Raw genomic sequence first — 57,671 nt, 5'->3', positions numbered from 1 at the left:
GCTTCTGCACAGCACCGGCGGCAGAGTCGGTCACGCTCGACACAGCATTGCTGGCCTCGGCCATGCTGCCCGTAACCTCGGAAATGTCGCGAACCACGGCTTCGACCTCTACGAGATTGGAGGTAAGGGCATCGACCGCGGTCTTGCTCGACTTAAGCAGCGGCTCCATCAGGGCAAGCGCCGGCGTAAGCTCATCGACAGCGCCATCGAGCTTTGCCACCACAGGCTGAGCCTCGGCGATGGTGTTGTTGAGGTCGTTCACGGTCTTATCGAGCGAGTCGACAACATTGCGGGTCTTGCGCAGGGTAAGCGCGAGCTCAGCGATGGCCCACACGCCGGCAACGGCGAGCAACAGCAGGGCGATTTGAATGGGACTCATACAAGCCTCCCGGAAGAATCGAAATACAGACGCTTTTCATGGTACCCCAAAGGGGACCGAACATGCCAAGAGCAGCAACGTGGGACAAAATTATCAGCAGCTACTTCGGTGCATTCCCGCTGCGGTCGCGTTCGCTTTGCTCCACGCGCCACTCTTCCCAGCCGCGCCCGGCAGGCTGCCAGAACGCACCGCGCTCCAGCCCCTCGGGCAAATAGCGCTGATCGACCCAGCCTTCGGGATAATCGTGCGGGTATTTATACACACCGTAGTCGTCGCTGCCTGGGCGATGGCGATCGCGCAGATAACTCGGCACCTCACGAAGGCCACTAGAATGGATATCGGCCAGTGCCGCATCAATGGACGCCTCACAGGCATTGGACTTAGGCGCCAAACAAACATAGAGCGCAGCCTGCGCGAGGTTAATACGGCACTCGGGATAGCCAATGACCTCGGCAGACTTAAACGCGGCATGTGCCACCAAAAGCGCCTGCGGATCGGCGTTGCCGACGTCCTCAGAAGCATGAATCATAATGCGACGGGCGATAAACTTAGGATCCTCCCCCGCATCGATCATTCGGGCAAGCCAATAGACGGTGGCATCTGGATCGCTGCCACGCATGGACTTGATAAACGCACTGATAACGTCGTAGTGCATGTCGCCGTTTTTGTCATACGTAAAGCCGCGACGCGGGTTGGCGATCTTCACGTCATCCACGGTGATGGGATAGCGCTCCCCCGCCGCCGGCGCTGGCGTTCCCTCGGTATCGGGACGCGTGACGGCAATCTCGCTCGCAAGCTCGAGCGTCGTGAGCGCCGAGCGAGCGTCACCCGCTGCCAGCGTGCAGATGGTCTTGACCGCATCCTCATCGGCCGAGAACTTACCGTTCAAGCCCTGCGGTGCCTCAAGTGCACGTTCAATAAGCGTGGCGATATCCTCATCCTTCAGATGCTCAAGCTCCACGACGCGCCCGCGCGACAACAGTGCCGAGTTGACCTCAAAGTACGGGTTCTCTGTCGTAGCGCCAATCATAATGACGGTACGGTTCTCAACTGCATGCAGCAGGGCATCCTGCTGCGACTTAGAGAAGCGGTGAATCTCATCGATGAATAGAATGGTGCGGCGGTCGTACGTATTCAGGCGCGTCTTGGCCTCATCAATCACACGACGCAGGTCCTTCACGGTACCCGTGACGGCGCTGACCTCAACAAACTCGCTCTTGGTATGGTTGGCGATAATGTGGGCCAGCGTCGTCTTGCCCGTACCGGCAGGCCCGTACAGAATCACGCTCGAAAGCACGTCGTGCTCGATCGCGGCACGCAGCCATGAACCCTTACCGACGGCCTTTTGCTGGCCCACGTACTCGTCGAGCGAATTGGGGCGCATGCGCACCGCAAGCGGCGCATTCTGAAAGGAACGCTCGCGCGTCGAAGCAGAAAAAAGGTCGTCCATAGCCATCCCGTGTATCAATCAAAAACGTTTTCCACTAACAGTATACCGAATTAATACGAACTACCGTTCGTTAATATAGGTACGGTGCGGAAACTCCAGACCAGGGGACAGCTTGCTCGTCAGCTCGCAGAAATAACCGTCCGTCATGCTCGCGATATAATCCACCACGGCTTGATCCTTGTCGTCCTGCCAGGCATAGGTGCGATCATAGTAGGAAAGCTGCTGCTCAATGCGCGAAATATGGTGCTTAAAGATGTAAGAGGACTCGTCGCCACTGTTAAGATCCCGCAGGCAACGGTCGTAGAGCTTTACGAACGCCTCGCGCAGCTCCGCCTCGGAATCGCCTTCGATACCGCCCTTGCTATAGATCTTCTCGTAGTTCTCGCGCTTGGCTCGGCGAATTTCCTCAAACAGGTCCTCGCTCATCTCGATGCGCGGCTTACCATAGCTGTGCTCAACGATATCGATGGAGGCATGCGTGAGGATCCAACTGTTGTAGGCACCGCCCCGGCCATCATCAAAAGCGTCGGGCGAAAGCAGGCCCGCCGCGATCGCATCCTGACGGTCACGACCGACGTAGGCAAGAATATCCGAGATGCGAACGACGCAGCCCTCGAGCGTCATGGGGCGCAGATGCTCAATTGCGCTATAGCCCGTGGCAATGCAATCCTCAACCGTCTGGTCAAACTGGTCAAAGGAGCCCATGTCCGAGAGCTCAAACACACGCTGCTCGTACTCGCCGTTATGGCATAGCACGCCGTCGAGCGTCTGGAGCGACACGTTGCGGCCATACAACGCGTCGAGCACGCGAACCGACTGCACGTTATGGAAAAAATAACGCCCCGTACGCTCATGATAGATATCGTTGAGGAAGCGCTCGCCGGCATGGCCGAAAGGCGTGTGTCCCAAGTCGTGACCCAGGCCAATCGCCTCGATCAGATCGCAATTGAGCCCCAGGGCGCGACCGATATCGCGCGCAATGCGGGAGACGAGCTGCACGTGCAAACCGCGGCGTGACAGATCGTCATTGCTACGGAAGCTAAAAACCTGCGTTTTGCCTGCATAACGGGTGTACGCCGGAAGATGAAGTATCTTTTCGGTATCGCGCATAAACGCCGGACGCATAAGCGTGCCTTTGTCGGCGGCGCGATCAATACGACGAATGACCTGATCATCGTTGCAACGATACGGGTTGACATAGCCCGAAGCACGATCGGCGGCAATGCGCTCGACAAGCTCGGGCGACAACGCCGAGGGAATACGGTCCATGCGCGCCTTAATGACGGCCGTTTCTTGATTAGATTCCATGGCATGCTCCTTAAAAAGGATGCGCAATCGGTTACAAAGTGCAGCCCACGACCTCGATTATGGCAAAAATCGGCACTAAAAACGGGAGCAATGGCAGGGAGCGCGATTTTGCGATGAGGCAAGCGACGGCAAGGGTCAGGAGCGCAACCGCAAACGCGACAACGCCGCCCAGGGGATCGAAGGTACAAAGGGCAAAGAGTGCCTTGACGTCCCCCATGCCAATGCCAGGAGCGTGGCGAACTCTACGCCAGAGCGACTCGGTAAGCACAAGGCCAAGGTAGACGATGACCGCAAGACCGGCATGATCAAGTGCAGTGTTAACGCCCCTGTCGAGCCAAACGCCTGCTAACGCCGCCACGGCACATGCGCCGGCAAGCTCATTGGGAAACCGCCGCTCACGGGCATCAATCCACGCGCCGGCAAAGATGCAAATCCAAAACGGGATATAGATCATCGAAAACCTCCTTGAGCAGCTGCTCAAAAGCAAAAACCACCACAAAGGTGCCTGTCCCCTTTGCGGTGGTTTTGGTGGTGGTTATTTGGCGCCTTGCATGACCTCGTCAAGGGTAACGCTGACGGCGTGCTGCGTCGGGACCCAGTCGACCTTCAGGAACAGCGCGGCCACCGTGATGGGGATATAGCTGAACATAAAGATCGGGAAGGTAAACAGGTTAGTCACCAGACGCCACTTTTGCGCGCAGTGAATGTGCTTGTACTCAAAGATAGTCGTGAGCAGCGCCAGGATAAAGAAAGTCAGATACATCATGGCGAAGGTCATAATGAGCGAAGCGGCACAGGCCTGCATCTCGACTTCGGTAGCCAAAAAGCCGTGCGAGAGTCCACCCACGATCAGGAACGTCGCATTGGCGAGCATCGAGATGAGCGACAGCAGCATACCCGGGGCGATCGTCATGAACATGTCGTAGGCGGCAAAGCGATGGTAGCGGAAGATCGACTTGACCAGGTGCTTACCGTAAGTAAAGAACACCTGGTAGAAGCCCTTGGTCCAACGCATGCGCTGTTTCCAGGACGCCTTAAACGTCACGGGTTGTTCGTCAAAGAACTCCGCCGGCGCATAGCCAATGCGAATGCCGTGAATGGCGCAGAACGTGGTGAACTGAATGTCCTCGGTCAGCGTGTGGAACTGCCAACCGTGCATGCCCTCGATAACGCTGGCGGAGATGAGGTAGCCCGAACCCGAAACAGCGCAGCACGTCTTGCAGATATTACGCGCGTTGTTGAGGAAGCGCGCCTCGCGTAGATACCACGTGGCATTAGCAGCCGAGATCCACGAGCTGCCGAAGTTCTTGGAATTGCGATAGCTCGTGACCACATGGAAGCCCTGGTCAAAGGCATCATTCATCTTGGAAACGTAATCGCGGGAGATAACGTTATCGGCATCGAAGATAAAGTAGCCCTCAAACGTGTCGGGATACTCGTTGAGAATGCGGTCGAAGCCAAAGTCCATGACCCAGCTCTTGCCCTTGCGGGCCAGGTCATTGCGCTCGTAAACAATGGCACCGGCCTCGCGCGCGAGCTGCGCCGTGTTGTCGGTGCAGGCATCGGCGACCACGAAAACCTCGATGAGCTCGGACGGATAATCCTGGTCCTTGATGGAGCGAACGAGGTTGGCGATCACGGCCTCCTCATTATGCGCCGCGATAAAAAAGGCATAGCGATGGAGTTTTTTGGCCTTGGGAGGCGCGACCTCGCCACGAAGAGCGCCAATGACAAAGAAGACCACCTGGTACAGAAAGCAGACCGTGAGCAGCGTAACCACAATCTGGTTAAAGATCACGATGGGCGTGTTATTTTGTAAAAAGGCGAGCATGCAGGCTCCCGAGAACGCGTTACGTAAACAACCGTATATCATACCGCAGGCTTACCGAGTTCAAGAAACCACCTAATACCGGCTAGGCTTCGAGAAGGCCAAGCTGCGGGACGATGTCGTCGCCGGCGGCGGTGCGGCCAAGCGAGCGCGGAGCCAGATCGTCGAGAACCGCAGCGAGATCCCACGGCAACTCGTCGCGGCACTCAATGCGCTCCCCCGTCACGGGATGGTCGAACGCCACGCGCCAGGAATGAAGGAACTGCCTAGTCAGGCCCTGGTCGGCGCGCGCATCGCACTTGCCGTAGAGTGGATCGCCCACGCAGGCGTGGTTGATATGACGCATATGCACGCGAATCTGGTGCGTGCGACCGGTAAACAGATGGCACTCAACGAGCGTATAACCATCGTCAAAGCGCGTGGAATCAAAGCGCTCGAGGACTTTAAAGGTCGTAATGGCCTGACGGGCAAAGGGGTCGTCCGAAACCGCCATCTTGACGCGGTCGCGCGTAGAACGGGCGATACCGGTATTGATGGTGCCCTCGTCCATGGCGATGTGCCCGTGGACAAGCGTGATATAGCGGCGGTCGAGCGTACGCGTGCGAATGAGATTTTGAAGCGCGCGCTGGGTGTCGTCGTCTTTTGCCGCGAGCATAAGGCCCGAGGTATCGCGATCCAGGCGATGCACGATGCCGGGGCGGTCCTCACCCTGCACGGTACCAAGATGATCGATACCGCAGTGGTAGACCAAGGCGTTCGCAAGCGTGCCGCTCTCGTGGCCGCGGGCGGGATGGCACACCAGGCCACGCTGCTTGGAGAGCACGATAAGGTAGTCGTCCTCGTAGCGGATATCGAGGGGAATGGCCTCGGGAATCACGTCGGTCGGGTCGTGCGGCTCGGGCAAGTCGACCGAGATGCGATCGCCGGCGCGTACGGCGCACTTTTTAGAGAGACAAGTCTCACCGTTGACGGCAACGGCGCCTCCCTCGATCAGATGCGCGCAGGCAGAGCGCGTGGGACAGCCATCGTTGGCGCCCAAATAGGCGTCAAGACGCTGACCAGCGGAATCGTCGGCAACAAGAATATGGATGTCGGCCATTAACGCTCATTCCTTTCGCGAATCTTGCGGGCACGCTCCCCACGCTGCTTGGCCTTGCGCTTAGCGCGGGCCTCATCACGGGCATTGAGCTCGGCAGTCGCATCAACCTCGCGGGCCGCGGGGCTCAAGAACATGTATCCGAAGAGGGCGAGCACGACGCCCAAGGTAATGCCGATATCGGCCACATTGAAGACGGGGAAGTCGATGAAGGTGGTGGCAATAAAATCGGTCACGAAGCCAAAGGCCAAACGATCGATAGCGTTGCCGATAGCACCGCCCGCAACCATCGCCATGCCCACAACCTCAAGATGGGCGAGCTGGGGTGCACGAATGAGGTACACGGCAATAGCGACAATGACCGCCAGCGCCAGCACGGCAAACGCGATGCCATGCCCCTCGCCCATGCTAAAGGCAGCGCCGATATTGCGGACAAACAGGAAGTCGATCACGCCGGGGATGACGGTCACATGCAGTGCATCGCCCACGGCACGAACCGCAAGCTTGGTCAACTGGTCAACAAGCAGCACAACGAGCGCCACCCCACCAGCAACACCCAACCGCCAACGCAAAGACGGCGTCATATCCCCAGTACGACCCAAAGAAATCCCCTACCCTCAAGAACATCGAATTCCGTTTAACGCAGAAGATAATCATACATTGACGCAAGCAAGAAGCGACAAATCTCCCAAGAACGGAAACACCGTAGGTAGAGCATAAATGAGTGAGCGGGTCGCATTTGAGACAAGGTGACGTGAAATGAAAGGGCGCTGACCTTTCGGTCGCGCCCTTGAAATTGAACGTCAGATTGTCCAAATGCGGCCCGCGCAGCGTCGGCAGGTCCGACGTTCGCCAGAACGGCGGAACCCCCAATTGCCGCTCTGGCGGGTTTGCAGCGTCAACCGCTTACGCGATTTGGTAAAACCGCGTAACTACAAAGCGTCAGCGCAGCGCTTGCAGATATGAGCGTGGCCGTTGTACTCGCCAACGGTGGTGCGGTAGTTCCAGCAACGGTCGCAGCACTCGCCCTCGGCAGCTTCAATGGCAACGGAGAGTTCCTCGCCCTGGGTCAGCTCAACATCGGAGACGATGTAGAACTCGGCCAGGTCGACGGCATTATCACCGGTCAGCAACGCGTACATCTCGGCGGGAACGACCGCCTTGACGCGGACCTGCTGGCTCTTGGTGAAGGTGCCGGCAGAGCGGGCATCCTCAAGGGCCTTGGTCACGGCGCTACGGAGCTCGAGTGAAGCCTCGAGCACGCCCTCAAACTCGTTGGCCTCGTCGACCGTGATGGGCGACTTGTACCAATCGAGCAGCGCGGCGTACTTCTGGTGGTCGACGCAGCCGGCGGGCGCATAGGCCATGGCCTCGTCGACCGTGTAGGACAGGATCGGCTGCAGGTCACGCATGAGCATCGAGAAGAGCTCGGCAAGCACGGTCTGGGCGCTGCGGCGCTCGAGCGAGCCGGGCTTGTCACAGTACAGACGATCCTTCAGGGCGTCGAGGTACACGTTGGAGAGCTCGGTAACCACGAAGTCGTAGAGCGCACGGTAGGCGCGCGGGAACTCGTAGCTGGCGTAGGCGTCGTCGACCTCGGCCTGGACCTGGGTCAGGCGGGCAACCATGAGCTTGTCGAGCGGCAGCAGGTCGGCAAAGGCGACGCCGTCGGTCTCGGGCTCAAACTGACCCTCGAGCTCGGACAGCAGGAAGCGCAGCGTGTTGCGGAAACGACGGTAGGCATCGGACGTACGGGCAAGGATCTCGTGGTCGATAGACACGTCGGAGCTGGTATCGACGGATGCAACCCACAGACGGATGATGTCGGCGCCCATCTCGTCGCAGACCTTGTTGGGGTCGATGACGTTGCCGAGCGACTTGGACATCTTGCGACCCTGGCCGTCGAGCGTGAAGCCCTGCGAGACGACCGCCTTGTACGGAGCGTGGCCGTTGGCGCCCACCGAAGTGAGCAGCGAGCTCTGGAACCAACCGCGGTGCTGGTCGGAGCCCTCGAGGTACACGTCCGCCGGGTACTCAAGCTCGGGGCGATACTCGCAGACGGCCTTCCAGGAAACGCCGGAGTCCCACCACACGTCGAGGATGTCCTTATCGGCCTTGAGGTGATGGCCGCCGCACTTGGGGCAGACGCAGGCCTCGCCCAGGTAGCTCTCGGGAGCGTCGGTGAACCAGGCGTCGGAGCCCTTCTCGTGGAAGAGCTTGATGACGGCGTCGAGCGTGGCGTCGTTCATAACCTTCTCGCCGCAGTCGGCGCAGGTGTAGCTGGGGATAGGCACGCCCCAGTTGCGCTGACGGCTGATGCACCAGTCGGGACGCTGCTCGACCATGGCGCCAATGCGGTTGGCGGCATGGGCCGGATACCACTTGACGTTCTCGCGGACCTCCTTGCCAGCCTGCTCGCGCAAACCGGTCTTGTCCATCGAGACGAACCACTGGTCGGTAGCACGGAAGAGCACCGGGTGCTTGCAGCGCCAGCAGTGCGGATAGCTGTGCGTGATCTTCTTCTCGAGGACCAGGGTGCCGCGCTCGCGCAGGAACTCGATGATGTGCGGGTTGGCCTCGTCGGTGTCCATACCGCTGAAGGGGCCACCGGTGCCAAACTCCTCGCCGGTGTAGAACTTGCCGTCGTCATCGACCGGCATGCAGATGTCGGTGATGCCCTCCTTGAGGCAGGCAAAGTAGTCGTCGACGCCGTGGCCGGGCGAGTTGTGGACGATACCGGTACCGTCATCGACACCGACGTAATCGGCCAGCAGCGCCACGCCCTCAACACCGTCAAAGATTGGCTGCTTGTAGTGGATGTGGTGGAAGGTCTCGGCGGGAACCACATAGGGCTTGCCGTCGACCATAACCGGGGTGTACTCCCAGCCAAACTCCTCACAGCACTTGGGAGCCAGGTCCTCAAGCATGACCTCGGCACGACCATCGTGCTCAACGGCAACGTAGGCGGCGCCGGGCTTGAGGGAAACGGCCTGGTCGGAGGGGATGGTCCACGGCGTGGTCGTCCAGATGATAAAGTCAACCGGGCCGTCGAAGTTCTCGAGGCCGACGGGCTTGGAAGTCATCTCGAAGCGCACGAAAATGGACGGGCTCGTCTCGTCGGAGTACTCGATCTCGGCCTCGGCCAGCGCGGTGTGGCAGTGCTTGCACCAGTGAACCGGCTTGTGACCGCGATAGATCATGCCCTTATCGAACATGGCCTTGAAGACCTCGATGTCGGCGGCGTCGTGCTGGTGATAGAGCGTCAGATACGGGTTGTCCCAGTCGCCAAGCACGCCCAAGCGACGGAAGCCGGCCTTCTGGAGCTCGATGTTCTCGACAGCGAACTCGTTGCAAAGCTCGCGGATCTTGGCCGTGGAGGTCTGGTTGAACTTCTCGGTGCCGAGCTTTTCCTCGACCTTGTGCTCGATCGGCTGACCGTGGCAGTCCCAACCGGGGACATAGGGAACCTCATAGCCCTGCATCATCCAGTAACGGTTGATCATGTCCTTGGAGATCTTGTTCATGGCATGGCCGATGTGGATCGGACCGTTGGCGTACGGAGGACCGTCGTGCAGCACGAACTTCTTGTGACCCTCGTTCTTCTTCAGAACCTGCTCGTAGACCTTGTTGTCCTGCCAGTCCTTGAGTCGCTTGGGCTCGGACTTGGAAAGACCGGCACGCATGGGAAAACCGGTCTTGGGCAGATTCATCGTCTGCTTGTACTCGTTTGCCACGGTACCCCTTTCATGTCGTGGGCGCGCACGCCCGATGGGCACCAAAAAAAGCGCCCGTCCCTGCAAGCTGGGACGAAGCGCCACAAAACGGGCTGCACGCCCGCAAAAGCTCTTCGCTTAACCACCCAGCTTAGATGCCCTCGCCCGCGTATTCGCGCGCTCGCATCCGTTACTCGGCTGGCCTGTATCGACGACCATCTCGGCGATGTCTACTAAGACGAACCTGCGCGGCACGTCCGTTGGGACCGCAGCTCCGGGGTGATTTTCATCGGTCGCATGCACGGGTTCTCAGCGCTCCCCGCTCTCTGTAACATGCGGACGGCCGACTACTCGTCCCCATCAACGCTTATGCGGAGTATGCTAGCACGTTCCGCGCCGGCGAAAAACCCTCAACACTGGTTTTATACGTTCGAAATTTCTCGCGGCTGTGTACCTTCTCTAGGAGCAAAATACCTGAAAGCACTTTATCGAAAGAAAGAAGGTTGCCATGCGCACGATTGGAATGAGTGATTATACCGTTGGCGAGGATTGCTTTGACGAGCTGCCCGGCGCGCTGGCCGAATACGAAGCGACCAAGGTCGCCATCATCGGTGGCAAGCGGGCACTGGCCGCAGCACTTCCCGGCATCGAAGCTGCACTGGCAGGTACCGACGTCGAGATTCTGGAGACGCGCGTCTACGGTACCAACAGCACGCGTGCCAATATCGCCAAGGTCGTGAACTCCCCTGCCTGCCAGGAAGCCGACGTGCTCATCGCATGCGGCGGCGGCAAGGCGCTCGACACCGTGAAGACCGCAGCCATCGAGCTCAAGAAGATCGTCTTCACCGTCCCGACGATCTGTTCTAACTGCTCCGCCGCGACCGCCATTGCCGTCGTGTACAACGACGACGGCTCGCTCGAGGGCTATTCGTACCCCAACCGACCGGCGCACATCTTCATCAACCCCAAGATCATCGCCGAAGCTCCGGCGGAGTACTTCTGGGCCGGCATGGGCGATGCCCTGTCTAAGCAGCCTGAGGTCGAATACGCCACGAGCGCCGGTAATTTGGAGCACACCGCCGGTCTTGGCCTGGCACTCGCCCACACCTGCTCCGAGCCGCTGTTTACCTATGGCGTCCAGGGGCTTGAGGACGTGCGCCAGGACCTGTCGAGCGAAGCCGTCAAGCAGATCGCGCTCGACATCGTGGTCAACACGGGCTATGTCTCGAACCTGACCAACCAAAACGATTACTACTACAACTCGAGCGTGGCACACGCGTTCTACAATGCGACGTGCAGCATTCCGCGCGAGGGAACCTATCTGCACGGCGAGGTCGTAAGCCTGGGCGTGCTCGTGCTGTTTGCCTATACGGGCGATACCGAGAACCTTGAGCGCTACGCCGCCTTTAACAAGCAGATGGGCCTACCCGTAACGCTTGAGCAGGTCGGGCTTTCCGAGGCAAACATCCCTGCCCTGTGCGAGTATGCCCACGCCACCAACGAGTGGAAGCAGGGTAACCCGGAGCCCTTCACCGACGAGAAGTTCGCCGCCGCCATAAAGGCCGCCAACGCCTACGGCCACACGCTCTAGGCCTAGCCCAAAACCACCACAAGGGAGCAGCACCTTTGTGGTGGTTTTTTATTACTCCAGCATGCTGGGGTCGAACTCGCTTGCCGGGATCACACGGTAGCCGTGGCGCAGGAGCAGGTCGACGAAAACACCGTTGCCCACGGTGAGCGTACCGCTGAACGTTCCGTCGTAGATGCGACCTACGCCACACGAGGGGCTGCGGTCCTGCAGGATGCACGCGGCGATCTCTTCCGGACCGCCCGCTTGCTCGCACATATCGAGCGCACGTTGAGCGCCTAGGCGAAACTCGCGATCGACCGAGATGCCCTCGCAGGTACGGACCTCGCCGTCCACGATCTCGGACGGCTTGCGCGGTGTGGGCAGGCCGCCAAAGACCTCAGGGCACACCAAGAGGACCTCGGTCCCCGTACGTTCGCAGGCCTCGACCAACGCGCGGTGGTAGTTGTCGAGCCCGTTATACTTGCAGCTCTCGCCCATCAAGCAGGCACTTACCACGATCTTCATATACAACTCTCCCCACGCAAAACGCCCCATTTGAGATAAACACTCAAATGGGGCGATTGACACTGCGCAACCAGTATTACTGCTGCTTTGGCATCAGCGGATTCTCACGCATGAGGAGATTCATGAACTCCTCACCCGTGATCGTCTCCTTCTTGTACAGATAACGAGCCAGCTCGTGGAGCTTGAACTTGTTCTCCTTCAGGATCTGCAGGGCGCGGTCGTGCGCATCCTCGATCAGCTTGGCGACAATCGCGTCCACGCGCTCGGCCGTACCGGGGGCGCAGGTGAGCGACGTGTCCTGGTTAAGGTACGCATTCTGAACGGTACCGAGTGCCATCATGCCAAACTCATCGGACATACCAAAGCGCGTCACCATGTTACGGGCGAGCTTGGTGGCCTGCTCGATATCGTTGGCGGCGCCGGTCGTCATCTCACCAAAGATGAGCTCCTCGGCTGCACGGCCACCGCAATAGACGGCGAGCTTGTCCAGGACCTCCTGGCGCGTGGTCAGGAAGCGCTCATCCTCCTCGACCTGCATGGTGTAGCCCAGAGCACCGCTCGTGCGCGGCACGATGGTGATCTTCGTGACCGGTGCAGAGCCCTTCTGGCGGGCGGCAACGATGGCATGGCCGATCTCGTGGTAAGAAACAACCTGCTTCTCGTGGTCGGACAGCACCGTGGACTTACGCTGCTGGCCGGCGATGACGACCTCCACCGACTCCTCAAAATCGTCCTGCGTAGCGCGCTTGCGGCCCTCACGGACGGCACGCAGGGCGCCCTCGTTGATGATATTGGCCAGGTCAGCGCCCGAGGCACCGGGCGTGGCGCGGGCAATCGCGGTCAGGTCGATCGGCGGCTGCGTCTTCACGCTCTTGGCATGCAGCTCGAGGATGTTCTTGCGGCCGGTCAGATCGGGCAGCTCAACGGGGATGCGGCGGTCAAAACGACCGGGGCGCAGCAGGGCCGGATCGAGGCTGTCGGGACGGTTGGTGGCGGCGAGGACAACGATACCCTTGTGGTTATCGAAGCCATCCATCTCGGTCAGCAACTGATTGAGCGTCTGCTCGCGCTCGTCGTTGCCGCTAAAGCCGCCGCCGTCACGCTTTTTGCCGATGGTATCGATCTCGTCGATAAACACAATGCACGGGGCCTTTTCCTTGGCCTGCTTAAACAGGTCGCGCACCTTGGCGGCGCCACGGCCGACGAACATCTCGACGAACTCAGAACCCGAAATGCTAAAAAACGGAACACCAGCCTCGCCGGCAACAGCCTTGGCTAGCAGGGTCTTACCGGTACCCGGAGGGCCAACAAGGAGAGCACCGCGCGGCAGCTTGGCGCCAATCTCCTCGTAGCGCTGGGGCTTCTCCAGAAAGTCGACGACCTCCTTGAGGGACTCCTTGGCCTCTTCCTGGCCGGCGACATCCTTAAAGGTCACGCCCACGTCCTTGGAGGCGATCACGCGCGCGCCGGACTTGCCCAGTCCACCGCCGCCAAAGCCACCGCCGCCAAAGTTCATCGAAGGACCGTCATCACCCATGGCCTTCTTCATGCGGCGGTTGAGCCACCAGCCGATCAGGAAGAAAATCGCCATGGGAAGGATGAGCGTAAGCAGGTAGTAGGTCATCAAACCCGAGTTTTTATCGGGAACGACCGACTCCAGCGAAGCGCCAGACTCAAGCACGCGATCGGTAAAGCCCGCATCATTCGGCACACCGGTCGTCTTATAGGCGATGTTCTCGTCCTCGCCCTTCTTGGTGTAATAAATCGTATAGTCGTCGGTGTTGTACTCGACCTTTTCGACGCTCTTCTTGTCGAGCGCTTTCACAAACGTCGAGTAATCGGTCTCCGTAATCTGCTGCGTGTGACCGATGTTGGGGAACAGAACGGTCGAGAGCACGAGGTAGACGACGAAGGCGATGAGCACGTAGAGGATCATATTCCGTCTACGCTTGTTGTCATCCATCTCCATCTGCTTGAACTCCATCTACTGGGGTTGATAATGCTTTCTAGAATACCCAACCCGGACGGCGATAAACCGACGCCGGGCACGAAAGGACAGAGATGGCATCACTGTAAGTCGGCAAGGTTCAAATCTATACAGGCGACGGCAAGGGCAAGACGACGGCTGCGCTGGGGCTCGCCTTGCGCGCGACGGGCTACGGACTCGACGTGCTTATGCTGCAGTTTGCCAAGAAACTGCACTGCGCCGAGCATGGTGCGGCGCCCCGTTTGGGTCTGCGCATCGTACAGGCCGACCGCGACACGCCCGAGGCCTGCGCGGCACAGATTCTGGAGCTCGCACACGAGCAGATATCACAGGTCGATGTTCTGATTTTGGACGAACTCGGCGAGGCCATGCGCCGAGGTTTCGTAACGCGCAAGGATGTGGAGGGGCTGATCGCACTGAAGCCTACCACCACAGAGCTCATGCTCACCGGCCGCGGGCTGCTGCCGTTGGCCGACCTCGCGGACTTAGTCACCGAAATGCGCCCCGTCAAACACTACTTCGACGAAGGCCTCTTAGCCCGCCAAGGCATCGAATACTAATTGATCCGAAGGGGACGGAGGAAAACGGATCATCGACATCGCGACGGAGAGCAATGATCCATTTTCCTCCGCCCCAAGGGATCATTAGGCGGTGGCGCGGCCGAGCCAGTTGCCGCTGTGGTGGTAGATGGTGAACATCGTGGCCGTGATGAGCCAGGTTACGGGGTAAACCAGCAGCAGGTGCTCAAGCGACGGATCGAACGGCATAATCGCAAACACCCAAATCACCCTGAGCACGACGGTGCCAAAAATCGTGAGCATCATGGGCTGCAAGCTCACGCCGGCACCACGAATGGAGCCCGACGCATTCTCGATAATCGAGAAAATCGCGTAGAACGGTGCGATAAAGTGAAGAATCGTCGTGGTGTACGCCGAAATCGAAGCATCATCGACAAACAGACGCGACAACGGACCCGAAAACACCAGCAGCACGGCAGACAGGCCACCAATGAGCATAAACGACAGCACGAGCGACGTATGGTAGCCCTTGCGCATGCGCTCGTAGTTGCGCGCGCCAAAGTTCTGTGCCGAGAACGTGGTGATCGACACGCCAAGCGCCTCGGTAACCATCCAGACAATGCCATCCAGGCGGCCCGAAAGACCCCAAGCCGTGGTGACATCGGCACCAAACGAGTTGACCGACACCTGAATCAAAACGTTGGAAATCGAATACGCAGCAGACTGAAAGCCAAGCGGCAGACCACACGAGATCATGCTCTTACAAATGCCAGGATCAATGCCGAGTTTGGACAGTGAAAGCCGCCACGCACCCGGTGCGCGCATCATACGAATCACGATCATCGTGGCATTGGAGCAAATGGTCAGCGCCACCGCGATGCCGCAGCCCAGAGCCTCCATATGAAGCACGGCAACGAAGATGACATCCAGCACCGCATTAACAAGGCAGCCGGAAGCGATGATCACAGCGGGCCCGCGCGTGTCGCCCACGGCGCGCAGCAATGCCGTTCCCATATTGAGCAGCAGCGCTGCAACCATGGCGGCAAAATAGCAACGGGCATAGGCCACGCCCTCGGCCAATAGTTCATGCGGCGTGTTCATAAGCACCAGCATGGGCTCAACGAACACTATGCCAAGAATCGAGAAAACGATACCGCCCACCAGCGCGAGCGTCATGGCCGTATGGACCGATCGGCTCAGGCGCTCGTCATCGTGCTGGCCAAAAAACTGGCCCGTAATGACCGCGCAGCCGGCACCGACGCCGACACAAAAGCCAATGCAGAGCTCCGTAAGCACCATCGTGGCCTGAATGCCACCCAGCGCGAGCTTGCCGCCAAACTGACCGACGATATAGGTACCGATAAGCGTGTATGCCTGCTGAAAAAACGAACTAAAGAAGATGGGAACGCACAGCGACAGCAGCTGCTGCCAAATGACACCCTGCGTTACATCGATAGCCGTAGATTTCTTAGCCACACGCCCTCCCCGCTAGCGTACGCCAAACAACACATCAATAGTACGGCAAAGCCGCAATCAGCTTAACACCGACCGAAGGCAGTCGAAACACCTCTGGCGGCAAAGTTCGAGAGCACCCCGCTAGTGATACAGCCCCGGCTGGTAGTGGTACTCGTTGCTCACATGCGGGCACAGCTGCCAAAAGGCGACAGCACTTGCCGCGGCCACGTTAAGCGAATCGACCCCGTGCGCCATCGGAATGCGCACGGCTCGGTCGCAGCCAGCAATGGTCTTGGCGCCTAAGCCAGCACCCTCGGTGCCCATAAAGATTGCCAGGCGGTCAATCTCCTGCAGCGCGGGATCGTCCAACGACACCGAATCATCCGTCAACGCCATCGCGGCACACGAAAAGCCGGCATCGTGCAGCGCCGCCAGCCCATCATGCGGCCATACGCGCGCCTCGCTGCCAATGCGTGTCCAGGGCACCTGGAACACCGTGCCCATGCTCACGCGGGCCGAGCGACGGTACAGCGGATCGCAGCACGTAGGGCTCACCAAAATGCCATCGACGTTCAGCGCAGCCGCCGAGCGGAAGATCGCGCCGACGTTGGTGTGGTCGACAATACCCTCGAGCACGCACACGCGCACCGGGCGCTCTCCCGCCGCCTCGACGACGCCGCCCAAGAACTCATCAACCGGAATCTGACGCGGGCGACGGAACGCCGCGAGCGCACCGCGCGTCACGTTAAAGCCCGTTAGCCGCTCCATAAGCTCCATCGAGGCCACGAACACGGGAACCGGGCCCGCACCTTCGCGTACCGCCAGGCGCTCAAACAGCGGCATCATCTGGTCGAGCCAGCGTTCGCCCAAAAGAAAGCTCACCGGCTCGTATCCGGCGCGCACCGCGCGCTCGATAACCTTGGCACTCTCGGCGATAAAGATGCCCTTTTGCGGCTCCAGCACGCAGCGCAGCTCGCGCTCGGTCAGTCGCACGTAGGCATCGAGCCGCTCGTCCTCGAGCGAATCGATTCGCAGCACCTCAACGGCATCAGTCATAGCAGCCAGCCCGCACCTTTCTTTACAGCACATCTATACCAAACGAGGCGACGCTAAGCGCCGCCCCATGCAATCAAATAACCCGATGATACCGTTCACGCCAGACGATTTACGCCTCAACGCGACGATACGTCACGAACTCATAATCGAGACCTTCGTCACCCTCGCCCGCGGCAATCGTGGCAACACCGCAACGCCGCGCAATCTCCCACGCGGGATCGGCATCCAAATCGGGAAAGTACGTATCCACGTCATGGATGCAATGGTTGTGCGTGACCTCGGCCTCGGTGCAATACGGCAAAAATTGCCGATACACCTCGCCGCCGCCAATCACCCACGCAACGGGCTCATCGGCCACGGCGGCCAAGGCCTCGTCAACGCTATACACCACGTCGACGCCCTCGGCAGCAAAGCTCTCGTCGCGGGTTAGTACGATATTGCGACGGTTCTTAAGCGGACGCCCACCGGGAAAACTCAGCAGCGTCTTGCGTCCCATAATGACCGGACAGCCTTTGGTGCACGCCACAAAATGGCGCATGTCGGCACGGTTGGACACGACCATGTCACCCTTGCACCCAATACCCCAGTCATCGCACACGGCGACAATGGCAGAAAGCTTACACGTCATGAGCGTCACCTACACCGCAATGGGGATGTTCTTGACCTGCGGGCCGTGCTCGTAGCCCTCGACGATGAGGTCATCGGTCGTAAACGCATAGAAATCGTGCACGTCGGGGTTAAGCGTTACCTTGGGCGCCGCAAACTGCGGACGCTCGATAAGTTCACGGACAATATCGACATGACGGTCGTAAATGTGGGCATCGGCAATCACATGCAGCAGCTCACCGGGAATCATATCGACCGACTGCGCGACCATCATCAGCAAAATGGCGTACTGGCACACATTCCAGTTGTTCGCGGCCAAAATGTCCTGGCTGCGCTGGTTGAGAATCATGTTGAGTGTGGGTTTATCGTCCTGCGGGCGCTGCGTGACGTTATAGGTCACGCTGTAGGCGCATGGATACAGGTGCATCTCGGACAGGTCGCTAAACACGTACGTGTTGGTCATGATGCGGCGACTGTACGGTGTGTGCTTAAGATCGTACAGCACACGGTCCATCTGGTCGAAATCGCCTTCGGCATAATGGCTCTTCTGGCCAATCTGATACCCGTAGGCCTTGCCGATGGAACCGGTCTCGTCGGCCCACTCATCCCAGATATGGCTGTTGAGGTCATGGACGTTATTTGACTTCTTTTGATAGATCCACAGGATCTCGTCCATCGCAGACTTAAGCGCCGTGCGACGCAGGGTGAGCGCGGGGAACTCCTCGCGTAGGTCGTAACGCGCCGTAACGCCAAAATTTTTAATGGTATAGGCAGGGGTGCCATCCTCCCACACCGGTCGGACCTTTTGACCCTCGGTGGTGGTGCCATGGTCCAGAATATCGCGGCACATGGATACAAACTGTTGATCAGCCTTACTCATTGACCCTCCTGTCGGTAGCCTATAGGCTATTTTTAATTCTATCCCAGGTGCGCGAGTGTCGGATTGGACACTTAGTTCGGCACATGCAATGCACGGCAGCGCGGCTCCGCAATCGCACACACAACTCCTCTGCATTTTCTGACATATGTCAATAATGCCTTGCGCTGCTCCACACATGCGTTATCCTATTGTTGACATATGTCAGATAAGGAGCGTGTATGGCGGGAAGACGCGAAAAACTGCGCCGCGTCGGGATCATCCCCGAATATCGCGGCTTTACCCCCGATGGCCTTGCCAGCGGAGACGCTATCGATATGACGGTCGATGAGCTCGAAGTACTGCGCCTGTGCGATCTGGAGGGCCTCAATCAGGAGGCCGTCGCCCTGCACATGGGCATCGCCCGCGCCACGGTGGCTGCAATCAGCAGTCGCGCGCATCGCAAGGTGGCAAACGCGCTGGTCAATGGACGGGCGATCGTCATCGAAGGCGGCAACATCGCGTACTCCCCCATCACCACGACGACGGCCGCATGGCCAGCAAAGGAGGTCGGCACCATGAGGGTGGCAACAACGTACGACAACGGCAACATCTTTATGCACTTTGGCCGCAGCGAGCAGTTCAAGATCTACGACATCCAGGATGGCAAGGTGCTCAACGAGCAGGTCGTAGGCACCGGTGGCACCGGCCACGGCGCCTTGGCGGGCCTGCTTGCCAACGGTGGCGTTGACACGCTCATTTGCGGCGGTATCGGCGGCGGCGCTATCAACGCGCTTGCCCAAGCCGGCATCACGGTCTATGCGGGCGCCCAGGGCAGCTGCGATGCCTGCGTCGAGGCCCTCATTGCCGGCACGCTCGCACAGAACGGCGAGGCCACCTGCGACTGTCATGGTCATGACCACGAGCACACCCATGAGCATGGCGAGTCCTGCGGCTGCCATGGCCATCACGAGCACGTGGGCCACGAGGGCTGCGGCTGCCACTAGCGGCAAGCACCTCGTCGAGAACACGCTTCCACGCGTGCGACACCAGCGAACAAACGGCGAAGGCCGCCTGGAATACCATCCAGGCGGCCTTCGCCATACACGACTCAACTAGTCGTTACTTCTTGTTGCGCATCTGCGCTTCCATCTGGCGCAGCAGGTCCATATCGGACTTGGGGCCGCCCGTTCCCAGGCCGCCCATGCCGCCCAGCCCCATAGCATCCAGACCGGGAATATTGGGCATGCGCATCTTTTTGCCCTTCTTACCCTTCTTGCCCTTCTTGCCGCCGGCCTGCGCCTGATTGGCCATCGTGCGCATGCGGCCCATCATCTTGTTCATCTCGCCCCACTGCTTCATAAGGCTATTGACCTCGGTGGGAGTCACACCGGCGCCCTTGGCAATGCGGGCACGGCGCTGACCGTTGATGATGGAGGGACGCAGGCGCTCCTCCTTGGTCATCGACATGATGATGGCCTCGTTCTTGTCGAAGATGCCCTCGTCCAGGTTACCGCCCATCTGATTGAGCGCACGCTGGCCGCCGGGGAGCATGCCCAGGATGCCCTTCATGCCGCCCATCTTCTTGACGGCCTTCATCTGGTCGAGCATGTCGTTCATGGTGAAGCCCTCGCGCAGCATACGCTCGGCAGCCTCGAGCTGCTCGGCGTCGGCCGCCTCCTGGGCCTTCTCAATAATGCCGACAACGTCGCCCATACCCAGAATGCGCTTGGCCATACGATCGGGATAGAACGGCTCCAGCGAATCGGGCTTCTCGCCCATGCTCACGAACTTGATGGGCTTACCGGTCACCTGGCGCACGGAAAGCGCGCCGCCGCCACGGGCATCGCCGTCGAGCTTGGAGATGATCACTCCGTCAAAGTCGGTGCGCTCGGCAAAGGTCGAGACGACGTTGACGATATCCTGGCCGGTCATGGCATCGACGACCATCAGCACCTGATCGGGCTTAACGGCCTTCTTGATGTCCACGGCCTCCTGCATCATCTGCTCATCGATCTGAAGACGTCCGGCGGTATCGACGATGACCACGTCGCGCAGGTGGTCGACGGCCTCCTGGATGGCGCCCTTGGCGATATCGACCGGGTGCGCACCGTCGCCGCGGAAGACCGGTACGCCGATCTCGCCACCGAGCGTGGCCAGCTGGTCGGCAGCAGCGGGACGGTAGACGTCGCACGCGGCGAGCAACGGCGAGCGACCCTGCTTCTTGAGCAGGTAGGCCAGCTTTACGGCAGCCGTGGTCTTACCGGAGCCCTGCAGGCCCACGAGCATGATGACATTGGGAATACGGTTGCTAAAGACGAGCATGCTCTCGGTGGAGCCGAGCATCTCGGTAAGCTCGTCGAGCACGATCTTGACGACGTTTTGCGCCGGAGAGAGCGACTCCATGACCTCTGCGGTCATGCAGCGCTCCTTAGTCTTGGCGACGAACTCCTTGACAACCTTAAAGTTAACGTCGGCCTCGAGCAGCGCCATGCGAATATCGCGCATGGCCGAAGTAATATCAGCCTCGGTCAGCTTGCCCTTGCCGCGCAGGCGGTCAAATGTGTCGTTGAGGCGATCGCTCAGGGAATCAAACACTAGTCACTCCTTAATTGGACTCGCCCACCAGGGCGCGGCAGAAATCTTTGGCATTGAACTCCTGCAGGTCATCGACCTGCTCGCCCACGCCGATGCGCAGGATCGGGAGCTTGAGCTTCTCGGCCACGGCCATGGCGATACCGCCCTTAGCCGTGCCGTCGAGCTTAGTCATGATAATACCGTCCAGGCCCAGCGCCTCGTTAAACTCGAGCGCCTGGTTCAGACCGTTTTGGCCCGTCGCGGCGTCGATCACAAGCACGACCGAAACCGGCATGGGACCGGCGGCCATATTGGCGGCGCGCTTACGGGTCACATTGACCACCTTGGCAAGCTCGCGCATGAGCTCAGGGCTCGTGTGTAGACGGCCGGCGGTATCGATAAGCACCAGGTCGCTGCCGCGCTTGTCGGCCTCGTCGAGCACGTCGTAGCAAACACTTGCCGGGTCGGAGCCGCGGTCGCGCTTGATGACGGGGACGCCAGCGCGCTGGCCCCACACATCAAGCTGCTCGATGGCGGCGGCGCGGAAGGTGTCGGCCGAACCGATCACCACGTTCTTGCCGCGGGCAGCCATGGCGCTCGCGATCTTACCGACCGTCGTGGTCTTGCCGGCACCGTTAATGCCCACAAACAGCACGCAGCTCGGCGTATCGGAGAACGGATCTCGCTCGATGGGCACAAAGTGCTGCTCAAGCTGCTCGGCCAGGGCGCGGCGAAGCTGCGGAGCGGTCTTGAGGTTCTTCTTGGCCGCGGCATCGCGCAGGTCATCGGAGACCTTGATAGCGACCTCGGCGCCCATGTCACCCATTACGAGGGTGTCCTCCAGGTCCTCCCAAAAATCCTCGTCGACCTCACCGCCAAAGTAGAAGACCTCGTTGAGGGCCTCGCGGCTGCGCTCAAGTCCGCGCGAGAGAGCATCGAAGAATCCCATTATGCATTCACGACCTTTCCGGTTTCGCGATCGAGTTTTTGCGAGACGACGCGACTGACGCCGTCGGCTTGCATCGAGACGCCATAGAGGACGTCAGCGTCCTCCATAGTACGGCGCTGATGCGAGATAACCAAGAGCTGCGTATCGGAACGCAGCACATCGAGCGCGCCGATGAGCTTGGACAGGTTAGCGTCATCAAGCGCCGCCTCGACCTCGTCCAGCACATAGAACGGAACCGTACGTGTGCGGTACACGGCAAAAAGCAGGGCGAGCGCCGTCAGACTCTTCTCGCCGCCCGACATGAGCATCATCTTGGTGATGCGCTTGCCGCGCGGCTGCGCCACGACCTCGATACCCGTCTCGGCAGGATGCTCGGGATCGGTCATCTCCAGATGAGCCTGGCCGCCCGGGAAGAGCATAGCGAAGATCTCGCGGAAGTTCGCGTCGACCTTCTCAAACGTCACCAGGAAGGCCTTCCGCATCTTGCGATCAATGGCCACCGTGATCTTGGTGAGCGCCTTGCGCGCGCTCTCCAGATCGGCCAGCTGCTCCTCGATGTAGTCGGCGCGGCGCTTGAGCTGCTCGTACTCCTCCATGGCAACTTGGTTAACGGGACCAAGGTTGTTGATCTGGCGCACAAGCTGGTTGAGTTCGCGCTCGGCGGCATCGCGGTCCGTGGGCACCGGAAGCATGAGCGCTTCCTCGAGCACCGTCGTGCCATCGGCGGTAATGGCCTTGATGGCAGCCTCGACCTGCACCTCGAGCTTGCCACGCGCGACCTTGAACTCGTTTTGCGCGGCGGAGGCGGTATCGACTCGCTCCTTAGCGCGGGCAACCTCTGCCTTGGCATCCTCGATGGTCTTCTTGAGCGAAGCGGAGTCCGCCTCCTCCAGAGAGGCCTGGTCACGCAGGCGCGCTGCCCAATCCGACGCGCGTTCCAACAGGGCAGAATAGCGTTCGTGCATGGGGTCGACGCGCAGGCGCAGCAGCTCGAGCGAGCGCGAAGCCTGGCGTGTTCCGCGGATACGACGGTCGATGCCCTCAAGACGATGCTCAAGGTCGGGCACGCGGCCCTTCAGCGAACGCAGGCGCTCGCTCGTCTGGGCCAGGCGCACCTTGGCATCGGCGAGCTTACCGGCGGCCTCGGAATCGTCACGGCGAACGCGATCGAGCTCATCGTTGGCCTCGGCAATCTGGAGACCCAGGTCGCTTGCCTGTGCACGCGCCTCGTCACGCGAACGGGTGAGCTCGTCAACGCGCGGGCGCGCGGCACGAACGGCCTCGGCAGCCTGCTCGCGGCGCTTGGAGATGCGCACGCGCTCGACCTCGGCATTGTGGGCGCTTTGCTCCAAGCGGCCGATCTCGGAGAGCAGCGAGCGGCGCTCGCCCTCAAGACGGGCGATCTCACCGGCGGCATCGCCCTCGGCGGCACGGGCCTCCTCGACGGCAACGTTGGCCTCGACGACTTGGTCCGAAGCATGCTCAAAGATGGCAGCCAGATCGGGTTCCAGGCCCTCGAGCTCACGGATGCGGCGCTTGCGCTCCAAGGCACCCAAAGCCTCGCCGGCATCAAGCCCCACGCGCACCAGGCCGCCGCAGGCGACGCGGGCGCCATCGGGGGTCACGTAAGTCACGCCTTCAACGACCGGCGCCGACAGCGCGGCAGCAAGATCGTCAACGACGTAATAGCCGCCGAGCAGCGCCTCGACGACGGGACCGTAGCCTGCGCGCACGGACAGACGATCAACCAGACGGGTACCGGAGGCGCCCTCAGCGGCGGTAGAGCCGCTCACGCCGCGCGCCACCAGCAGTGCCTCGCCCGAGGCCTTCTTTTGGTCCAGAGCCGCACGACCGGCACGCTCAAGCGTGGCGGCGTCATCAAACAGCAGCGCATCGATATCGCCGGCGAGCAATTGCTCAACCAGGCCCTCAAGCTCGCGCGGGGCCTCCAGCACGTCGCCCAGACGACCCAAGACATCGTCGCCCAGCGCACCCACCAGACGGCTCACGAGCGGCGAGCTGTCGGCCATGCGGGCATCGAGTTTCTTTTGGCTGGCAAGCTCCGAGCGCACCTCGGATAACTTGTTGCGTGCCTCGCTCTCACGGGCACGCAGGTCCTTCAGGGCCGCGCGTGCCGTCTCGGTGGCCTCACGCGCATCGACCTGAGCCTGGCGCGCTTCCTCAAGAGCGCCCTCAAGCTCCTCGGCGCGGTCGCGACGGCTCTCGAGCGAAGCCATGACCTCCTCGAGCTGCTCGTCGATCTGCTCCAGGCGCGAGGCATACATGTTGTCCTCGACCTCGGCATTGCTCAGCGAGTCCTTCACCTTGGCGAGCTCGAGCGCGGCGTTGTCGGCCACGCGCTGCACATCGCGTTGCTCACGCGTAAGCTGCGAAATCTGATTGTCGAGCGCCACGCGCCGCTCGTGGAGCTCTGCGGCGGCAGGACCAGCGGCGTCAACGTCCTCCTGGGCCTGCATGTGCGCGCCGGTCACTTCCTCAAGCTGCGCACGCGCGTCCTCGAGCTCCTCGACCACGCGACGACGCTGATGCTCGGAGCTCGAAATCTGCCCGCGCATGTCAGACAGGCGCGACACCATGTTGTGACCCTTTTCCTCGAGCAGGCGCATGTCGGAGTTAATACGGCCGACCACATCTTGCATATGGCGGCGCTGCTCGCCCAAGTCGCCCACAAACAGGCCCTTTTCCTCAAGCATAACCTGGAGCTTCTCGAGCTCGCGCTCCTTTTCGCTCATGCGGTACTGCGCAAGCTCCAGCTCGGCAGCACCTTCCTTGGAGCGGCTCTCCAGGTCGTTCCACTGCGACTGCAGCGAACGAAGCTCATCGACAGCCAGCATCTGCGTAAGCTCGTTCGCGCGCGAGGACAGCTCTTTGTACTTGCGCGCGCGATCGACCTGACGCTCCAGCGGTCGCAGCTGACGGGCGATTTCCTTATTGATGTCGCGGGCACGCATCAGGTGCTCGTCCATCGACTTAATCTTTTTGAGCGCTCGCTCCTTGCGGCGCTTGTGCTTGGAAATGCCGGCGGCCTCCTCGATGAGGGCGCGACGCTCCTCGGGGCGGCTCTGCAAAATGGCGTCGAGCTTGCCCTGGCTGATGATGGAATGCGTATCCTTGCCCAGGCCCGAATCGTGCAGGATGTCCTGAATGTCCATCAGGCGGCACGGACTCGAGTTGATGAGGTACTCGCTTTCGCCCGAGCGATACATGCGACGGGTGATGGCGACCTCGTCAAAGTCGACGGGCAACATATGGTCCGAGTTATCGAGCACCAGCGTGACCTCGGCGACACCCACCGGCTTGCGCGCCGACGAGCCCGAGAAGATGACATCCTCCATGGCCTGGCCGCGCAGCTGCTTGGCGCTCTGCTCGCCCAGGACCCACAGAATCGAGTCAGAGATGTTCGATTTTCCCGAGCCGTTTGGACCGACGATGACGGTCAGGCCCGGCTCAAACGTCATATGGGCGCGGTCGGCAAACGACTTGAACCCCTTGAGCGTAAGGGACTTGAGATACACGGTTCCTCGCTTACACGTGCTTCTTGTTCAGAATCACGCCGTTGGTGGTGTAACCCATGCGGTCGAGCGCTTCAAGCGCGGCAGCTCCCTCGGCTTCCTTCTTTGAGGAGCCGGAGCCGCGACCCTGGCGAATACCATCGATCAAAACCACAGCGGTAAAGGTGGGCGCATGCGCCGGGCCCTCGGAGCCAACGAGCTTGTACGCCGGGGGCTCGTGACCGTCGGCTTGCACGCACTCCTGCAAAAACGACTTGGGGTTCGCAGGATGCTCGGCACGCTCGGAAGCCAAATGCGGCTTAAGCGTACGGTGAATGAACTCCGCCGCAACGTCCCAGCCGGCATCCAGGTACAGCGCGCCCACGAGCGACTCATAGACGTTCTCGAGGGCCGAATGCAGGCCGCGCGCACCGGTACCGGTCTCGGAGGCACCAAAGATAATGATGTCGTCGATGCCCAACTCGTGAGAAACCTCGGACAGCGTGGCGCCCGAGACGAGCGACACCTTCAAGCGAGTGAGCTTGCCCTCGTCAAACTCGGGATAGGACTCAAACAGGGAGCGTGCGACCACAGCGCCCAAAATGGAATCGCCCAAGAACTCAAGGCGCTCATAGCTGGCAGAAACCGGCTGGCCCTCGACTGCCGAGGGATGCGTAAGGGCCGCGCGCAGCAGCACCTTATTGTTGAACTCGTGGCCCAGGATTTCCTGGGCGCGCGTAAGTCGTTCGGATAAAGCCAAGACTTAGGCCTCCTTGGCAGCTTCGATAGCGTCGACGGCGTCGGCGACAGAGTTGAGCGAGAGCAGGGTCTCGTCATCGATCTCGAGGTTGAACTCGTCCTCGATAGCCGTAACCAGCTGCAGGCGCTCGAGCGAGTTGGCATCGAGGTCGTCAAAGGTGGTCTCCTCGCTAATTTCGGCAACATCGACGCCCAGAACGTCAGCAGCGACCTCGGCGATCTTGTCGAAGATTTCGGAGCGGTCCATAGCGCTTCCTCTCATAGTACATGAATACCAAAAGAATGGTACCGCCCGGGCGGTACCAAGACACGGTTCTGATTCTACCCCACGACGTGCGCCGCGAAGCACATAACAGCGCTCTAACTCGCTCTTACAAAACGATACTGTCCATAGAGTTGGCGACATTCTCGACCAGCCCGGCGCGCACGGCTTCGGCCGCCGCGAGCGTACCGTTTTTGACAGCCTCGACCGAGGTGGCGCCATGGCCGATCAGGACCACGCCGCGCAGGCCCAGAAGAATCGCGCCGCCCTTGGCGTCGCCAGAGAGCTTGGCCTTAATCTCGCGCATCTGCTTTTTGATGAGCAGCGCGGCGATCTTGGTGCCGAGCGAGGCCATAAAGGCGCCCTTGAGCTCCTGCAGCAAAAACTTGGCAGCGCCCTCGGTAGCTTTGAGAGCGATATTACCCGACATGCCATCGGCAACGACGACATCGAAGTTACCTGAGGTGAGGTCGGTGCCCTCGCAGTTACCAACAAAGCCGGGAACGGCGGCCTTCATAGCAGGGAAACAGGCCTTGGTAAAGTTGGAGCCCTTCTCATCCTCGGTGCCATTGGCAAGCAGGCCCACGCGAGGATGCTCGATGCCCAGGACGACGCGGGCATAGGCGCTACCCATCTGGGCAAAACGCACCATGTCATCGACCTCCACATCGGGGTTGGCACCCATGTCGCACAGCACCGTCAGACCGCCGGCGCGATTGGGCAGCGCATTGGTCAGACAGGGGCGCACCGGCTGCTTCTTGCCTTCGGCCTGATACCTAAACGGCGTCACATAGGCGGTGGCGGCGGCGGTCATGGCACCGGTGGAGCCGGCGGAGAAGAACGCATCCGCGTTGCGCTTCTTAATGGCGCGGCAAGAAAGCACGATCGACGACTTACGCTTGGTCATCACGGCGCGAATGGGATCGTCATCCATGGCGATAACGTCAGGCGCCTCAAGGGCCTCAACACGTGCATGGGAAGCTGCAAAGGGATTGACGATTTCGGCGGGACCAGCTGCCAAGACCTCGATATCGGGATCGGCGGCAAGCGCAGCTTCGATACCATCGAGAACAACCTGAGGTTTCTCGTCTCCGCCCACAACGTCTACACAAACGCGAATGTTACTCATATACATGCTCCTTATACAAAAATGGCCGACTCATTGAGCCGGCCATTGTGGTTCCATTTGGAACGGCATCGCATCCAGAGTATACCGTTACTCGGTAACGATAACCTCGCGGTCCTTGTAGAAACCGCAGCTGGGGCACACGTGGTGCGGAAGCTTAACAGCGCCGCAACGGGGGCACGTGGACTGAGCCGCAGCCGAGATCTTCATGTTGGCGGAACGACGGGTGTGAGTGCGGATACGACCCTGCTTTTGTTTAGGTACGGGCATAGTGACCTTCCTTATGAACTATCCAGTGTGGCGATTACGCGCAAGTAGCGATACTACCACAGTTTTACTCATCAAGCTTGAGATTCTTCAATGCTGCAAATGGATTTTCCGTGGCAGCGGCCCATTCTGCCTCTGCCTGGGCGGCGCAATCGCATTGCTCGACGTTGAGATTGCAACCGCAAGTGGGGCAAAGGCCGCGGCAATCGGGCTTGCACAGGACAACGAACGGCGTGTCCATGACGACCGCGTCGTTGATGGGCTCTCCCAGATCGACGATGCGATCCTCGCCCAGGAGCTCGTAGCCGTCTTCGTAGGCCTCGGGATCCTCGGCCTCCTCAAAGAGGTAGAACTCCTCGATCTCGCCGGCGATATCAAACGAGGCAGGTTCCAGGCAACGGTCGCACTCGCCGGTGGCGTGCGCGCGGACCATGCCCGTGAGCAAGACACCGGTACCGGCATTGGTAAAGACAACGTCGTAGTCGATGCCGTCCTGAAGCTGGTACTCCTTCTCGCCTACCGTGTAGGTGGCGACATCGACCTTACCGGTCAGCGGATACGAATCTCCAGGAAACTCGAGCTGCTCGGAAAGATCGACGGTAACGCTCGGGAACTCAGCCATTACCACTGACCATTCTGTTGGGCGGCACCCTCGTTGAGCTGCTGACGGCAACGGGTAACGGTGCCGGTCAGGCTCTTGAGGTTCTCCTCCAGGTGCGTAAAGACCTGCTCTGCGTAGTCCTCGGCAGCATAACGCGTCTCGCGCTCGTACTGCTGGGCACGATCGCGGATGTCGTCGGCCTGCTGCTGCGCAAGGCGGACGATCTCCTGCTCACCGGCAATGGTGAGGGCCTGCTGCTGAGCGTCAGCGATGATGGAATCGGCCTGAGCGGCGGCGGAAGCCATAAGCTCCTCGCGCTCCTTAAGGATACGGCGGGACTTCTGCCACTCCTCGGGATAGCTCATGCGGATCTCGTCGAGGATGTTGAAGAACACGTCGGCGTCGATGACCTTGAACTGAGCGTTCTTGCCGAAAGGCGGCTTGGCTTCCTCGATCAGCCCTTCGAGCTCATCGACCAAGCTGACGATCCTATCGCCAGGAAAATTCTCGCCCGGCATCCGGTCTCCTTTCATAGGTAACATATCATCGTGCTAGTTTACCACATGCCACCAGGCAATAAGAAACGTCACGAAAAGCGATGTTTGAGCGCTTCGACCACGTTGGACGGGACAAACGTCGATACATCGCTGCCGAGCGAGGCGATCTGGCGAACAACCGAGCTCGAGATATAGCCGTACTGCGGCGCACTCATGACAAAGATGGACTCCAGCTCGCTATCCAGGCGATAGTTAAGGTCGGCCTGCTGCAGCTCATATTCAAAGTCGGTCATGGCGCGCAGGCCCTTGACCACGGCACCCGCCCCCTGCTCACGAGCGAAGTCGACCAAGAGGCCGGTAAAGGGCAGGACCTCGACGCCGTCGATATCACCGAGCGCCTCGCGGGCCAGCGCCACGCGCTCATCGAGCATAAACGTGGTGCCTACACCGTTTTTACCTTGCGACTCGGCAACAGCGACGATCACGCTGGGAAAGATGCGGCGGGCACGGCGGATCACATCGATATGGCCAAACGTGATGGGATCGAAGGTGCCCGGGACGATCACGCGGTTGATGGTGTCATTCATGGGCGTCCTCCTGAAACGTCGTGGCATCGTTGTTGTCGGCATCTGCGCCGGCGTTGTCGCCTTCACCATCGTTATCGTCGACCCAGCGAAGCAGGTCGACCGAGGTAATGCCGTAGCGCTTCTCACGTACAGTCTCAAAGCCTGCCGGATGCGCGCCCGCATCGGCGGCGGCATGCTCAAACAGGACGTAAGCGCCAGACGCAAGTAAACCCTGCTGAGCCAGGTCCTGCAGCAGTTCCTCGACCGGCTCGGCACCAAAAGCATAGGGCGGGTCGAGCAGGACCAGATCAAAGGGGCCGCCCGGTACACGACCGCGCGAGGCACTCGCCAGCATGTCGCCCGTGACCACGCGCCAACGCGCACGGTCACGGCAGAGCGACTCGATATTCTTGGTAATGAGCCGCGCGGCGTTGCGATCGATCTCAAACGTCGTGAGTGAGCGGGACCCACGAGAGAGCATCTCTAACCCTAAGGCACCGGAGCCGCCAAAGGCGTCCAGCACACGGACCTCGTCCAGATCGAAGTCGAATGCCGACATGACCATAGATGCGCATGCCTCGCGCACGCGATCGGTCGTGGGGCGGGTAACATCGCGACCACGGGGCTCCTCGATCTTACGACCGCGCCATTCGCCGCCGATGATTCTCATCCTCCGCTGACCTCCTTAAATATGTGTCGATATCGCATGGCGACCGCATCGCGCAGAGGGCGCGTCGCCACAGAGTCAAGGTTGCAAGCATACCGCAAGAGCTCGACCGCGTCCAAATGGGCCCACTCGATCAGCTCCTCGTCGGCATCCAGGTCGACAAAGCGCAGGGTCACACCGCCATGCTGACGGTACCCCAGGATTTCGCCCTCGTGGCGCAGACGCAGGTCCATCTGGGCGAGCGTAAAGCCATCCGAGGTTTTTTCGAGCGATTGCAGACGATCTTGCGCCGCCGATGCGCCGCCGTTGCCCTTGGAGTGCGTCATGACCAGGCACGTGCCCGACACGCCGCCACGGCCCACGCGGCCTCGCAGCTGGTGCAGGGCAGCCAAACCAAAGCGCTCGCCGTTTTCGATGACCATGACGGTGGCGTTGGGCACGTCAACGCCCACCTCGACCACCGTAGTCGAGACGAGCACGTCAATCTCGCCACGCTTGAAGGCGTCGATCACGCGGTCCTTCTCCCCCGCTGGCATACGGCCGTGAAGGCGCTCGATGGCAAGACCCGGCAACGCCAGACGCAGGCGATCGAGCTCGGTCGCCGTATCGTGCAGCGGCACGGGGACCGTCACGCGGCCCTCGTCGTCGCGGGCGATACCGGGCACGTCTTCCAGCTCATCGGCCGAGTCACTCGGCTCCACGAGCGGGCAAATCACGTAGGCCTGCTGCCCCTTCTCGTGCGCCTCGCGAATGGCGCCATAGGCGAGGTCACGGCTCGACTCGGTGAGCACGCGTGTCGTCACGCCAGCACCAGGGACGGGCCGATGGCGGATGATACTCGTGTCCAGATCGCCGTAGACCGAAAGCGCCAGCGTACGCGGGATGGGCGTTGCCGTCATAACGAGCAGATCGGCACCGGGGCCCTTCGCGCGCAGGGCGTTGCGCTGGCCTACGCCAAAGCGGTGTTGCTCGTCGATGACAACAAGCGACAGATGCTTGAACGTAACGTCATCCGAAAGGACCGCATGGGTGCCAAAGAGGACATCGAGCTCGCCGGACTGCAGCTGCTCATGGATCCGCTCGCGCTCGGCCGCCGGAGTGGCACCCGTCAGCAGCGCCCACGTTATACCGGCCTGAGAGAGCAAGGGGCCGGTCTTATCAGCATATTGGCGCGCCAGCACGCCCGTGGGCGCCATAACGCAGGCCTGCGTGCCGCTATCGGCAGCCACAGCCAGCGCGCAGGCGGCAACGGCGGTCTTACCGGTACCGACATCGCCCAGCAGCAGACGGTTCATCACGCGCCCGCCATCGCACATGTCATGCAGGATGTCTTGGAATGCGGCCTCCTGCTCGTCGCTCAGCGAAAACGGAAGGGCCTGTTTAAGCGCGACCAGATGCTCGCCCGCGGTGTGGGCATAGGGCACCACATCGACCAGGCCGCCGTCGTTGCGCAGACGCAGCGCCAGCTGCAGGTAGAGGCACTCCTCGTAGGCAAGACGCCGGCGTGCGATGTCGCGCTCAGCCATGCTCGAGGGAAAGTGGATCGAACGCAACGCGCGAGCATTGCTCATGAGCTTCCGCTTTGCGCGCAGCGGCGCGGGAATCGGATCGAACGGATTGCCGACGACCTCAAGCGCGCCGCTTACGATGCGGCGCATCCACGCCTGGCTCACGCCATCACTCACGTAATGGACCGGCAGGATAGTGCCCGCGGCACGCCCTTCCTCGAGCTTTTCAAAGTGCGGTGAGGCCATCTGCTTAAAACCGTAGGCAAACTCGACTTTGCCCATAACGGCCAGGCGGTCGCCCTGTCTAAGCTGCTGGGCAATCCAGGGCTGGCGGAAAAAGGCGACCTGCAGCACGCCCGTCTCGTCCACAAGCGAGACCTCGGTCACCTGCATGCGCGGACGCGGCTGCTTTTGGACGATGCGGTCGACCGTGGCGATGATGGTGCACACGGTACCGATGGGCGCCATCTCGATGGACCACGAACGGGTAAAGTCGAGGTATCGATGAGGGATATGGAGAAGGAGGTCCCCCACCGTCCGAATTCCCAGACGGCGAAGGGCCTCCTCACGTTTACCCGAAACATATTTGAGTCGCGCGATATCCTCGTCAAGCGCATTGCTCTGGGCAAAGCGCTCCGAGACGCGCGGCACGGAGCACAGCTCGGACATGGGCAGATGCCTACTCGATCGAGAAGATCACGGGATAGAGCGGCTGCTCGCCACGATGGGCGTCGATCTCCAAATCGGGCTGAGCCTCCTCGATAGCGTCGACAATCTCCTGGAAGGCCTCATCGGACAGCTCCTCGCCGGCCAGAATCGTCAGCGCGTCGCCCTCCTCTTCCTCCTGCATGCGGTTGATGCAGTCGAGCGTGACCTGCTTCACGTCGGAGCCGACCACATCGATGGAGCCGGCAATGATGCCCATGACGTCACCGGAGTGAATGGGAGAGCCGTCAGAGGCGCTGGAATCGCGCACGGCGCGGGTAACCTCGCCATCGCGAACCTCGCTGATGGCGTCGACCATAGCGGCAACGGCGTCCTCGAGCTCGGAATCGGGCAGGACCGCGAACAGCGCGGAGAACGCCTGCGGGACGGTTTTAGTGGGAACGACGGCGACCTTCTTGTCCGTGCAGGCAGAGGCGGCAGCCTCGGCAGCCATGCGGATGTTGCCGTTGTTGGGCAAGATGATGACCGAGGTCGCGTTGACCTGGTCCACCGCGCCCAGCAGGTCGGCGGTCGAGGGATTCATAGTCTGGCCACCGGACACGATCACGTCGACGCCGAGGGACTTGAGGATGTCGGCCTCGCCGGAACCGGCGGCAACGGCGACAAAGCCCAGCGCCTTGGCGGGCTCGGCGGCCTTTTCCTGATCCTCGTGGATCTTGGCGGTACGGTCGTGGGCCTCCATCTCCATGTTGTGGATAAAGACCTCGTAGATCTGACCAAGCTGCAGCATGTGCTCGAGCACCAGGTTGGGGGTGTTGGAGTGCACATGGATTTTGTAATCGGGGTAGGCACCCACGAGCAGCTCGCAGTCGCCCATGGAGCCCAAGAACTTAAGGCACTCGTCCTCGTCAAACGGGGCGTCGGCCTTAAACAGGAACTCGTTGCAGTAGCGGAACTCCGAGCCCTCCCAATCGTCGTTGGCCTCGATCTCAACACGGCCAAGAGCAGCATCGCGGGCAGAGCCGGCGGAATCAAACGTAGCGGAGAAATCCTCGACAACGGTACTGCGGCCAAGTGCTGCAGCCACAAAGTTCTCGAGGAAAATGGCAAAGCCAAAGGCGCCGGAGTCGACCACGCCGTTCTCCTTCAGAACGGGCAGCAGGTCGGGCGTACGAGCGACGGACTGGTAGGCCTCGACGACGATGGCGTCGAGCGCGTCCTCGGCCGAGAACTTCTTCTTCTCGCACTCATCAGCCTTGGTCGAGACATCGCGCAGCACCGTGAGGATCGTGCCCTCGATGGGCTTACGGACAGCCTGGAAGGCAACCTTGACGGCACGACGGAAGGCGAAGGCGATGTTGGCGGACGTAATGGGCTCGTCGGCGGAGACAAGACCCTCGGCCACGCCGCGCAGAATCTGCGACGTGATAACGCCAGAGTTACCGCGGGCACCCATCAGGGAGCCGTGGGTGATGGCGCCGGCGATGGCTTCCATGTCGGCGTCGGCAGGAAGAGCGGAGAGCTCCTTGGTCACCGAGGCAAGCGTGAGCGACATGTTGGTACCGGTGTCGCCGTCGGGTACGGGGAAGACGTTGAGCTTGTTGATCTCCTCGGCCTTGTCGGAAACAGCAGCCGCAGCGATCGGAAAACAGGTGCGAATGGTCTTTGCAATCATGGGTATTTGAATCTCCGTTTTCGGATGCTAGTTCAGACGGCTCTTGAGCGCGTCGATGTGGATGCCGATCTTAAGGCTGGCGGGATCGATCTGGGCGATCTCCTGCAGAGTGAAGGCAACGGAACTCGAAAGATTGTGGCAGACGGACTTCATGTTGACGCCGTTCTCGAGCACGACGTGAAGATCGACCGTAAGGCCGTTCTCGTCGGCGGAGACAAGCACGCCCTTGCGGAGGCGCTGACCGGCAAGCAGGCGCACGCTCTCGGCGCCCTGGAGCTGCTCAGCCATACCGACGACGCCATAGCACGTCATCGCGGCATAACCGGCAATATCGGCAATAACGTCGTTCGAGACGCTCAGGCTGCCGTTAATGGTCTCAGACACAAGAATCTCCTTTTCTTGGTGCTCGCGGCACCATGTCGTGGGAGCAATCATTGCAATATTCTACAACGACCGCGCCATGTTGAGGTGGCGGGCCTCGGGATTACATCCTCGACACGAAATGTTGATACGGTAACGTTCGCGAACGGCGATCGCGGCATGAAAAAACCCGCCGCATAAGCGACGGGTTTTACAACCTGGCTCCCCGGGTAGGACTCGAACCTACAACAGCGCGGTTAACAGCCGCGTGCTCTACCATTGAGCTACCGAGGAATTTAAAGCCCAACGGAAAGGGCTGGAAAATTCTGGCTCCCCGGGTAGGACTCGAACCTACAACAGCGCGGTTAACAGCCGCGTGCTCTACCATTGAGCTACCGAGGAATAGGTGCGTGCTCTCAAGCAACGAAGTTTATTATACGGACGAATCAGCTTAGGGCAAGAACTTTTTTAAGAAATTTTCCGACCTAGTCGTTGGGGACGTTCTTTAGTCATTGGGGACGTTCTTAAACGACCAGTCATTCAAGAACGTCCCCAACGACTACATGAAAGCGCCCTCAAGCGGATGTGCTTGAGGGCGCTTCTTGCTTGACTAGCTCTCGATATAGTCCTTCAGCTTGCTGGAGCGACTGGGGTGGCGAAGCTTGGCCAGAGTCTTGGACTCGATCTGGCGGATGCGCTCGCGCGTGACGCCAAACTCGCGGCCGACTTCCTCGAGCGTGCGGGGATGTCCGTCGACAAGGCCAAAGCGCAGCTCGATAACCTTGCGCTCACGATCGGCAAGCGAATCGAGCACCTGGGTGAGCTGCTCCTGCAGCATGGAGAAGCTGGCCGCATCGGGCGGAACGATAGCCTGGGAGTCCTCGATGAAGTCGCCCAGTTGGGAATCCTCTTCCTCGCCGATGGGGGTCTCGAGCGACACAGGCTCCTGCGAGATCTTCTGGATCTCGCGGACGCGGTCGGCGCTCATGTCCATCTCGGCACCGATCTCCTCGGGGGTCGGGTCGCGACCAAGGTCCTGAAGAAGCTGGCGCTGCACGCGGACGAGTTTATTGATGGTCTCGACCATGTGCACGGGAATACGGATGGTACGGGCCTGGTCGGCGATAGCGCGCGTAATAGCCTGACGGATCCACCACGTGGCGTACGTGGAGAACTTAAAGCCCTTCTGGTAGTCGAACTTCTCGACGGCGCGGATCAGACCGAGGTTGCCCTCCTGGATCAGGTCCAGGAACAGCATGCCGCGACCAACATAGCGCTTGGCGATGGAGACGACCAGACGCAGGTTTGCACTGATGAGCGCCTGCTTGGCTTCGAGGCCCACGTTCTCAATGCGCGTAAGACGACGCATCTCGGCACGCGTGAGTTCGAGCTCACCAGCATCGGCAGCCTCGAGCTTCTCGGTGGCCTCAAGACCGGCCTCAATCTTCATAGCCAGATCGACCTCTTCGGAGGCGGTCAGCAGGTCGACCTTGCCGATCTCCTTGAGGTACATACGGACCGGATCGCCGGTCAGCATCACCGTGGAGGCATCGATGCCGCGCACGCGCGAACGCGAACGGGACGTCCGCACGGTGCGCTTCTTCTTGCTCTTGGAAGAACCCATCTCGGCATCGGCCTGGCGGGCCATCTTGAGCTCGTGATCGTCGAGCGAGCCGGAATCGTGCTCGTCGTCGTCATCGAAATCGTCGGTATCGGTATCGTTATCGTCATCGTCGACGTCCATGGGGGCGTCGTCGTTACCGCTCGCGGAGATAATCTGGATGCCGCTGTTGCGCAGCGCGGAATACACCGCGGTGAGCTGCTCGTCAGAAACATCGATATCCTTCAGGGCGACCTGAATCTCGTCCTCGGTTACCGAAGTCCTGTTTGAGCCGTTGCCCATGAGCTTTGCAACGTAGGATTCCAGCCCAGTACCCGTGCTCTCAGTCTTTTTTGGCACAGATTCTCCCTTCATAGTCCACAGGACTCAATACTTTAGCACACACATTGACGTCTATACCCAAAAAGAGGGCTGGATATAGGCGAGAATACGCTGGTTGACCACAACATCTAGGCTTGTTCGGTGCCTGCGGCCTCCAGGCCGATCAAACGGAACGGGTCCGCCACGCCGCCGATTGACTTTTGCAGTTCGCGCTGACGCTGCGAGTCCTGCGCGGCCTGCACGGTCAGCGCACGACGGGCCTCATCATCAAGCGAACGGTCCTGGCGCAGCTTGGCCTGTGCGGCACGCATGCGACGCTTGATGGTGTAGAGCTCGAGCGTATCGAGCATAAACACGATGTTCGTCTCGGTGGGGTGCTTGCTCGTCGCCGAGATGCGCCCGGCACTCACAAGCGTTGCCGCATCGGGACACACTGAGCGCGCCGCATCCATGCAGGCTGCAGGATCGGTTCCCGGCGGCGTTGCCAGAACGGCCCATGCGATGGACTCGTGACGTGGGTCAACCCACTCGATGGAGCAGATGCGGTCGGCATACGTGCGGAACAGGTCGGGGTAGCTCGTGAGCATGGTCAACAGTTCGCGCTCCCCTGCCAAGGACTTGCGCTCAAGATCGGTAAGAACCATAGGGGCCGAGGCGCCCGCCGGAACACCGGCGGGCGCAGAGCACATACCGTCAGGCACATCAATCGGCGGCAAGTCGTCAACGACCTCCACTGGTGCAGCACCATAGGCATCGAGCGGGACGTAGTCGTACGGCTCTTCTTCGACCGGCGCGGACACAGGCGGCGTCGCGCCCGATACCCAAGCACCGCGACCGGCATCGCGAGAACCCGACGCCCGACCGCCCGCGCTACCGGACCACTCAGCCTGTGCCCGCTGGCGCTCATAGTTCTGCTCACGACGTCGTTCCGCATCCTCGCGCTTGGCGACATCGCGAAACACACGGCCCGAGCTCGCACGCACGGTCTCCAGATCCAAACCCAACAGGTCGGCAATCTGGATAAAGTACGTGTCGATCATATAGCTGTTGCGCAACGGATAGATAAGCGTCAGCGCATCCTCCAGCGCCTTGGCGCGACCGCCCGGCGTGGTGATGTCGCTCGACTCCTGCAGCGAACGGTAAACAAAGTCCATAAGCGGCTCGGCAGCGTCGATGCGCGTCTGCAGTGCCTCGCCACCATGTGCGGTGATGAACTCCATGGGGTCGTTGCCGTCGGGGAGCACCACGCAGCGCAGGTCCATGGAATCCTGCTCGATAAACTGAATCGCGCGACGGGCGGCCTTCTGGCCCGCTGCATCGCCGTCGAACATATACACGATGCGCTTGGCAAAGCGAGTGAGCGTCTTGACGTGGTGCTCCGTAAGGGCGGTGCCCAGCGTGGCGACAACGTTTTTAATCCCCGCCTCCCAGCAGGCGATGCAATCGGTATAGCCCTCTACCACGATGGCGGTATCCTGCGCGACGATAAACTCCTTGGCCCAATTAAAGCCGTAGAGGTTTCGCTTTTTATGAAACACGCTCGTCTCGGCGGTGTTGAGATACTTAGGCTGGCCGTCGCCCATAATGCGACCGCCAAAGGCAATGTTGTGACCCTGCTCGTCAAAGATGGGGAACATCACGCGGTCGTAAAAGCGGTCGGCAAGCTGCCCGCGCCCGCGACTCACGGCAACGTTGGCGTCGATCATCTCCTGCGGGGTAAAACCCGCCTGGGACAGGTGCGACACCAGCGCGTTACGGCCCGGTGCAAAGCCCAGGCAGTAGCGGCGGCAGACGTCGCCGCCCATGCCGCGGCTGGCAAAGTACTCGCGCGGACGGCCGTCCTTACCGCGCATGAGCATGGTGTGGTAGAACTGGGCGGTCTCGGCGCACAGATCGTAGATGCGGGCACGCTTGGTGCCGCGCTCGCGGCGATCTCCGGTGTCATGCAGCTCAATACCCGCGCGATCGGCCAAGTAACGGATTGACTCGGGAAAGCTCAGGTTCTCGCGCTTCATGATATACGTGAAAACGTCGCCACCCTCGCCGCAACCAAAGCAATGCCACACCTGCGTGGCGGGGATAATGTGGAAGGACGGCGTCTTCTCGCCATGGAAGGGGCAGCATCCCCAAAACTCATGGCCGCGAGGCTTGAGCTCGACCGTTTCCTGCACGATGGCAACCAGGTCAGACGCAGCGCGTACCTGGTCTTTTTCCTCATCGCTAATCACGGATGCTCACCCCCTGATCGCCCAAGTTGTGACGAATATCCTCGATATTACCCTCGACGGTCGCGATCAACTCATCCAGCGAATCGAACACACGCGAGGGACGCAGCCAGCGCGTAAACGCCAGCGAAACGGAAGCGCCGTACAGGTCGCCCGTATAACCAATTAAATTAGCCTCGAGATGCGCAGATGCCGCATCGTCAGCATACGTTGGCGGCAGGCCGACGTTCACAGCAGCGGGCCACGCGGTGTCATCGACCAGCACCAGACCCTCATACACGCCATCGGCTGGCACCTGAATGCCGTCGGGAACCTGCAAGTTTGCCGTGGGAAAGCCCATGCCAGAACCCTCGTGACGGCCGCGAATAACACCGCCACGCACCATATACGGACGGCCGAGTAACCCAGCAGCAAGCTCCACATGGCCCTGTCCCAGCTCATGACGAATGCGGGTGGCGCAAATGGCCTCACCGCCCTCGCAAAGCAGGTCGTGACCATACACGTCAACGCCGTGCTCGGAACCCCAGGAGCGCATCTCGGCAACACCAGAAGCACCGCCACGACCCAGCCTAAAGTCACTGCCAACGCGAATCGATCGAATGTCGACCAGACGCGACACCAGCGAGAGAAAATCAACATGGTCAAGCGCCGCAACCTCAGGCGTAAAGGGAACGGCCACCACCGCATCGACCCCGGTTTGAGCCAAGGCATGCAGACGGTCGGCCGTCGTCATCAATTTTTGAGCGGGCGAAGGGCTCACCACAACGTCCGGGTCGGGATCGAAGGTAACCACGACCGCCTTACAGCCATGGGCACGGGCATCACGGACAAGCGCTTCGATGAGTTCCTGGTGTCCACGGTGAACGCCGTCGAACACGCCAATGGCGATTGAAGCGGCACCCAAGTGCTCACACTCATCAAACGTATCGGCAGCAACGATGCGAGCCTCGTCCGACTCGCCCGCGAAAAAGACACGCGCGAGCTCGTGAGCGGACAACATCATCGAACACCGCCGATTGCCTGCGGAAACACGTGCTCCATGACAAAGCGGCCGCCCTCAATGCGGGCGAGCGCCTTGAGTCCCCCATCGAGCACCAACGCAAACGGTGCCTTCGAGGAATCGAAATCGGCAAGCGCACGCTCAACGGGAATGCGTCGGCCGCAGAGCAGGTCGTCGGCAAGATTGCCCGGCAAGTCAACACGTGTGGCGCCCAGGGCCGCAATGGGATCCAGGGCAAAGCCAGCCGCGGACTCGGGAGAAAGCTCCTCGACCGCATGACAAGCGCCAATGGAAACAACACCGGAAGCCGTGCGGCGCAGCGCGGAAATATGCGCGGCGCTATCGCAAGCGTGGCCCAGGTCGCGAGCGAGCGCACGGATATAGGTGCCCTTGCTCACCGAGAACGCCACGGTCCACACACACGTATCACCTTCGCCGCCCACGGCGATCAGGTCGGCGGCATAGACCTCGACGGGGCGCGGAGGTAGGTCCACCGCATTGCCCTCGCGAGCAGACTTGTAGGCGCGAACGCCATTGACCGAGATAGCAGAAAACGCCGGCGGCACCTGCATCTGCGGGCCCAGCATGGCGGCCAAGCGCTCACGAGCATAGGCAGGATCGCGGAGCTCGTTGGCAACAACCACCGTGCGGACCGCCTCGCCCTCCGCATCATCGGTATTGGTCTCGGCGCCAAACGAGATGTCGGCGACATAGCTTTTGGTATCGAGGGTTAGCATGCCCAGCAGACGAGTAGCCTGGCCCACGCCCACCACCATGACGCCGGATGCCATGGGGTCGAGCGTGCCGGCATGGCCGACGCGCCGCTCATGGAGGGCGCGTCGGCATTGCGAGACCACATCGTGGGACGTGCAGCCCACCGGCTTATCGACGGCGAGCAGCATATTCAGTTGAGAAGGCGTACGACGAGCCATGTACCATCCAAAAAGTTAAAGCTCGACGGTCACCGAAGCGGGATCCTCCCCCACCAGCTCGGCCAGCATGGGAAGTGCCACGGCGAGCGTCTCGCGAATTGTTCCGTTGTTGGAAAAGCCGGCGGCGGCATGATGCCCGCCACCGCCAAAGTTGGCAGCGATCTCGGACACATCGAGGTCACCCTTGGAGCGCAGGTTGCCGCGCACCTTGGTATCGCCGTCGATGCCCTTTAAGAACAGGCAGACCTCGACGCCCATCACCGAACGCACCACATCGACCAGACCGTCGCACTCATCCGAGGTGACACCGCAAGCCTCAAGGTCACTCTGGTACGCGTAGCTATACGCGACACGCCCGTGGGCCACCGTCTTGATGCGGCCCATAACGATGGACTTGAGGTGCAAAAACTCAACGCGCATGCTCTGGTATACCTCGAGCGCAACGCGCGCCGGATCGGCACCGTGGGCAACCAGACGCGAGGCCGCATGGAACGCGGCGGCATCGGCGTTTTGGTACTGAAAACGGCCGGTATCGGTAACCAAGCCACACAGCAGGCAGGTCGCAACGCCATCACGTGCGACAATGCCGCAATTGTCCAAGAAACGGTCGATGATCATGGCGCAGGCCGCGGCATCGACGCGCCTCAGACTGAGCTCGGCAAACTCCTCGCGCGCCGGATGATGATCGAAGCACACCACATGCTTGGAGCGACGAAGCACCTCGGCAGAATTATTGAGGCGCTCGACGACCGGTACGTCCACCGAGATGAACAGGTCAGGATTGCCGGCGTACGCAGATGCCGGCACCAGGCGATCGGAGCCTTCCATAAAGCGGTAGATACGCGGAACCGGGTCATCGTCTGCCAGCAGCAGCGCAATGTCCTTGTTGGGGAAAAACTTCATGAGCGAAAGGCCCAGACCCAATACGGAGCCCAAGGCGTCGCCATCGGGAGAAGTATGTCCCGAAATCGCAATGGAGGACGCACCCTCGATGAGCTCGAGGATGCGTCGCTGAATATCTGCAGACTCGCACGAGGCGAGGTCGGCGGAATTAGTCATCTAAAGCTGCCTCCTGGGCGGCATCCGCTATCGGATAGCCGTCCTCGTCCTTTTCGATCGCAAGCGTGGCGGGAACGTTTTCCAGCGCACGCGTGATGCGCTCGGCCTCATCGGTCGAGCGATCGATGCGAAAATCGAGCTCGGGCGTGACACGCCAATCGAGCGAGCGAGCCAACAGGCTACGAATGCGGCCCTTGGCGCTTGCGAGCGCCTCCATGACCTCGTCGTAGCGGCTCGCATCGCACGACACGTACACACGCGCGAACGAACGGTCCACCACGACCTCGACCGCGGTCAAAGTAACCAGGTCGAGACGCGGATCGGAAACCTCAAAGAGCAGGATATAACCGAGCTTCTCGCGAAGCTGCTCGCCCAGACGGCGGGTTGCCTGCGTTTGCTTCATAGCGCTACCCCCTACTCGGTACGGGCAACCTGGTCGATGCGGTAACCCTCGATCTGGTCGCCGGGCTTGATGTCCTGGAAGTTCTCCAGGCCAATGCCGCCCTCGGAACCGCTCTTGAGGCTCTTGGCCTCGTCCTTGTAGTGGCGCATCGAGGCGATCTTGCCGTTGAAGACCACGATACCGTCGCGCACCAGACGCACGGAATCGGTCGCGGCGATCTCGCCCTCCTCGACGCGGACACCGGCGGCGATACCGACTTTGGGCACCTTGAAGGTGTCCAGGACGGTCGCGGTACCCGTGGCGACCTCGACCTCGGTGGGCTTGAGCATGCCGATACGGGCGGCGTCGAGCTCCTCGAGGCACTTGTAGATAACGTCGTAGCAACGGATCTCGACGCCCTCGCGCTCGGCAGCGGAGCGGGCCTTACCGTCGGGACGGACGCCAAAGCCGATGATGATGGCGTTGGAGGCGTCGGCCAGGACGACGTCGGTCTCGTTGATGGCGCCGACAGCGGAGTGGATCGTGTTGATGCGAACCTCGGACTGATCCATCTTGTCGAGCGAGTCCTGAAGGGCCTCGATGGAACCCTGGACGTCTGCCTTGATGATCAGGTTGAGCTCCTTGACCTCGGCGTCGGCAATGGTCTCGAAGAGGTTCTCGAGCGTGACGTGCTTGACGCGGCTCTGCTCCTCGATACGGGCCTTGAGCGAACGCTCGTCGGCAAGGGCGCGAGCCTCGCGCTCATCCTCGAACACGCGGAACTCGTCGCCGGCGTTGGGCACGGACTGCAGGCCCAGGATCTCGACAGCGTCGGAAGGACCGGCCTCGGTGACGGCGCGACCCTTGGGGTCGAGCATGGCGCGGACGCGGCCGTAGGTGAGGCCAGCGACCAGCGTATCGCCCACGTGCAGGGTACCGCGGGTCACGAGCACGGTAGCGACCGAGCCGCGGCCCTTGTCGAGCTTGGCCTCGAGGACGTTGCCGGAGGCAAAGGTGTCCGGGTTAGCCTTGAGCTCGAGCACGTCTGCCTGGAGCAGCACGGTCTCCAGAAGGTCATCAATGCCGATCTTCTGCTTGGCCGAGATGTTGACGAACATGTTCTGTCCGCCCCACTCCTCGGGGATGACGCCGTACTCGGTGAGCTCCTGGCGCACGCGGTCGGGGTTGGCGCCGGGCTTATCGATCTTGTTGACGGCGACGACGATGGGAACGCCGGCGGCCTTGGCGTGGTTGATCGACTCGACCGTCTGGGGCATGACGCCGTCGTCGGCGGCGACGATCAGGATGACGATGTCGGTCACCTTGGCACCACGGGCACGCATGGCCGTAAAGGTGGCATGACCCGGGGTATCGATGAAGGTGATCTTGCGGTCGTTGATCATGACCTGCGAAGCGCCGATGGCCTGCGTAATGCCGCCCGCCTCGCCGGCAGCAACGCCGGTGTGACGGATGGCGTCGAGCAGCGACGTCTTGCCGTGGTCGACGTGGCCCATGACGGTGACGACCGGGGCGCGCGGCTTAAGGTCGGCGGGATCGTCGTAGAACGAGAAGGTGTTCTCCTCCTCGGGGGTGATGATCTTAATCTGACGGCCCAGGTCGTCGGCAACGAGCTCGACAAGGTCGTCGGACATGGACTGCGTCATGGTGAGCGGCGTACCCAGCAGGAAAAGGCGCTTGATGATGTCGTTGGCGGGAACGTCGAGCGCCTCGGCGAGCTCCTGGACGGTAACGCCCTGGGAGACCTTGATGGCGTCGAGGTCCTCGGGGTTCACGCCCTGGGCCAGCGCCTCCTCTATCTTGCGCTCCTCCTGAGCCTTGGCAGCCTCGCGCTCGCGCTTCTCCTTGCGCTTCTTGCGGCGACCGGTGGACTCGCGAGAGGCCTCCTCGACGGCGGCACGAGCCTCCTCGAGCACCTTCTCGCGGCTGTACTCCTCGGCCTCGCGAGCCATACGGCTGTAGTGGTCCTCTTCGTTGTTGTGACCGCCCTTACGCTTCTTGCCCTTACCCTGCTTATCGGGGTTGGGGAAGTCCATGCCGGCAGCGACGTTGTTGCTGGCGTTGGTGCGATGGCTGTGCGAACGGCTCTCGGAGGCGTTGCGCTCGGAGTTGTTGTCGGATGCGTTACGATCGTTACGACGGCCACCGCGGCGGTCGTTGTTGCCGCCACGACGGTTACCGCGCTCGGCGGCGCGCTCGGCCTTGGCCTTGTCCTCGGCGTCCTTCTTCTCCTTGAGCACAGTCTCCTGTGCGGCGATCTGGTCAAGCAGCGAACGGAAGCGCGAACCGGAGTCGGAAGCGGGAACGGCGCGGCGCTGGGCCTCGCGGGCAGCCTCCTCCTTCTCGCGGGCAAGGCGCTCCTGCTCGGCCTTCTTCTTGGCCTCGGCCTCGGCGCGGGCAGCCTCCTCGGCAGCCTGGGCTGCGGCAAACTGGCGACGCTCCTCCTCGCGGGCCTTCTCGGCGGCGATGCGCTCGCGCTCGGCCTCGGCGGCGCGAGCGGCCTCCTCGGCGGCAGCTGCCTGCTCCTCGGCCTGCTTAGCGGCCTCGACTTCCTGAGCGCGGGCTTCGATCACCGAGGCGAGCTGCTTGCGGACCATAGCGACATAGGCGTCCTCCAAGGTGGAGGAAGCGGACTTAGCGGGAATCTTCATATCGGCGAGATGACCCATCAGTTCCTTGGAGGTCATGCCGAACTCTTTGGCCAGGGTGGACACACGGACTTTTGCCATATGACTTCACCTACCCTTTCTGGCACCTTGGGTGCCTAGAGACTGAACGAGCGTGAGAGACGCGCCAGGACCCACCCGGCGCGACCGCGCGCTAGATCAGGTCCTCCGCATCATCGAAGGCGTCGGTGTCGTGGACACCGCAGAAACGGGAGCCGGGACGAGCCTGGTTGCGGCACTGGATGCCGTCCTCGGACACGTACTCGCAGCGGCGGACGTCCTCGTCCTCCTCGTCACCGATCAGGTCGGCGGCGGGCTCCTCGTGAACGGGAACGTTCTTGAGGATGTCGGCGGCAAGGGTCTCGGACTTAATGTCGATGTGCCAGCCGGTCAGGCGCGCGGCGAGGCGGGCGTTCTGGCCCTCCTTGCCGATGGCGAGGGACAGCTGGTCGTCGGGCACGATGACGCCGGCGTAGGCCTTCTCCTCGTCAATGAGGACGCGAGTGACCTTGGCGGGCGACAGGGCGTTGGCGACGTAGACGGCAGGATCGGCATCCCACAGGATGACGTCGACGCGCTCGCCACGGAGCTCGCCCACGACAGCGCGAACACGGCTGCCCTTGGGGCCGACGCAGGCGCCCACGGGATCCAGACGGTCGTCGAGCGAGTGGACGGCGACCTTGGAGCGCTGGCCGGGCTCGCGGGCGATCGACTTGATCTGAACGGTGCCCTCATAGATCTCGGGCACCTCCTGCTCAAACAGACGACGCATGAGCTCGGGGTGGGTACGGGAGATGACAATCGGCGGACGGCTGTGCTCGCCACGAACCGGCTGCAGGTTGGAGTTGGGGTCGCGAACGTCGATGATCACGGCCTTGATGTGCTGGTTGTGCAGGTAGCGCTCGCCCATCGGACGCTCGTTGCGCTCGTTCTCGTAACGGCGCTGGTCGAAGTGCGGCAGCTCGGCCTCGACGCCCTCGCGGATCTTGACGATCGTGAAGTCGGGCGTGGACTGCAGCACGGTACCGCTGATGAGGTCACCGATGCGGCCGGAGAACTCCTCGTAGATCTGCTCGCGGGCGGAGTTACGCACGATGGCGTTGATCTCGGCCTTGGCGTGCTGGGCAGCGATGCGGCTCGTATTCTTGGGGGTGACGTCGATCTCCTCAAACTCGGTGAAGTTGCCCTCCTCGTCCATGGAATCGTCGATCGGCTCCAGGCGGTAGACGTAGATCTTGCCGGTGGTGCGGTCGATGGTCACCTTGGCGCCCCACTCAAGATGCAGGATCTCGGCATAGCTCTTGGCAAGCGACTGCTCCAGGCGGTCGATCAGGTAGAGCTGGTCGATGTGCTTCTCCTGGCAAAGCTCCATCAGGGCGGACATCATGTCGGATGCTGCCATCTTACTTTCCTTCCTTCGCGGGCTTGAAGTCGTAGGTGGGCTTCAACTTGCACTTTTTAACATCAGAGAAATCGAGGGTAACGGACTCGCCGTCCTCGAGCTCGAGGGTCACGTTCGTCTCGGTGGCGGCGGCAATCTTGCCGGCGTACTTGCGACAGCCCTCGGTGGCGGTGGAGGTGAGCTCACAGTTCTCGCCCACAAAGCGGGCAAAGTCGCACGGGCGGCGCAGCGGACGCGCCATGCCCGGGCTCGACACCTCGAGCGTATAGCTCGAAGAGATAGGGTCGAGCTCCTCAATCACATCGCCGACCCACTTGGTGTTGGCCGTGACGTCGTTGAGCGACAGGCTCTGACCCTCGGCACCCTCGATACGCACACGCACGCAGGGGGCCTTGGTGGCGCCCACGAGCTCAACGTCGACAATATCGACATCGTGCTGGGGAGCGACGGCCTCGAGCGCGTCGATGATCGCCTGCTCGGTCTTGGTCTTGACCATTGCGGCACCTCCATCCATACAAAAAAGAAGCGGGGCCGAAACCCCACTTCTTTCAATTACAACTTCATTTGCAAGCAAACTATACCAATAGCTGCAGAAACGTGCAAGCACAGTACGAATCTGCAGGTCAGCGTGCGCACAGCTTCTCCACAAGAATAGGACAATTGACCGAAGGCACCTAGGCAGGTACATGCAAAACGAGGGACTACCCAACCGGATCGCCCCTCGTCTTTTATGCGTCAGTTAAGCGCGCAGTGCTTACTTGACCACCAGGTTGACCAGCTTGCCGGGCACGCAGATGGCCTTGACGACCGTCTTGCCCTCGAGCCACTTGGCGACGGCGGCCTCGGCGGCAGCCTGCATATCCTCATTGGAGGCATCGCGGGCAACGTCGACACGACCGCGGACCTTACCGAGCACCTGGACCACGATCTGCACCGTGTCCTCAACGGACTCGGCCAGGTCGAACTCGGGCCAGGCGGCGGTGTAGGCGTTACCCTCGCAGCCGAGTGCCTCGTGCCACAGCTCGTCGGCCCAGAACGGGCAGATGGGGGCAAGGACGCTCACGATATCCTTGGCCACGCCGTAGCACAGCGCCTTGTCGCGAGCGGTACCCTCAGTGGCATTGAGGTAGGCGCTCGCCGCGTTGACGAGCTCCATGACGGCCGAGATCGCGGTGTTGAACTGGCCGCGATCGAAGTCCTCGGTGCACTTGGCGATGGTGCGGTGACGCTCACGGTAGAGCTTCATCGCGGTCTCGCCGAGCACGGACTTGTCGAAGGCCACGTTGGCGTCACCCGACTGGACGAGCTGCCACACGATACGCCAGGCGCGCTTGATAAAGCGGTTGGCGCCCTCGACGGCCTTGGGATCCCAGTCGAAGTCCTTCTCGGGCGGGGCGATAAACAGGATCGCCAGACGCATGGTGTCGGCGCCGTAGGGCTCGATAACCGAGCTCGGGGGCACGACGTTGCCTTTGGACTTGGACATGGTGTCGCCGTTCTCGTCCTTGACCATGCCCTGGCACAGCAGGTTGGTGAAGGGCTCGTCAACACTCAGCAGACCCAGGTCGCGCAGCGCCTTGGTAAAGAAGCGGCTGTAGAGCAGGTGCAGAATGGCGTGCTCGATGCCACCGATGTAGTTATCGACGGGCATCCAACGGTCGGCTGCCTCGCGGGAGAAGGGCAGCTCGGTGTTGTGCGGGTCGGTATAGCGCAGGTAATACCAGCTGGAGCAGGTGAACGTGTCCATGGTATCGGTCTCGCGCTTAGCCGGGCGGCCGCAGACCGGGCAGGTGGTCTCGTAGAAGTCCTTGCACTCGGCGAGGGTCTCGCCGGCGCCCAGGTCCAGGTTCTCGGGCAGCGTCACCGGCAGCTGATCCTCAGGCACGGGCACGATGCCGCAGTGCTCGCAGTGGATGGCCGGGATGGGGTTGCCCCAATAGCGTTGACGGCTGATGAGCCAGTCGCGCAGGCGGAACTCGACCTTGCGACGGCCGCAGCCCATGGCCTCGAGGTCGGCCACGATGGCAGCCTCGCCCTCGGAGTGCTTGCCGCCGCGCATGCCGGTGTACTTGCCGGACTGGACGAGGGTGCCCTCGGCAGCGTGAGCGCAATCCCAGTCGACGGTCTCGGCATGGAAGGTATCGATGGTCTCGCCGCTGGCCTCGACGGCAGCGCGATCGTCATCGTCCAGGATAATCGGCACGATCGGCAGGTCGTACTTACGGGCAAACTCAAAGTCGCGCTGGTCGCCACAGGGAACGGCCATGACGGCACCGGTACCGTAGTCGGCGACGACATAATCGGCAACCCACACGGGGACCTTCTCGCCGTTGACGGGGTTTACCACATAGCGGCCCGTAAAGGCACCGTGCTTCTCGAGAGTGCCCTGGGCACGCTCGACGGCAGAGATATGCTTGGAGTCCTCGACGATCTTGGTGACGGCCTCCTCGTACTCCGTGCCCTCGACGAGCTCGTGCAGGCCGGCGTACTCGGGAGCCAGGACAAAGAAGGAGACACCAAAAAGGGTATCGGCTCGCGTGGTAAAGACGGTGATCTTACCCTCGTCGCCCTCGATGGGCTCGCCGTCCTTGTCGCACAGGGTAAAGTCGACCTCGGCGCCCTCGGAGCGACCGATCCAGTTGGCCTGCATCTGCTTGACGCGCTCGGGCCAGCCGGGGAGCTTCTCCAGGTCGTCGAGCAGCTCCTGAGAGTACTCGGTAATCTTGTAGTACCACTGCTCAAGGTCGCGTTTCTCGGGCTCGGTGCCGCAGCGCCAGCACTTGCCCTCGGTAACCTGCTCGTTGGCCAGAACGGTCTTGCAGGTGGGGCACCAGTTGACCGGATTCTTCTTGCGGTAGACCAGGCCCTTTTCCCACATCTTCTCAAAGATCCACTGGCCCCAGCGGTAATAATCGGGGCTGCAGGTCTTGACCATGCGATCCAGATCGTAGGAGAAGCCCATGCGCTTCATCGTGGCGAGCGCCTGGTCCATGTTCTTATACGTCCAGGCGGCAGCCTGCGTGTTGTGCTTGATGGCGGCGTTCTCGGCAGGCAGGCCAAAGGCGTCAAAGCCGATGGGGTGCAGCACGTCGTAGCCGCGCATGCGGGCCTGACGGGCCATGGCATCGCCGATGGTATAGTTGCGCGCGTGGCCCATGTGCAGGTCGCCCGACGGATACGGGAACATCTCGAGCACATACTTCTTGGGCTTGCTCTCGTCGGTGTCGACGGCAAAGAGGTTGGAGTCCTCCCAGGCCTTCATCCACTTGGACTCAATGGCCTGCGCGTCGTAGGCAGGGATCTCGTCCTTATGATCTGTGCAATCGCACATATCAGCTCCTTTAATCTTAGCTGGGGTCGGGCGGCTTGGCTTTATTCGCTACTGCGGACAGTCCTGCGCAAGACGAAGAGCACATTAAGTGCTCTTCTTTGCGTGCGGAACTTGTAGCGAACAAAGCCAAGCCGCCCGACCCTAAGGTTAACTTGACTGATGATAGCAAATACGACAAGCGAGATGCCTGCGACTTGCGGGCATCTCGCTTTATCTAAATAACGTGGTTGAAACTCAACCTTTATGTGAGACTCTTACCTTATCGATAAGATACGGACTGCTGAGAATCCTTCACGACTACATCGTGGGCGCCGCCTTCGACGATCGAGGTCGAGCTCACCAGGGTCAGGCGTGCCTTTTCCTGGAGCTCGGGGATCGAGAGGGCGCCGCAGTTGCACATCGTGGACTTAACCTTGTAGAGCGTGCCGCCCACGCCGTCCTTGAGGGATCCGGCGTACGGGACGTAGGAGTCGACGCCCTCGACGAAGCTGAGCTTCGCGGCGCCGCCCAGGTCGTAGCGCTGCCAATTGCGAGCACGCGCAGAACCCTCGCCCCAGTACCCCTTCATGTACTGGCCGTTGACGTTGACGCGCTCAGTCGGGCTCTCGTCAAAGCGGGCGAAGTAACGGCCCAGCATCATAAAGTCGGCACCCATGGCAAGGGCAAGCGTCATGTGGTAGTCGTAGACGATACCGCCGTCGGAGCACACGGGCACGTAGACGCCGGTCTCCTCGTAGTACTCGTCACGGGCGCGGCAGACGTCGATCAGCGCGGTGGCCTGGCCACGACCGATGCCCTTGGTCTCGCGGGTGATGCAGATGGAACCGCCGCCGATACCGACCTTGATGAAGTCGGCACCGCAGTCGGCCAGGAAGCGGAAGCCCTCGGCGTCGACAACGTTACCGGCACCGACCTTGACGTCCTCGCCGTAGTTGGCGCGGATCCACTCGATGGTGCGCTTCTGCCACTCGCTGAAGCCCTCGGAGGAGTCGATGCACAGGACATCGGCACCGGCCTCGATGAGCAGCGGCACGCGCTCGGCATAGTCGCGGGTGTTGATACCGGCGCCGACCATGTAGCGCTTGTCGTTATCGAGCAGCTCGTTGGGGTTAGTCTTGTGACTGTCGTAGTCCTTGCGGAACACAATGCCCATGAGGTGATCGTTATCGTCGACGATGGGCAGGGCGTTGAGCTTGTTGTCCCAGATAACGTCGTTGGCAACCTTGAGGCTGATGTTCTTGTCACCCACGATGAGCTGCTCACGCGGGGTCATGAACTCGGAGACCTTCGTCTGGTGGTCATCGCGACTGGGGCGATAGTCACGGCTGGTGACGATGCCCAGGAGCTTACCCTTGGGAGTGCCGTCGTCAGTAACCGGCATGGTGGAGTGACCGGTCTTCTCCTTGAGCTCGATGACCTGCTCCATGGTCATGTCGGGGGTCAGCGTGGAATCGGACTGAACGAAACCGGCCTTGTGATCCTTGACGGCCTTGACCATAGCGGCCTCGGACTCGGCGCTCTGGGAACCGTAAATGAAGGACAGGCCACCCTCGGTAGCGAGCGCGACACCCATGTCGACACCCGAGACGGACTGCATGATGGCGGAAACCATGGGAATGTTCAGGGTGATTGCCGGCTTCTCACCGCGCTTAAAGCGGGTCAGCGGCGTCTTAAGAGAGACGTTGTTGGGGATGCACTGCGAGGACGAATAACCAGGGACCAGCAGATACTCCGAAAACGTGTGGGACTCACCGGGAAAGAACGTAGCCATGTTTCTCCTTTTTCCATGCGACCGGTCGGCTGCAGGCCTCGTAGGACCCAGCCCAACCTTGGGCGCCCAATACTGGGGAAGTATCTTAACGCACTTTGACTGCTACAATGCATGATTTAAGAAGAGCACACGAGGGTTTGACGCAGGCTTTGCGTTTGCCCAGCAAACACTTTAGCGGGGAGACGTGGAGCGTATGGAGTACAAGACGACGGCAAAGTTGGTCATTCAAGCGTGTGACAAAGATCTGCCGGGCGTGTTTGGTCATGGCTGCGTCCTGCTGCTGCAGGGTATTGCCCGCGAGCACTCGCTCAATCGCGCCGCCAAGAGCATGGGCATGGCGTATTCCAAGGCCTGGCGCATCGTGAACGAGGCCGAAGGCCAGCTGGGCTGCAAACTCATCGAGCGCGACGGAGCCCGCGGATCCACGCTCACCCCCGCCGGCGAGCGAGCCATCGAAGTCTACGAAACCCTGCAGGCAGAAATCAACGACATCATCGCCTCCAAAGCCAGCGGCCTCATCGCCAGCATCAACCAAAGTAGCTAATTTGGGACGGGGCTTTTTTAGCTACACAACCCCTTCTCATAAGTTGCGGTGAAATAGGGACTGTTTATGCTGTTAAAGCCGTAAATCAATCCATATTTCACCGCAACTTATTAAATCATCTTAGGGCGTTATCGAGATTAGCAGCTACGACTAGGGGGTTGTCGGTGCCGGCGAAGAGGCGGATGGTGCTCCCCTGCTTGCCGCGTGGGGCCGAAAGGCGAGTCGTCGCGCCGCCGGCGGGCGATGCGCGGAACTCCCCCGGCAAAGCGTCGAACAGCTCACCTGTACTACGCTCGATAAGGTCAAACTCAACTGCCGGACCAAAGCCGTGCTCGAGGATTCCCGTTGCAACCGCATGGTCGGGATGCGAGTTCAGTCCGGGATAGCGCACGTCGCGCACCATCTCATTGGCAGCCAAATACTCGGCCAGTGCACGTGCGCGGTCGAAGTGAGCCTGCATGCGGGCGTCGAGCGAGTCCAGCCCGCGCTCCAATACACCGGCCTCGTCAGCAGGCAAATCAAGCTTGGCCAAGCCACAGTCCTCAAGCAGGGCATGCGCGCACTCAGCCGCGGCATCCACGCGATGGCGCTTGAGCTGCGAGCGCGCGACCGATACGGCAACCAACTTGCGCGGAGCCTCACCGGCGCACACGCGGTCGAGCGCTTCGAGGGACAGCACAGCACCCAAACGCAGCGGATCGCAGCCAACGATGGAAGCCACGGTGTTATCCACCACGAGCAGCGCACGTGCCTCGCGAGCCGCGCGACCCAGAGCGCGGAGATCGGGCACGCGAAGACCAAACCCGCCGATGGAGTTGACGAACCACCAAAGGTGCGGCACCTCGGCATCAAACGAAGCATCAAAGCCCTCAGACGCGGCGGTAAACGCCGCAACCGACGGCTCTTCCACGAGCACAACGTCGCAGGTATCAAAGCCTCGTGCAAACGCTTCGGCAAAGTCATCGGCAAACGCAACCAGGCGATCGCCGGGACGTACAATCCCCAACAGAAGCAGCGCCGCCGGCACATGCGAGGCCGCAACAAGACGCGACTCACGCGCACTGGACCCCAAAGCCCAGGCCTCTTCTAGCTGTTGCACATCCACACGGCACCGCCCCTTCATAAACAAAAAACCACGATGCGGATGTTTCCCGCATCGTGGGCAACGGCTGCAGTATAGCGCCGATATGCGACGAATCGCCTAGATGTTGAGCGCGTGATAGGTCACGTTCGCGCCCGGAGCGTCAACGGTCACGCCATAGGCCTCGGGATAGATGCGCGTCGAAAACACGAGCGCACCATCGTTCACAAACACCTCGACCGACGAGACATCGCCAACAATGCACACGTTACGAACCTCGTCGACGGACTCCCAGCGCACAGTACGACCGCAGCCGGCAGAAGCGCGGCCCTCATCGGTAAATCGCATCTCAAAGCGCGAGGGCAGTTCATCACCAGCGGGCACAAACGCCAGTTTCAGCTCGCCATCAACGGTCGCGTTAAACGCGCCATCGACACCGTTGGCAACAACGTCAAAGCAGGTATCGCCGGCAACCTCCAACGAGCCATCCCCCACATGCACCGAAACATAATGGCGCCCGATCTCGCGCGCCGGCTGCTGCAGCACCACGCCGTCGGCACCGGCTGTAAGCTCGCGCGGCACCGTCATGCAGTGCTGCCAGCCGCACGCCACGGTGGGCGCGTTGCCATAGGTCGGCTCATCGGGCATGCCCATCCAGCCAATCAGAATGTGGCGACCGTCCTCGGTCGTGAACTCCTGCGGAGCATAGAAGTCAAAACCGGCGTCCCACAGGCGGAACTCGCCCAGCTCATAAGCGTCATTGCCACCCGTAATGTCGCCCGTTACAGGCATGTAGCCCGCTGCATACACATTGCCGCGGTCCCAACGACCGCCCTCGAGCCCCTGGGGCGAGAAGGACAGCCACTTCGCCGGCACACCACCATCCGCCTCAAGCTCAAGGTATCCCGGGCACTCCCACATAAAGCCAAAACGCTCGGACGTAGACACGCGGCTCTCGAGCTCCCAACTCAGCATATCGGCCGAGCCATACACCAGGATCTCGCCCACATCGCGCCCGGCACCTTCGCCGTGCATCGCACAAAAACGGCTCTCGACATGCGGCCCGTCCACGCGACGACGCGCGCCCAGCACCATGTGGTAACGCCCATCATCATCGCGCCACACCTTGGGATCACGCACGTGGCAGGTCAGATCGTCGGGATAATCCTCGGACGCCAGCACCACGCGCTTTTGGCTGAACCCCCGACCGGCAAGGCCATCAACGCTCTCCACATAGACGGTATCGGCGCGGCGGCCAGTATTGACGTAGTCGTACGTGCCGTCTGCATCGGAGAGTTTAACGTTGCCTGTGTACAGTACGCGAATGCGGCCGTCCTCGGCAAGCGCGGAGCCCGAATACACGCCATGGCAATCGAACGGCTCGTCGGGCAGCAGCGGGGCGCCAACATATTCCCAGTTCATAAGGTCGCGGCTTGTGGCATGGCCCCACATCTTTACGCCGCCGTTCACATCAAACGGGGCATACTGGAAGTACGCGTGGAACACGCCGCCCGCTTGGCAAAGACCGTTGGGGTCGTTGAGCCAACCCGCCGGCGGCATAATATGGAAGTGCTGGCCATACGCACCATGACCGCACTCAGAGGCAGCGATGTCAACAGCAGCAACCAGCTTTGCAAGGTCGCGACCAAGCGCATTAGACATATCAAAGTCCTAACGGATCGAAAGTTACAAGGCACCAGAGATCGGCGCCAGATGCTGGAAACACCCGCGAGCATACAGCCCGCGGGCATTCCCTTAATCAAAAGCTCTTAGGCCTGCTCGGAAGCCTTGGGCTCGTCCTTGTACAGGACAAACGAGACGGCAAAGGAAACCAGCGCGGCGACCGCAAACATGATCGCGTACTGTACGGGCTGGGCCAGGCACAGCAAGATACCGAAGATACCGGTAACGCCTGTGCCGGAAGCGGCGAGCGAAGTGAGCGCGCAGACCAGGGCACCGCAACCGCCGCCGATGCAGCCGGCGATGAAGGGCTTAAAGAAGCGCAGGTTCACACCAAAGATGGCCGGCTCGGTAATGCCCATGAAGGCGGACAGAGCCGAAGGAAGCGCCAGACCCTTGATCTTGGCATCGCGGGTCTTAAAGGCAACGGCGAGCGCGGCGCCACCCTGGGCGATGTTGGCAGCGCTGGCGATGGGCAGCCAGTAGGTCACACCGTACTGGGCGAGCTGGCCCAGGTCGATGGCGGTGTACATCTGGTGGATACCGGTAACGACCGTGGGGGCATAGAACAGGCCGACGATAAAGGAACCGATACCGAAGGGCAGGGTCAGCAGGGTCTGGATCAGACCGAGAATGGCGTTCTCGGCCCACACGAAGATGGGGCCGACGGCAACGAGCGTCACGAGCACGGTCACGAACACCGAGACGAGCGGGGTTACAAAGAGGTCGAACATCTCGGGAACGATCTTGTGCAGGCGCTTCTCGAGGAAGGCCAGAATGGCGCAGGCGATGACGATGGGGATCACATGGCCCTGATAGCCGACCCACTCAAAGCTGTACACGCCAGGAATGACGGTGACCATGGTCTGAACGCCCTCGGAGGCAACCGTGTAAGCGCTCTGCAGCGAGGAGTTGATGAACGCACCGCCGACGACAGCGCCCAGATACGGGTTGGCGCCAAAGGCCTTAGCGGCGGAGTAGCCGATCAGGATCTGCAGAATGCCAAAGGACGTGCCCGAGACCAGGTCGGCAATCTTGTAGATAAAGTTATTGGTGTCGAGCGCGATAAAGTCGTTGGAGGCCATAAAGTTGAGGGCGCTCATAATGCCCAGCAGCAAGCCCGAAGCCACGATGGCGGGGATGATGGGGACAAAGACATCGCCGAGCACCTTAATGGCACGCATAAAGATGTTCTGCTGCTGAGCCGCGGCCTCCTTGACCTCGGCCTTGGTGGCAGCCTCGACGCCGCTGAGCGCGATGAACTCTTCGTAGACCTTGTTGACGGTGCCGGTACCAAAAATAATCTGGAGCTGGCTCTGGGCCTCAAAGACGCCCTTGGCGCCGTCGATATTCTCGAGGGCCTCCTTGTCGACCTTGGCGTTATCGGCAATAACCAGGCGCAGACGCGTGGCGCAGTGTGCGGCCGAAACAACGTTGCCGGCGCCACCGATGTTGTCGAGCACCTCTTGGGCTGATTTGCGGTAGTCCATGACTTCCCTTTCCTCAAACGGGCGCACGTGCACCCGGCCATCTTTGACACTTACACTGTAATCGTTTTCAGTTTCATATGTCTGTAATCGTTTTCATAGTAGGGTGAACGGTAGGAAATAGCGGGCGAATGGTAGTTTTGAGACAAACATAAGGGCTCAGAGGCAGGCAGACGTGCCCAAAATCTAGACATTCATAAGCTGATGGCCGAGTTTGAGCGTCTTTAGACCGCTCTCCCCCTCCACGCCATCGAGCGTGTTGAGCAACATGTTGGTCGCCTCGACGCCACTGGTCAGGTAGCCATAGTGCACGGTGGGAATACCGCCCGTCAGCGCGCGCAAAAACGCGTTGTCGCCAAAACCGCTTACGCGATGCATGCCCTCGCCCACGCCGCGAACCTCATCGATGGCACGAAGCGCGCCCGCCGCCATGGTATCGGTCGCGCACGCGATAAACGAAACATCGGGAGCGACGGAAAGCAGTTCACGTGCTGCACCATAGCCTGAGTCGAGCGTAAACGAGCCCAGGCGAATCAAGGCGGCATCGAGCGGGTTACCCGCGGCGCGCAAGCCGGCCTCAAAACCGCGACGGCGGTCATAACCGGCCGCGCGGTCCTCTTCGGTAACTCCAATGTAGGCGATCTTGCCGTCCACGCGGCCCGCAAGCGCATGGCCCAGCTCAAAGGCAGCCTCGTAATCGTCGTGATAGACGCACGCCACGCCCTCGACATGTTGGCCGATCAGCACGATGGGCACGCGGCACGACTCAATCGCCCGACGGTGCTCGTCAGTAATCATAGTAGCCACCAGCACAATGCCATCGACCGGATGGTTTTGGAATAAATCGAGGTATTCGAGCTCGCGATCGGGGGCGTTGTCGGTGTTGGCAAGCAGCATCTGGTAGCCACGGCGACCGAGCACCTGCCCGATGCCCGCCGTAATGCGGCTCACGGATTCCGAGTTGATCTTAGGCACGATGACGCCGATGAGCTTGGTGGAACCGGTTCGCAGCGCGCGAGCCTGGCTGGATCGCACGTATCCGGTCAGCTCGATTGCCTGCTTAATGCGCTCGGCCTTGTCCGCCGAGATATATCCACCGTTGAGGTAGCGCGAGACGGCGGCGCTCGAAACGCCCGCCAGCTCGGCCACATCTTTCATCTTTACCACGAGCACCCCTGTCATTGAAATCGCTTTCACCATGATACCCGTGCGAGCGACCGCATGACGTAGTGATTGCATGATAGAGAAACGCGTGGAAACTAATGAGTCACTTGAGACACGTCGAGTGATAATCACTTCGCGGCCAGTTTTACCAGACGAGAATCACCCTGGCTGCATAATCGAAGAATACGCCCATGCAAAGATTGACCTGAGCAGAGCCTCGCGGACGTTTCCTAGAAGGCCTCGATGCCGAGCCTCGATGAAGCGCAGGACGGCCTCATGCCGGAGTTGCCGCATCAAGCATAGCCAACGAAGCGCGGGCGGGACGCCGCCAATGACCAACGCCCTAACAGTCAGTTACTCCTCCCCCTCCCCAACATTCCCCAGAAAGTTCGCTGTTGTTGACTGGGGTTCCCGTAAAAGAACCCCCAACAAAACATGTGCGGAGTGCTGGCCTGGAGCTGCCTCCGGGCCCTATTGGCTGCCCACCGAGAGGCTCAGCCATGAAATGGCCCCTTTACTACCAGCTCTGCGCGATTCGCGCACGTCCAACTTGGGTAATGTCGAGAAAGTTGGTGTAGCGCCCGATCCGAAGTGAGTCGGCCCGGCGTCCTGGAATCTGGAATACGGTTGATATCCTATGCCGCCTCG

At 61.0% G+C, this 57,671-nt stretch carries 47 protein-coding genes and 2 tRNA genes (1 of these 49 running past the window's edge); 4 read left to right on the top strand and 45 right to left on the bottom strand.

Translation table 11 applies throughout. The features are described from left to right. From ARB25_RS05425 to ileS, 8 genes are all read right to left on the bottom strand, one after another. A protein-coding gene (locus ARB25_RS05425; RefSeq protein WP_055286431.1) for a hypothetical protein crosses the window boundary here: on the bottom strand, positions 1–379 show its 5' portion. The gene continues 209 nt to the left of window position 1, outside the view; the window shows 379 of its 588 coding nt (coding positions 1–379); it begins with the start codon at positions 377–379; its stop codon lies beyond the left edge, outside the window. 100 nt (positions 380–479) lie between these two features. Beyond that, positions 480–1,829 carry a replication-associated recombination protein A gene (locus ARB25_RS05420; protein ID WP_082421882.1) on the bottom strand — a complete coding sequence of 450 codons (1,350 nt, stop codon included), beginning with the start codon at positions 1,827–1,829 and terminating at the stop codon, positions 480–482. 60 nt (positions 1,830–1,889) lie between these two features. Further along, positions 1,890–3,137: a deoxyguanosinetriphosphate triphosphohydrolase family protein gene (locus ARB25_RS05415; RefSeq protein ID WP_055286430.1), complete on the bottom strand. Its 1,248-nt coding sequence runs from the start codon at positions 3,135–3,137 to the stop codon at positions 1,890–1,892. A gap of 31 nt (positions 3,138–3,168) precedes the next feature. Further along, positions 3,169–3,591, bottom strand: a complete 423-nt coding sequence (locus tag ARB25_RS05410; RefSeq protein ID WP_055286428.1) for a prepilin peptidase — start codon at positions 3,589–3,591, stop codon at positions 3,169–3,171. A gap of 81 nt (positions 3,592–3,672) precedes the next feature. Beyond that, positions 3,673–4,968: a glycosyltransferase family 2 protein gene (locus ARB25_RS05405; protein WP_055286426.1), complete on the bottom strand. Its 1,296-nt coding sequence runs from the start codon at positions 4,966–4,968 to the stop codon at positions 3,673–3,675. A gap of 82 nt (positions 4,969–5,050) precedes the next feature. Next, complete coding sequence (locus ARB25_RS05400) at positions 5,051–6,064, bottom strand: RluA family pseudouridine synthase (protein ID WP_055286424.1); 1,014 nt, start codon at positions 6,062–6,064, stop codon at positions 5,051–5,053. Continuing rightward, positions 6,064–6,591: a signal peptidase II gene (lspA, locus tag ARB25_RS05395; RefSeq protein ID WP_253276051.1), complete on the bottom strand. Its 528-nt coding sequence runs from the start codon at positions 6,589–6,591 to the stop codon at positions 6,064–6,066. Before lspA ends, ARB25_RS05400 begins: the two co-directional genes overlap by 1 nt. 402 nt (positions 6,592–6,993) lie before the next feature. Then, positions 6,994–9,771, bottom strand: a complete 2,778-nt coding sequence (gene ileS, locus ARB25_RS05390) for an isoleucine--tRNA ligase (protein WP_216595115.1) — start codon at positions 9,769–9,771, stop codon at positions 6,994–6,996. A 511-nt stretch (positions 9,772–10,282) separates the two neighbouring features. Between ileS and ARB25_RS05385 the strand changes: the two genes are divergently transcribed. Further along, positions 10,283–11,365 carry an iron-containing alcohol dehydrogenase family protein gene (locus tag ARB25_RS05385; RefSeq protein WP_055286419.1) on the top strand — a complete coding sequence of 361 codons (1,083 nt, stop codon included), beginning with the start codon at positions 10,283–10,285 and terminating at the stop codon, positions 11,363–11,365. Positions 11,366–11,416: 51 nt separating this feature from the next. Here ARB25_RS05385 and ARB25_RS05380 read toward each other — a convergent pair whose 3' ends face one another. Together ARB25_RS05380 and ftsH are read right to left on the bottom strand one after the other, a co-directional pair. Beyond that, on the bottom strand, positions 11,417–11,869 hold the full coding sequence (locus tag ARB25_RS05380; RefSeq protein WP_055286418.1) for a 2-thiouracil desulfurase family protein: 453 nt from the start codon (positions 11,867–11,869) through the stop codon (positions 11,417–11,419). Between the two features lie 76 nt (positions 11,870–11,945). After that, on the bottom strand, positions 11,946–13,838 hold the full coding sequence (gene ftsH / locus ARB25_RS05375) for an ATP-dependent zinc metalloprotease FtsH (protein ID WP_172676327.1): 1,893 nt from the start codon (positions 13,836–13,838) through the stop codon (positions 11,946–11,948). Positions 13,839–13,960: 122 nt separating this feature from the next. On the opposite strand from ftsH, the gene ARB25_RS05370 reads away from it, so the two are divergent. After that, a complete protein-coding gene (locus tag ARB25_RS05370; RefSeq protein ID WP_070100745.1) occupies positions 13,961–14,416 on the top strand; it encodes a cob(I)yrinic acid a,c-diamide adenosyltransferase in 456 nt (151 codons plus the stop codon). 84 nt (positions 14,417–14,500) lie between these two features. Here ARB25_RS05370 and ARB25_RS05365 read toward each other — a convergent pair whose 3' ends face one another. The 4 genes from ARB25_RS05365 to thyA all read right to left on the bottom strand — a co-directional run bounded on the left by ARB25_RS05365 (position 14,501) and on the right by thyA (position 18,371). Next, on the bottom strand, positions 14,501–15,850 hold the full coding sequence (locus ARB25_RS05365) for an MATE family efflux transporter (protein WP_055286416.1): 1,350 nt from the start codon (positions 15,848–15,850) through the stop codon (positions 14,501–14,503). Between the two features lie 120 nt (positions 15,851–15,970). Then, positions 15,971–16,885 carry a TrmH family RNA methyltransferase gene (locus ARB25_RS05360; RefSeq protein ID WP_055286414.1) on the bottom strand — a complete coding sequence of 305 codons (915 nt, stop codon included), beginning with the start codon at positions 16,883–16,885 and terminating at the stop codon, positions 15,971–15,973. Between the two features lie 109 nt (positions 16,886–16,994). Then, positions 16,995–17,513: a dihydrofolate reductase gene (locus ARB25_RS05355; RefSeq protein ID WP_055286412.1), complete on the bottom strand. Its 519-nt coding sequence runs from the start codon at positions 17,511–17,513 to the stop codon at positions 16,995–16,997. Positions 17,514–17,522: 9 nt separating this feature from the next. Then, complete coding sequence (thyA, locus tag ARB25_RS05350) at positions 17,523–18,371, bottom strand: thymidylate synthase (protein ID WP_055286410.1); 849 nt, start codon at positions 18,369–18,371, stop codon at positions 17,523–17,525. Between the two features lie 218 nt (positions 18,372–18,589). Between thyA and ARB25_RS05345 the strand changes: the two genes are divergently transcribed. Further along, positions 18,590–19,354: a NifB/NifX family molybdenum-iron cluster-binding protein gene (locus tag ARB25_RS05345; RefSeq protein WP_055286408.1), complete on the top strand. Its 765-nt coding sequence runs from the start codon at positions 18,590–18,592 to the stop codon at positions 19,352–19,354. A 115-nt stretch (positions 19,355–19,469) separates the two neighbouring features. Here ARB25_RS05345 and ffh read toward each other — a convergent pair whose 3' ends face one another. From ffh to ARB25_RS05210, 27 genes are all read right to left on the bottom strand, one after another. Continuing rightward, entirely contained in the window at positions 19,470–20,945 is a 1,476-nt protein-coding gene (gene ffh, locus ARB25_RS05340; RefSeq protein ID WP_055286406.1) for a signal recognition particle protein, read from the bottom strand. A gap of 10 nt (positions 20,946–20,955) precedes the next feature. Beyond that, positions 20,956–21,873 carry a signal recognition particle-docking protein FtsY gene (ftsY, locus tag ARB25_RS05335; RefSeq protein WP_055286404.1) on the bottom strand — a complete coding sequence of 306 codons (918 nt, stop codon included), beginning with the start codon at positions 21,871–21,873 and terminating at the stop codon, positions 20,956–20,958. Beyond that, the gene (gene smc, locus ARB25_RS05330) at positions 21,873–25,409 is read right to left on the bottom strand and encodes a chromosome segregation protein SMC (RefSeq protein ID WP_055286402.1); all 3,537 of its coding nucleotides are present in this window, start codon (positions 25,407–25,409) and stop codon (positions 21,873–21,875) included. The genes ftsY and smc overlap by 1 nt, the downstream gene beginning before the upstream one ends. A 10-nt stretch (positions 25,410–25,419) precedes the next feature. Continuing rightward, complete coding sequence (gene rnc, locus ARB25_RS05325; protein WP_055286400.1) at positions 25,420–26,145, bottom strand: ribonuclease III; 726 nt, start codon at positions 26,143–26,145, stop codon at positions 25,420–25,422. Positions 26,146–26,148: 3 nt separating this feature from the next. Continuing rightward, the gene (locus ARB25_RS05320; RefSeq protein ID WP_055286398.1) at positions 26,149–26,391 is read right to left on the bottom strand and encodes an acyl carrier protein; all 243 of its coding nucleotides are present in this window, start codon (positions 26,389–26,391) and stop codon (positions 26,149–26,151) included. A 124-nt stretch (positions 26,392–26,515) separates the two neighbouring features. Beyond that, the gene (plsX, locus tag ARB25_RS05315; protein WP_055286397.1) at positions 26,516–27,535 is read right to left on the bottom strand and encodes a phosphate acyltransferase PlsX; all 1,020 of its coding nucleotides are present in this window, start codon (positions 27,533–27,535) and stop codon (positions 26,516–26,518) included. 87 nt (positions 27,536–27,622) lie between these two features. Continuing rightward, positions 27,623–27,802 carry a 50S ribosomal protein L32 gene (gene rpmF / locus ARB25_RS05310; RefSeq protein ID WP_022094017.1) on the bottom strand — a complete coding sequence of 60 codons (180 nt, stop codon included), beginning with the start codon at positions 27,800–27,802 and terminating at the stop codon, positions 27,623–27,625. 64 nt (positions 27,803–27,866) lie between these two features. Beyond that, positions 27,867–28,421: a YceD family protein gene (locus tag ARB25_RS05305; RefSeq protein ID WP_055286394.1), complete on the bottom strand. Its 555-nt coding sequence runs from the start codon at positions 28,419–28,421 to the stop codon at positions 27,867–27,869. Beyond that, the gene (locus tag ARB25_RS05300; protein WP_040358176.1) at positions 28,421–28,918 is read right to left on the bottom strand and encodes an ATP synthase subunit B family protein; all 498 of its coding nucleotides are present in this window, start codon (positions 28,916–28,918) and stop codon (positions 28,421–28,423) included. Before ARB25_RS05300 ends, ARB25_RS05305 begins: the two co-directional genes overlap by 1 nt. 68 nt (positions 28,919–28,986) lie before the next feature. Beyond that, complete coding sequence (coaD, locus tag ARB25_RS05295) at positions 28,987–29,484, bottom strand: pantetheine-phosphate adenylyltransferase (protein ID WP_055286393.1); 498 nt, start codon at positions 29,482–29,484, stop codon at positions 28,987–28,989. After that, positions 29,477–30,133: a 16S rRNA (guanine(966)-N(2))-methyltransferase RsmD gene (gene rsmD, locus ARB25_RS05290; RefSeq protein ID WP_055286391.1), complete on the bottom strand. Its 657-nt coding sequence runs from the start codon at positions 30,131–30,133 to the stop codon at positions 29,477–29,479. Before rsmD ends, coaD begins: the two co-directional genes overlap by 8 nt. Beyond that, positions 30,130–32,307: an ATP-dependent DNA helicase RecG gene (gene recG, locus ARB25_RS05285; protein ID WP_156327687.1), complete on the bottom strand. Its 2,178-nt coding sequence runs from the start codon at positions 32,305–32,307 to the stop codon at positions 30,130–30,132. The genes rsmD and recG overlap by 4 nt, the downstream gene beginning before the upstream one ends. Before the next feature lie 10 nt (positions 32,308–32,317). Beyond that, on the bottom strand, positions 32,318–33,979 hold the full coding sequence (locus tag ARB25_RS05280) for a DAK2 domain-containing protein (protein WP_006234030.1): 1,662 nt from the start codon (positions 33,977–33,979) through the stop codon (positions 32,318–32,320). 27 nt (positions 33,980–34,006) lie between these two features. Continuing rightward, on the bottom strand, positions 34,007–34,363 hold the full coding sequence (locus ARB25_RS05275; protein WP_022093773.1) for an Asp23/Gls24 family envelope stress response protein: 357 nt from the start codon (positions 34,361–34,363) through the stop codon (positions 34,007–34,009). Positions 34,364–34,558: 195 nt separating this feature from the next. Next, positions 34,559–34,633, bottom strand: a tRNA-Asn gene (locus ARB25_RS05270). A 33-nt stretch (positions 34,634–34,666) separates the two neighbouring features. Next, positions 34,667–34,741: transfer RNA gene (locus ARB25_RS05265), tRNA-Asn, on the bottom strand. A 208-nt stretch (positions 34,742–34,949) separates the two neighbouring features. After that, a complete protein-coding gene (gene rpoD / locus ARB25_RS05260) occupies positions 34,950–36,299 on the bottom strand; it encodes an RNA polymerase sigma factor RpoD (protein WP_055286388.1) in 1,350 nt (449 codons plus the stop codon). Between the two features lie 110 nt (positions 36,300–36,409). Beyond that, entirely contained in the window at positions 36,410–38,509 is a 2,100-nt protein-coding gene (gene dnaG / locus ARB25_RS05255) for a DNA primase (RefSeq protein WP_055286386.1), read from the bottom strand. Next, positions 38,502–39,509, bottom strand: coding sequence for a riboflavin biosynthesis protein RibF (gene ribF, locus ARB25_RS05250; protein WP_055286384.1), 1,008 nt, complete (start codon positions 39,507–39,509; stop codon positions 38,502–38,504). Before ribF ends, dnaG begins: the two co-directional genes overlap by 8 nt. Further along, a complete protein-coding gene (truB, locus tag ARB25_RS05245; protein ID WP_055286382.1) occupies positions 39,506–40,438 on the bottom strand; it encodes a tRNA pseudouridine(55) synthase TruB in 933 nt (310 codons plus the stop codon). The genes ribF and truB overlap by 4 nt, the downstream gene beginning before the upstream one ends. Positions 40,439–40,453: 15 nt before the next feature. Beyond that, the gene (locus ARB25_RS05240) at positions 40,454–41,497 is read right to left on the bottom strand and encodes a DHH family phosphoesterase (protein WP_055286380.1); all 1,044 of its coding nucleotides are present in this window, start codon (positions 41,495–41,497) and stop codon (positions 40,454–40,456) included. Beyond that, a complete protein-coding gene (gene rbfA, locus ARB25_RS05235; RefSeq protein WP_055286378.1) occupies positions 41,490–41,900 on the bottom strand; it encodes a 30S ribosome-binding factor RbfA in 411 nt (136 codons plus the stop codon). Before rbfA ends, ARB25_RS05240 begins: the two co-directional genes overlap by 8 nt. A gap of 11 nt (positions 41,901–41,911) precedes the next feature. Beyond that, entirely contained in the window at positions 41,912–44,626 is a 2,715-nt protein-coding gene (gene infB / locus ARB25_RS05230) for a translation initiation factor IF-2 (RefSeq protein WP_055286376.1), read from the bottom strand. Positions 44,627–44,717: 91 nt separating this feature from the next. Continuing rightward, complete coding sequence (nusA, locus tag ARB25_RS05225) at positions 44,718–45,965, bottom strand: transcription termination factor NusA (protein WP_006234042.1); 1,248 nt, start codon at positions 45,963–45,965, stop codon at positions 44,718–44,720. Between the two features lies 1 nt (position 45,966). Beyond that, a complete protein-coding gene (rimP, locus tag ARB25_RS05220; protein ID WP_055286374.1) occupies positions 45,967–46,461 on the bottom strand; it encodes a ribosome maturation factor RimP in 495 nt (164 codons plus the stop codon). A gap of 258 nt (positions 46,462–46,719) precedes the next feature. Beyond that, the gene (gene leuS, locus ARB25_RS05215; RefSeq protein ID WP_055286372.1) at positions 46,720–49,296 is read right to left on the bottom strand and encodes a leucine--tRNA ligase; all 2,577 of its coding nucleotides are present in this window, start codon (positions 49,294–49,296) and stop codon (positions 46,720–46,722) included. A gap of 259 nt (positions 49,297–49,555) precedes the next feature. Further along, on the bottom strand, positions 49,556–51,067 hold the full coding sequence (locus tag ARB25_RS05210) for an IMP dehydrogenase (protein WP_055286370.1): 1,512 nt from the start codon (positions 51,065–51,067) through the stop codon (positions 49,556–49,558). 193 nt (positions 51,068–51,260) lie between these two features. Between ARB25_RS05210 and ARB25_RS05205 the strand changes: the two genes are divergently transcribed. Beyond that, entirely contained in the window at positions 51,261–51,611 is a 351-nt protein-coding gene (locus ARB25_RS05205; RefSeq protein WP_055286368.1) for a winged helix-turn-helix domain-containing protein, read from the top strand. Between the two features lie 115 nt (positions 51,612–51,726). Here the strand turns inward: ARB25_RS05205 and ARB25_RS05200 are convergent, their stop codons facing one another. From ARB25_RS05200 to ARB25_RS05185, 4 genes are all read right to left on the bottom strand, one after another. After that, positions 51,727–52,716 (bottom strand): PLP-dependent transferase, encoded by a 990-nt coding sequence (locus tag ARB25_RS05200; RefSeq protein ID WP_055286366.1) that lies wholly within the window; start codon positions 52,714–52,716, stop codon positions 51,727–51,729. A 96-nt stretch (positions 52,717–52,812) separates the two neighbouring features. Further along, positions 52,813–54,354: a glycoside hydrolase family 32 protein gene (locus tag ARB25_RS05195; RefSeq protein WP_055286364.1), complete on the bottom strand. Its 1,542-nt coding sequence runs from the start codon at positions 54,352–54,354 to the stop codon at positions 52,813–52,815. Positions 54,355–54,461: 107 nt separating this feature from the next. Continuing rightward, a complete protein-coding gene (locus tag ARB25_RS05190) occupies positions 54,462–55,862 on the bottom strand; it encodes a PTS transporter subunit EIIC (RefSeq protein ID WP_055286362.1) in 1,401 nt (466 codons plus the stop codon). Positions 55,863–56,045: 183 nt separating this feature from the next. After that, positions 56,046–57,017 carry a LacI family DNA-binding transcriptional regulator gene (locus ARB25_RS05185; protein WP_253276058.1) on the bottom strand — a complete coding sequence of 324 codons (972 nt, stop codon included), beginning with the start codon at positions 57,015–57,017 and terminating at the stop codon, positions 56,046–56,048. Positions 57,018–57,671: the final 654 nt, after the last annotated feature.

This window comes from Collinsella aerofaciens (assembly GCF_001405375.1).
Taxonomy (GTDB): domain Bacteria; phylum Actinomycetota; class Coriobacteriia; order Coriobacteriales; family Coriobacteriaceae; genus Collinsella; species Collinsella aerofaciens_F.
This window is presented reverse-complemented; position numbering and strand designations above follow the sequence as displayed.

Excerpts from the sequence above, each read along its gene's own strand:
- ARB25_RS05420 (WP_082421882.1), bottom strand. The coding sequence starts at position 1,829 with ATGGACGACCTTTTTTCTGCTTCGACGCGCGAGCGTTCCTTTCAGAAT.
- ARB25_RS05415 (WP_055286430.1), bottom strand. The coding sequence starts at position 3,137 with ATGGAATCTAATCAAGAAACGGCCGTCATTAAGGCGCGCATGGACCGT.
- ARB25_RS05410 (WP_055286428.1), bottom strand. The coding sequence starts at position 3,591 with ATGATCTATATCCCGTTTTGGATTTGCATCTTTGCCGGCGCGTGGATT.
- ARB25_RS05405 (WP_055286426.1), bottom strand. The coding sequence starts at position 4,968 with ATGCTCGCCTTTTTACAAAATAACACGCCCATCGTGATCTTTAACCAG.
- ARB25_RS05400 (WP_055286424.1), bottom strand. The coding sequence starts at position 6,064 with ATGGCCGACATCCATATTCTTGTTGCCGACGATTCCGCTGGTCAGCGT.
- ileS (WP_216595115.1), bottom strand. The coding sequence starts at position 9,771 with ATGAATCTGCCCAAGACCGGTTTTCCCATGCGTGCCGGTCTTTCCAAG.
- ARB25_RS05385 (WP_055286419.1), top strand. The coding sequence starts at position 10,283 with ATGCGCACGATTGGAATGAGTGATTATACCGTTGGCGAGGATTGCTTT.
- ARB25_RS05380 (WP_055286418.1), bottom strand. The coding sequence starts at position 11,869 with ATGAAGATCGTGGTAAGTGCCTGCTTGATGGGCGAGAGCTGCAAGTAT.
- ftsH (WP_172676327.1), bottom strand. The coding sequence starts at position 13,838 with ATGGAGATGGATGACAACAAGCGTAGACGGAATATGATCCTCTACGTG.
- ARB25_RS05360 (WP_055286414.1), bottom strand. The coding sequence starts at position 16,885 with ATGACTGATGCCGTTGAGGTGCTGCGAATCGATTCGCTCGAGGACGAG.
- ARB25_RS05355 (WP_055286412.1), bottom strand. The coding sequence starts at position 17,513 with ATGACGTGTAAGCTTTCTGCCATTGTCGCCGTGTGCGATGACTGGGGT.
- thyA (WP_055286410.1), bottom strand. The coding sequence starts at position 18,371 with ATGAGTAAGGCTGATCAACAGTTTGTATCCATGTGCCGCGATATTCTG.
- ARB25_RS05345 (WP_055286408.1), top strand. The coding sequence starts at position 18,590 with ATGGCGGGAAGACGCGAAAAACTGCGCCGCGTCGGGATCATCCCCGAA.
- ftsY (WP_055286404.1), bottom strand. The coding sequence starts at position 21,873 with ATGGGATTCTTCGATGCTCTCTCGCGCGGACTTGAGCGCAGCCGCGAG.
- ARB25_RS05320 (WP_055286398.1), bottom strand. The coding sequence starts at position 26,391 with ATGGACCGCTCCGAAATCTTCGACAAGATCGCCGAGGTCGCTGCTGAC.
- plsX (WP_055286397.1), bottom strand. The coding sequence starts at position 27,535 with ATGAGTAACATTCGCGTTTGTGTAGACGTTGTGGGCGGAGACGAGAAA.
- rpmF (WP_022094017.1), bottom strand. The coding sequence starts at position 27,802 with ATGCCCGTACCTAAACAAAAGCAGGGTCGTATCCGCACTCACACCCGT.
- ARB25_RS05305 (WP_055286394.1), bottom strand. The coding sequence starts at position 28,421 with ATGGCTGAGTTCCCGAGCGTTACCGTCGATCTTTCCGAGCAGCTCGAG.
- ARB25_RS05300 (WP_040358176.1), bottom strand. The coding sequence starts at position 28,918 with ATGCCGGGCGAGAATTTTCCTGGCGATAGGATCGTCAGCTTGGTCGAT.
- coaD (WP_055286393.1), bottom strand. The coding sequence starts at position 29,484 with ATGAATGACACCATCAACCGCGTGATCGTCCCGGGCACCTTCGATCCC.
- rsmD (WP_055286391.1), bottom strand. The coding sequence starts at position 30,133 with ATGAGAATCATCGGCGGCGAATGGCGCGGTCGTAAGATCGAGGAGCCC.
- recG (WP_156327687.1), bottom strand. The coding sequence starts at position 32,307 with ATGTCCGAGCTGTGCTCCGTGCCGCGCGTCTCGGAGCGCTTTGCCCAG.
- ARB25_RS05280 (WP_006234030.1), bottom strand. The coding sequence starts at position 33,979 with ATGATTGCAAAGACCATTCGCACCTGTTTTCCGATCGCTGCGGCTGCT.
- ribF (WP_055286384.1), bottom strand. The coding sequence starts at position 39,509 with ATGATGTTGTCCGCTCACGAGCTCGCGCGTGTCTTTTTCGCGGGCGAG.
- truB (WP_055286382.1), bottom strand. The coding sequence starts at position 40,438 with ATGGCTCGTCGTACGCCTTCTCAACTGAATATGCTGCTCGCCGTCGAT.
- ARB25_RS05240 (WP_055286380.1), bottom strand. The coding sequence starts at position 41,497 with ATGACTAATTCCGCCGACCTCGCCTCGTGCGAGTCTGCAGATATTCAG.
- rbfA (WP_055286378.1), bottom strand. The coding sequence starts at position 41,900 with ATGAAGCAAACGCAGGCAACCCGCCGTCTGGGCGAGCAGCTTCGCGAG.
- infB (WP_055286376.1), bottom strand. The coding sequence starts at position 44,626 with ATGGCAAAAGTCCGTGTGTCCACCCTGGCCAAAGAGTTCGGCATGACC.
- nusA (WP_006234042.1), bottom strand. The coding sequence starts at position 45,965 with ATGGCAGCATCCGACATGATGTCCGCCCTGATGGAGCTTTGCCAGGAG.
- rimP (WP_055286374.1), bottom strand. The coding sequence starts at position 46,461 with ATGGTCAAGACCAAGACCGAGCAGGCGATCATCGACGCGCTCGAGGCC.
- leuS (WP_055286372.1), bottom strand. The coding sequence starts at position 49,296 with ATGTGCGATTGCACAGATCATAAGGACGAGATCCCTGCCTACGACGCG.
- ARB25_RS05210 (WP_055286370.1), bottom strand. The coding sequence starts at position 51,067 with ATGGCTACGTTCTTTCCCGGTGAGTCCCACACGTTTTCGGAGTATCTG.
- ARB25_RS05205 (WP_055286368.1), top strand. The coding sequence starts at position 51,261 with ATGGAGTACAAGACGACGGCAAAGTTGGTCATTCAAGCGTGTGACAAA.
- ARB25_RS05195 (WP_055286364.1), bottom strand. The coding sequence starts at position 54,354 with ATGTCTAATGCGCTTGGTCGCGACCTTGCAAAGCTGGTTGCTGCTGTT.
- ARB25_RS05190 (WP_055286362.1), bottom strand. The coding sequence starts at position 55,862 with ATGGACTACCGCAAATCAGCCCAAGAGGTGCTCGACAACATCGGTGGC.
- ARB25_RS05185 (WP_253276058.1), bottom strand. The coding sequence starts at position 57,017 with ATGAAAGATGTGGCCGAGCTGGCGGGCGTTTCGAGCGCCGCCGTCTCG.